Source organism: Streptomyces sp. NPDC018019 (assembly GCF_044327805.1).
Classification (GTDB): Bacteria; Actinomycetota; Actinomycetes; order Streptomycetales; family Streptomycetaceae; genus Streptomyces.
In genome coordinates this window covers 54,776-101,133 of the sequence record NZ_JBIRGD010000032.1, presented here as the reverse complement: position 1 = coordinate 101,133, position 46,358 = coordinate 54,776, and the positions used below count along the sequence as shown (strand labels likewise).

The following is a 46,358-nucleotide window of genomic DNA, read 5'->3' as shown; positions in this document are numbered from 1 at the left end:
CCATCGCATGGCTCCACGGCTTCCGCCGGCTACGGGTTCGCTGGGAACGACGCGACGACATCCACGAAGCCTTCCTCGGCCTCGCCACCTGCCTCATCACCCACCGACACGTCCGACGCCATTGTTAGGACCTCTAAGGGACGCCGAGATGAGTGCATGGCGCGTCGCCCTCGCCGGCCGACGAGAGTTCGAGACGTCAAAAGACCGAAAGTGCTTCCTTGAGGCATGGCGTCGCGCCTGACCAACTGGTGGGGTGAAGGCCGCGGCTTCGGCGATCTCGCCCGCTGTGCCCAGGTGCCGGCCCTTCCCGGCCGGGTGGCCGCGCCTGCCGGTGGGGGGGCGGTGCGGCCTTTCGGTATAGCCGTGGGCGGTCCCGCCCGCCGCTGAAACCAGCTCGGTCCCGGTGACCCTGTACGGCAACTTTCGCTCCGTCGGTGATCTCGCGGGTGTTCACACCACTGCGGACCTCTTTCGGAACATCTGAATCGCGTGTAGAACTCGCAAGGCTCACCCGGCGCCAGCGAACAGGTCGGGCGCCGGCCCCTATGACGGGAGACCGATCATCCATGTTGTATCTGGTACGGCGCAGAGTGCGGACGGCCGCGCTCGCGCTCTCGGCCATCGCGGCCCTGGCCTTCGGCGCGACCGCCCCGACCGGCGCGGCAGCGGCCCCCAACCCCGCTCCCAAGAAGCAGGGGCCGACCTCGGTGGCCTACGTCGAGGTGAACGACCACAGCATGCTCAACGTAGGCAAGTACACCCTCGCCAACGGCGGCGGCAACGCTTTCGACGTCGCCGTGATCTTCGCGGCGAACATCAACTACAACACGGACACGAAGACGGCGTATTTGCACTTCAACCAGAACGTGCAGCGCGTGCTTGACAACGTTGCCACCGAGGTGCGGCCGCTGCAACACAAGGGCATCAAGGTCGTCCTCTCGGTACTCGGCAACCACCAGGGCGCGGGCTTCGCCAACTTCCCGTCTCAGCAGGCGGCCTCTGCGTTCGCGAAACAGCTGTCGGACGCCGTGGCCAAGTACGGCCTGGACGGCATCGACTTCGACGACGAGTACGCCAAGTACGGCACCAACGGCACCGGCCGGCCCAACAGCAGCTCGTTCGTGCACTTGGTGACGGCACTGCGCGCGAACATGCCGGACAAAATCATCAGCCTCTACAACATCGGTCCGTCCGCCTCCCGCCTCTCCTACGGCGGCGTCAACATCTCCTCCAAGTTCGACTACGCCTGGAACCCGTACTACGGAACCTGGCAGGTCCCCGGCATCGCACTGCCCAAGTCGAAGCTCTCACCGGCGGCTGTCGAGATCGGCCGAACCGCGCAGAGCACGGCCGCCGACCTCGCCCGCCGCACCGTCCGCGAAGGGTACGGCGTCTATCTCACGTACAACCTCGACGGCACCGACCGCAGCGCCGACGTCTCCGCCTTCACCCGGGAGCTGTACGGCAGTAACGCCGTATACACGCCGTAAGGCGACCACACGCCCCGGCGCACGACACCCCTGAGGAGCCCACCGCATCCAGCAGGGGCACGTCCCGCGCAGGCCGCGCCTGGACAACGATGTTAAGGCGCGGTCACAGGGTGTGCGATATCGCCTCGGAGCTGGCCGTGGCATCCCAGGCGCTACGCCTTGCAGAAGATGGTGCCAGCGCGAACGCCCGTGCCCTGCAGGTGGCTGCCCAGCCATTGCCTTGTCATGAAGCCCGGTCCAGCTCCTGCACCGACGCCCGCTGCGACGAAGGTGCCGTGATGTCCACCGGCGCCGCCTGTGAGCGGTGCGCCGAGATGCGTGCCGACCGCCGACGGCGCCGTGCGCGCGTCGCCAGTCAGGTGCGGGCCGAGCTGCCTGACGCCACTTCAACCCCGCCGGCAGGTGGCGGAGCGCCGGCTGCGTGAGGTCGTGGCCGCGGATCTGGCACGGGACGAGGAGTGCCGTCGGCAGGCCGTCGAGGCCGAGGCCGATCGTGCGGCGACCGCCTGGCGGGCCCGCGCTGAGTCCGAGGTCGTCGAGCAGGATCACCGGGCCCGGTCGTGCCAGCGGTGTGGGGCCGGAGGTGGGCGGTCTGTGCGGGGTGTGCCGGGTCCGGGACGAGACTGAGGTGCTGCTGCTGCGGCAGACGGTCGCCGCGGTCGTGGTCGGTTGTGGCCGCCCGGTGGACGTGGACGCTCGGCCGCGGGCCGGAGCAGGCCCGGGCCGCGCAGGGGCGCCGCCGTCACCTGCACCCACGGCCCAAGTCGCCGAGCGGGCCGTTGACACCGCCGCCCAACAGGTGCGTCACCGTGCCGCCGAGCACCTGCTCGCCGCGCGCAGCACCGCCTGGCTCGCCACGCAGGCCCCGGCCTCGGCGGGGCAGCTCGCCTCGCAGAGCCGGGCAGTGGCACACACGGCAGGAGCGGCTGAAGTCCGGGCGGTCTTGGCTACCTGGCACAGCAGATACCCAGGTATCGGAAATCCGACAAGCCCGGACCGCCGCCGCCCCACGGGGGAGCACCGGAGCCGGGTCGGCTCCGGCCTTTCATGTGCGGAACCTCGCGTGAGCGGGGACCGCGGACCCCCTGCGCTTAGCCGGAATCAGAACCGGTTCAGCGATTCAACAACCGGCGCGCGATCGGAATACTGCGTGCGCAACGACATGCTAGGGGAACGGGGGGAGCGGATGACGGGTCAGATCCCGCCGCAGTACGGCGAGCAGGGTGTGGCGGCACAGGGCGCTGCGCTGTCAGCGACGCGGACGCGGCCACCGACCGCCCGGCCCGGTCCGCCGGCGGCCCGCCGCCGGTGACCGTCATCTGGCAGGCGCCCGGCGAGCCCGGGCAGCAGCTGTGAGCGCCCTCGCCCCGCCCCTGAGCCGGCCATCACGATGACCGCCGTCGGCCACCCCCTGTACGCCCTGACCCTCCCTGCGCGCCTGACCGCCCGCTACGGCCTGACCAGTGACGGCACCCGCACCCTGCCGCGCCCCGCACCGCTCGGGCGGCATTATGGCCGCGGCGACCCGGTCGGCCCGGCCGTTTCGAAGAAGCGTCCCTCCGGGCACGTCCCGTGAGCCTCCACCGTGCGCCTGCTCTACGGCCGCCGACCACCGCGCCCGGCGGCGTGCCGACGGCATGTTCGAGACGGCCTATCCCGGGGCGGCCGCTTCACCGCCGGGGCCAGGTACTTGATCCGGTCGCTGCCGTACCGGCCCTGTCGCACCTGCGCCCGGATGCTCGTCGGCACCGCCCTGGCCGGAGCTGCCGCGTGAGCCGGGGGGGCTGGCGGGCCGCCTGCCGGGCCGTGCGCCGCATCACCGGATACTCCCTGCGCCGCGGCTGGATCCAGGCGGCCCTGCTGCCCGCGAGGACGCCCGGCGCGGCCGGTTCCGGGCTGCCGGGCCGTCTGCCCGGCAGGTCCGTTGGAAGGGCAGCATTGAGCCGGTCTCTTCCTCCCACAAGTCGGGGCGCAGGTATGCCAAGGACCGCCTCTCTCCGTGCCAGCCCAGACGGGCGAGCACCTCCCAGGGGTGCGGGTCGCCGCCTGCTCTTGCCGCTGATCCAGGCTTCAGGCCAGGTCGTCATCCATTGGCAGATCCCGCAGCCCTCGGGCCTCCGGTTCCTTCCACAGGGCGGCATCCTGTTGCCGAGTCCAGTCCTTGACCGCCTGGGAGCCCTGGCACAGTGCTTCGAAATCGTTCGTGGCGATCTCATGGCGCGCAGGCGGCAGGGCAAGGGAGCGATCCAAGAACGGCGTCTGCCGAGAGTGTTCCGTCATAGCCGTCGTCTATCAGGCACCACTGACGAGGGCCGCCGGTGACGGCCGCTCGGCGCACTGCACATCCCCTGACACTGTTGAGGACGTGACCTTGACCCGGTGGCGGGCCGGGTACGCGGGGCCTGGAGCAACGAAACCTTCCGCTGCGTCCCGGCCAGGCGCCGGTGTACGCCCTGGACCTGCAGCTGTCCCGGGTCCCAGCCGACCACACTTCACCGCCTGCGGTCCGATCAGCCGCGCGGCGGCCGGGCCCCAGTGCGAGGTCCTGGCCGTACAGCAGGGCCGTACGCAGACGCTGTTGGAAGGCTGCAATCGCGGTGTGTAAGAGTGTGCGGATGCTCGAAATTCTGGTGGAGGCGGAGAACAGGGAGCGGCACGTTTGTGTGTCCGCCGAGGAGTTGGCAAGGCTGATCCAAGCGGAAGCCCGCCCTGGATGCCAAGGCCCCACAGGTTTCCGGCCCCGGTTCTGGGAGTGCCAAGGGCGATGACTGATCTCGAGTTCAGCTGGGAGCTCAGCGGGTCCGGCTGGGCAATATGCCGAATTGCCGACGGGACTTCGGAGCACAAGAACTTCGTCAGCTACTGCACGAATGCTCTTGCCGACGTGCTTCATGGCGTTGCGGGTCTCTACGGTCCTACTACCGTCCACCGGTTCTCCTTCGACCTCGAACCGGACGAACTCAGGTGGGTCCTTCGGAGTCAGGGCCCGAACGTTAACATCTCGATCTACCGGTTCCCGGATATGTCAGCGAGCTTCGATGCGAATGACGCTGACGGCACGCTCGTGTGGAGTTCACGGCAAGACCGAAGCGCTCTGAGCCATGCCGTCATGGAAGCTGCACACTCAATATTGCGGATCCACGGGGAAGAAGGCTATCGAGCAAAGTGGGTTCAGCACCCCTTCCCCGTTGCTGCACTTCAAGATCTCTGCCGACTGCACCTGCGAGATGACGAGTGCGTCATCCAGCATGACCTGTCGCTTCCGTAGAGGGCCCAGTCGGCACGTGCACACAGACGCCCCTGCCCAGGCCACTTCATCCCGTAGACGTGGCTTTCCATGCAGCAGTGACGCTTCCCCTCACAGTGCCACCATTCCTTCGCCTCACCGTGCTCCAGAGCTTGCGGATTGTGCCAGGGGCCCAGGCTCGGGGTGCCTTCGGCTTCCTACATACCTTGCGAAGCAGTGACGGCACCCCGGTCGCAGTCCCGCTACAGCTCGGGGCCTGCGGGCGATCACCATCGTCAGCTCGGCACCGTCGCAGTGCGCGGACGGGCGCTGATCACCCGGCTGCACAACTTCGCCGCAGGCGCCGCGCCGCGGTCGCCTCCGGCAGGACGGCCAGCGATCTGCAAGGTGCGGTCGAACCTGGTAACTGAACTCGGCTTCCCGCGCTTGGCCCTCTCGCCAGGCTCCTCGGCGACTGAGGAGATGTTCTCCATGTTCATGTGAGCAGCTTTTGCAGCCACCACCGGCAACCGGCAGGGTTCGCGCGGTGGCACCACCGGGTTGGTCGAAATGGGCGACACCGGATCGAGGCAATCGACACCGAGGCGAGCACGACTGCTGGCAGAGCAAACCGGACGGCGGGGTGGAGTGTCAGTGCAGCCTTTTAGGGTGGCGGCGAAGGTGCAGGCGATCTGCAACCATATCCGGGGAGAGGCGCCGTGGGCGTGGGCGACGGAATTCAGTGGTTGATCGACGGGGATACCGATAGTGGGGCGATGGCCGGTGTGGTCTTCGCCCGCGGCATCGATGCCCGTGAGCTGGCGGTGCGCCTGGGGGCGCCGGAGGACCCCGGGGCCGATCCCATGACGACGCGGAGATCGTTGATCTGGACGTGGAGGAGTACCGGGCCGGGCGAGTCCGGTAAAGGGGTGGTGCGCGTCGGTGAGCACGCCGGGTGGGCGTTCGCGATCGAGTACGGCGATTGCGAGGGCCTGTCGCGCCTTGAGGGAGTCTCCCGCGAGGGTGTTGAGGCCGTGTACTACTCGCACAACCCCGACCATCCGCCGGCCATCGTGTTCTACGCGCGCGATGGCCGCAGCCTCTGCGGTTTCGGACTGGGGGAGGAGCGGGTCCGCTGGGGGGGGGAGGAGGAGCCCGATCTGCTGATGCCCGATCTCGTCGCCGCCCGGATCCTCACCGTCGACGGCGCCGACCTTCGTGAAGACGACGGCGGCGACGCCACCGATCGTAAGCGGCATGTCCTGGCCGTCTTCGAGAGCCGCTTGGGCCTCTCCCTGCCCCGGGCCGTGTTCACCGTCGACCGGCTGCACGTCCACGCAGTCAACGGGGCGCCCGCCCCGGACTTCGACGCCCTCCGCGCCTGGGCCCAGGCCCAGGGCCACCCCGCCCCCAACGAGCGTCTGGGCCTGGTCCCCGCCGGTCTCCGCCGCGCCTACGACCACGCCGCCCACTGGCAGCAGCACCTTGACGGCATGGCCTCGGCGCCGATCTTCGGCATCTTCCATACAAGCGGAGTAGTGCGGCACGCCTCGGAGTAGGTTTTCCGCTGACGGCCGTGGCGCCGGGCCGGATATGGAGGCCCGTGCGTACCCGGGCATCCCGGGCGCCGGCGCGTCCCGATGAGGCTCTGTGCCCTGACCCGGCCCGCGACGGAAGCTGGCGTGGCTATGCACCCGTCAGTGGTGCTCAGCCATGCCCGGTACAGCAGCGGCGAGAGAATCAGAATGATCACGGTCTCAGTGCGAACGGTCACTTGACCGAGTTCGGCTGACCCTTCGAGCGCGGGTGCCCGCGCTGGCGCCGGATGGGGCCGCGAGACAATCAGCTCATGGGGATTGACCTGCAATTGCACAACGGCCGCCCGCACTGGCCCGGCCGACGCTCGAAGCGCAAGCCGACACTGATCCGCCAGTCCCACGAGCATGGCGAAGCGCTGGCTCAGCTCATCGCCACGCTCCCCGCCAACCCGTCGGGGAAGCTCTGGAGGGTCGATCCGTACAACGACACCATCTTCAACGAGCAAGAGGCCGAGGCCGCGCTCCGCGAAATACCCGATCTCCTCGGCCGCTGCACGGACGCCTCCCACATTGCTGCCCTCCGCGACCTCGCCGGATACCTGAAGGACTGCGCGGCCACTTCCGGCAGCTATCTGCTCCTGGTTGGCGACTAGCCGGGCCTGCAGAAGGCTGAAGCTCAGGAACACCGCAGGGACGCCCCGGTCCTGTTGGGGGAGCCCTCCATCATCGTCGCGCCCCGCCACCCCAGGCCGCGGGGCCACGGTTTCGCCGGCAGGCGTTCCCCGCGGTGACGCCGTGGCAGAGTTCTCGTCATGCACAGATCCCGTTCCCTTGCTGTGGACCTCCTCCTGGGCGCCGTCCTGGCCCTGTCCGCCTGCGGCCAGTAGCGCGCCGGCTCCGGCCCGAGTGCTTCGCCCACGCCGTCCGCCATCGGCCCCGCACGCGGCAACGTGAAGTCCGACTCCCACGACGGCGCCCCGCACTACCGGGAGAACAACGGCTTCAGGTCCCGCGCGAGATGTCCCCCGACAGCGAAGAAGCCGCCCGCAAGGAAGCCGCCCGCATCGAACCCGTCCTCAAACGCCTCTGGAAGGACCACGCATGGGACCCGGACCGCGTGCGCACGGCGCTGGTGCGCCTCGGCTACCGAACCGGCGACGGCCTGCAGCCCGGGACGCTCATCGTGAGCGGCATGGGTGAACAGCACATCCTCACCCAGACCGCCCCGGTCGCCCCCGAGGGCGCCCTCTTCGCCCTGCGGGTGCGCAAGGACGCCTGCGTGCACGGCGCCGTGAAGCCCCTCCGGCAGTCAACTGGAGGTCAGCGGCCCGTTCCTGGAGACCGGTTCGCCTGTTGTGCGCATGCCCGCCGACTTCCGGAAGGGGAGACTGAGGCGACAGGACGGGGCGGGCACAGCGTGAGTGACGCGACTTCAGGTCCGGCAAGGAGAGACCCATGGCCATGACGAGGGCGCACACGCCCGGCAGGCCGGACGGTACGCAGCGGGACACCGGGTGGTCTCGCGGGCAGTCCTTGGTACGGACGCGGCTCGGGGCGCGTCACTGATCTTCTTGGCGCTCCTTTCGGCGTTGGCCTGTTCCTACGTGTTCGCTGTGTGGCTGCACGCCGGCGTTGCACGGTACAGGGACTACGAAGCGTCCGAGCCGTGCCCCGCCCACTCGGCGGTGCGCAGGCTGGAGGACTGCTGGTGCGAGGTTCCCCTCACCGTCGAGCACACGGTGATCAAGGGCGGTGGCTGGAGCGCGACCTACACGGCGACCCTCACCGGCGCCCCGTACTGGAACGAGACCATGCCCTTCGCCGATAAGGAGCCGGTGCTTGAGCGGCTCCGGCCCAGGGACCAGGTCGCCGCCACCGGCTGGCGCGGCGGGATCATGACGGTCGGCACGCAGGGGCTGCGCCAGAGCACCTCCGACGAACCTCGCGATGAGTCGCAGATGGCGGCCGCCATCGCAACTGCTCTCGGTCTCTTCGCGGTCTGGGGCTCGTGTTCGGTGCGGTCCAACTGGCCCAGCCCCGTGACTATGAGCCGTTCAGCCTGGGCGGGTACGGCAAGCCGCTGCTCGTCACCCTGTCCGTCGCCTGCGTCGCCGTGGCGGCTGCCAGCTTCCTGCTCGGCATTGCGTGGTGGGTCGTGCCTGCCCTTGTCGTGCCGGTCTTGGCAGTCAGGGACTGGCTGCTCCACCACAACCGGCAGACGAGCCGGCCGAAACGGTTCGCCGGGCTAGGGCACTTTTGATGGCTCTCCGTGAAGGACATTCCGTAGGGGCCCACGGCATCTGGCCCGCCGTCTGGACAACCGCACGGTGCCCGGACGCTCTGATGGCCCTGGCCCTGGCCCTGGCCCCGGCCCAGACCGCCTAGGACGCCCCCAGGGGCGATGACAAGTGAGCCGACGAGGACGAGGGGAACGAGGGGGGAGGAACGCAGCCCCCCGCAGCCGGGCAGCCCCTCTTCTTCGGCCTTGGTCTGGGAAGACGAAGACAGGGGGCTGCCGGGCGGCGGGGCTCGGCAAGCTCAGTGAGGCGCGGATTCGGGAGTGCGTCGCACGCCGACGGCCGCGAGGACGGCGCCGATGGCGCAGAGCACGCCGGTCACCAGCGCGGCGGTGTGCACACCGTTCATGAAGGCGTGGCCGCTGCCCTCGACGACGGCGGCCTTGATCTGCGCGCCCATGTCGTTCGCCACCGGTGAGACGCCCATCGCCACCGCGTCCTTGGCTTCGTGCAGCCCCTGCGCCATCGGCGCGGGCACTCCGGCGCCGGTGAGTTCGCCGGTCAGTGTGGAGCCGACCCGGCTGCTGATCAGCGAAACCAGCACCGAGGTGCCCAAGGCGCCGCCGACCTGCAGCGCGGTGGCCTGCAGGCCGCCTGCCACGCCGCCGTCCGTGACCGGGGCGTTGCCGACGATGGCGTCGGAGGACGCGGCCATGACCATGCCCACGCCCAGGCCCAGCGCGATGAACGGCGGCCACATGGCCGCATACGCGGAATGTGCGCCCCAGGCGAGCATCGCGAAGGCGGCGCCGGCCTGCAGCACCATGCCCAGGGGCATGGTCAGTCGCGGCCCGAACTTCTCGGTCAGCTTGGCACCCAGAGGTGAGGCGACTACCGAGGCCAGGCTCAGTGGCAGCGTACGCACGCCTGCTTCAACCGGGGTGAATCCGCGCACGTTCTGCAGGTAGAGCATGACGAAGAAGATCACACCGAGCAGGACGAAGAAATTCAGTGCGGTGATGGCTGCACCGATGGTCAGAGCCGGGTTGCGGAACAGCCGCATCGGCAGCAGCGGATGTGCGACACGTGTTTCATGGACTCCGAAGATCAGCAGGATCACGAGTCCCGCGGCGATGGCGCCCAGCGTGCCACCCGAACCCCAGCCCCAGGTCTCGCCCTTGACGACTCCGAAGACGATGGCGAGCAGGCCGAGAGCCAGCAGGACGATGCCGATGACGTCGAACTTCTCGCCGGCCGCGGCCGAGTTCTTGCTCTGCGGCAGTACGAAGGCGCTGAAGGCCAGGGCGAGGACGCCGATGGGAGCGTTGATGTAGAAGACGGACTCCCAGTTGACGTGCTGGACGAGCAGTCCGCCGACGATGGGACCGAGCGCGGTGGACACCGACGACACCATGGCCCAGATGCCGACCGCCATGCCGAACCTCTTCGGCGGGAACACCGCCCGCAGCAGGGCGAGCGTGTTGGGCATCAGCAGGGCGCCGAAGACGCCCTGGAGCGCTCGGAAGGCGATGACACCCTCGATTGAGCCGACCAGGCCGATCGCTACGGAAGCGGCAGTGAACCCTACGACGCCCACCAGGTAGAACGTGCGTCGTCCGAAGCGGTCGCCGAGTTTGCCGCCGAGGATCAGCGTGGCGGCCAGGGCGAGGAGGTAGGAGTTGGTGACCCACTGCAGATCGGCGGTGGAGGCGTTCAGGTCCCGGCCGATCTCCGGGTTGGCGATGGAGACGACCGAGCCGTCCAGACCGACCATGAACAGACCGAAGGCCACGGCGATCAGTGTCAGCCAGGGGTTGGACCGCCGGCCGCGCGGGGCGGTGTCCGGTGGAGCGTGGGCGGGCAGGACCGTGTCGTCCACGGTGGTGGAGGGCATGGGCGTTCTACTTTCCTTGTGCTGAGAGTTGTCGCGAGGATGTCTGGCAGGAAGCACCCGGCGATCCGGCCAAATCCGGGCATGTGAAGGCCCGCGCTCGGGTTTTGGCATACGCAGAGGCGCAGCCGGGCAGCGCACGGGAGCCGCGGTACGGGCAGCGGGTGCCGCTTTTGGGGCGGGACGCTGTGGTCCCTCCAGGGGCCGGGGGTCAGCCCGCTGCGGCGTGGAGCTGACGAGTCAGCGCCGTCAGCGCTCCCAGGGCCGACCCCAGGGCGTCGAGCTGCCCGTCGGTGAGCGTGCGCAGCGCTTGCGCGATGTGCGCGTCCGCGATTCGTCCGGCTTCGGCAAGCCGCTGCCGCGCCAGCGCGGTCAGGTACAGATGGGCGACCCGCTTGTCGGAGGCGTCCTGTCGGCGCTCCAGCAGGCCCTGGCCGGTCAGCTGGGAAACCAGGGCACTGACATTGTTCGGCTTCATCAGCAATGCCCCGGCGGCCTCCCGCACGGTGACGCCCTCACGCTCAGCGACCAGCCGCAGAAGACTCAGCTGGCCCTCCGAGGGCTTGGAGTGCGGAAAATCCTGGCCGATACGGCGGTCAAGAGCCCGGTGCAACGCAGGCAGGCACTCCGCGAGCTCAGCGGCTACACGGTCGATGTCCTGGGGTGATGCATCGGGAGCGGGCACAGAACCAGGTTACGTATACGCCTATACCTATGTCAACATAGGTGATGCGTAGCGCGGTGTGGGACGCGGCCTTCCGCCGCCCGCTGGGGCCGACGCTACGGTGCGTGGATAGGGCTCCCTGCCCACCGACTGGATTCTGAGGGCCGGGGCTGGAGAGGACGAGGCGCGAAACGGCTCCAGGGTGAGAGGCGACTTTCTTTTGGTGCCCGCCCTGCTCGGCGTAAATGTCGACGTCCTCTACGCCTGCGGCCACTCCTCCTACCCGAGCGTGGCGGCGACCGCTCCCGTCCGCAACGCTTCGTGGACACCTGGCTGGCGGGCCTGGAGCCGCTGGTGGCGTCGGTGCTGGCCGCTGACATCTGCTGGGGCGCTTCCGCGACCTTCCGAGGGCTGCTGGCTGCCGCCCGCCCCGCCGACCTGCCGCCGCTGACCCTCCTGGCCAGCGACGCCATCGCCCCCGGCACTCACGCGCCGCTGTTCGCCCCGCTGCTCGAGACCCTGCATGCCGACGGACCGCCGGACCTGCGGTTGATCGTCATGCCATACATGGTGCTATCGCCTCGAACAATTGCCGGACTTGGGGCAGGGTTGCCGCGGTCTGCGGTGGTCGGGTGACTTTCGCGCGATCGTGTGCCGTGTGGTGCGTGGGTTCTTGTCCGTGCCTCGGCGGTAGGCATACGCGCTGGTGTCCCGTTTCCGGGGTGCTTTCTTCTCGTGCCTGACCAAGCGGCGCGATGAGCTGTTCGAACCGTGCTCCGCGGAGCGGCTGTTCTGCCAAGTTCACGGGCGGGCGAAGGACGACACGCAGGTGGTCCCGGGCTGGCCGTACTCGTTCGTCACCGCCCTCGAACCCGGCGCCACCTCTTGGACCGCGATCCGGCTGGGGCAGGCGGACGATGCAACCGCGATTACTGCGGCCCGCGATGCGCGCCCGCCTTCATCCCGTCTGCGACCACGCCCGTATGGGCAGCGGTAATGAGGTGACCGTTGCGGTCATGGGCCGGTTGGCCGCCGAATGTCTCCTGCGTGAACGCCGTCAGTCGGCTCTGTGGACGCTCGGTCGCGGGCCGCAGGCTCAGGTGGTAGCCGAGCGGGCCGTTGACACCGCCGCCCGACAGGTGCGTCACCGCGCCGCCGAGCACCTGCTCGCCGCGCGCAGCACCGCCTGGCTCGCCACGCAGGCCGGCCCCGGCCTCGGCGGGGGAGCTTGCGCCTTGCCCCACAGGGCCGGGCAGCGGCGTACGCGGCAGGAGCGGCTAAAGCCCGGGCGGCCTTGGCTACCTGACGCAGCAGATACCCAGGTATCGGAAATCCGACAAGCCCGGACCGCCGCCGCCCCACGAGGGAGCACCGGAGCCGGGTCGGCTCCGGCCTTTCGCGTGCGGGAATTCCCGCATGTGCGGGGACCACGCGCCCGGTCCAGCCCCCAGCGTCACCCTGCGCTACCTGCCCGTTCGTCACGGGCCACACGGGAACGGGGCCTACCTGGCGGCCTCCGGGGCGGCGGTCTGCGGGGCTCCGGTCTCCACGCGGAAGGGGTATGTCCTGACCGCGGTGAACGCGTCGTGGATCGGCAGGATGAGCGAGGTGAGGCGACGGACCTTCGCGTCGCCGATCGGCGTCCACAGCGCAGCGCAGTGCTCGTCGGTCTCGACCTCGATCTGCTCGCGCGCCGCGATGCCGGCTTGGGTAGCGGTGCCGTCGGTGTTGAGCCAGCCGCGGGCGACGAGACGTGTTGTTGCCGCGGCCACCTCCTCGTCGTCCCACAGCCGGGTGGCACGCGCGATCGCTTCCGGGAAGTGACCTGTCGCGGTTTGCAGAACGTTGCAGTCACACGGCCCGAGGCCGTTGGCGGCGAGCACGGTGAAATGCGCGTCGCCGCGCCACTCGCGCAGCACTGTGATCTGCTGCCATAGCGCGACGAGCGGTTCGGCTGGGAGGGGGACCGAGGCGTTGGCGGCAGCCATCGTCTTCCCGGCGTAGTCGGCGCTCGCGACGACCGGGTCGATGAGCGATCGTGCCTCGGCGATCTGATCGGCGGTGAGGTTCACGTCGACGCGCTGCAGCGCACGAGTGACGGCTGCGAAGCGAGCGTTCTGCCACTCTTCTGGCGTCGCTGTGTCCCACACGCCTGCCATGGCCTGCACCGACCGCGGGCTGAAGTTGTAGAAGGCCGCGAGTGTGACCTGCCACGGTACTGCTCCCATCGGGGCTGACCGGAACGCGAAGTACGCCGGTGCGTACTCGGTTGCGCCCAGCTTGGCGGCCTCTTCCGGTGCTTCGGGGATGAAGTAGACGAACAGGTGGGTCGCGTTGATGGTGGCGCTGATCTCGCGGACGGCGCTCAGGTTCATGCCGGCGCGAGCGAAGGTGCTGGCGAGATGCATGTCGTGGTCTCCTGGCAAGCGGAAGGATCAAGATCGTCTTTGGTGTCCGGGCAGTCAGAACGGCTCTGGAGCGGTGATCCGGGCGGTGATCGCGCCCAGTTCCCGCACTTCGATCCGGACCGTGTCTCCCGGCGTCAGGTAGGGGCGGTGGCCGGACAACTCCTGAATGCAGCCGGTGCCCACGGGACCGCTGGCGATGATGTCACCGGCGCGCAGCGTGGTACCGCGCGACGCGTGCGCCAGCATTTCGCCGAACGACCAGTGGATCTCGTCCCAGCTGCCGCCGCCGTAATGCTTGTCGTTGACGTATCCGTCCATCTGCAGCGCGTAGCCCCTGCCCGAGCGGTAGGGCTCCAGTTCGTCGGGGGTGACGAGGAACGGGCCGAGGCTGGTCGAGGCGTCCTTGCTCTTGGACGGGCCGTACACGAACCCCATCTCGCTCGCGGAGAAATCGCGTGCGCTCCAGTCGCAGTAGACCAGGTAGCCGGCGATGTGATGCTCCGCCGTGGCGGCGTCGAGGTTCGAGCAGTCCCCGGCGATCACCGCGGCCACCTCGACCTCGTAGTCCCACAACTGAGCGCCCGGGGCGATGGGAACCTCGTCGTGCGGTCCCTTGATCGCCGCCGGGTTGGAGAAGTGGAAGAGCGGATATTCGTACCAGGCCGGGCTGACCCTGCCGTCGCCAACGGCTGCCTTGCCCGCATTACTGATGTGACGTTCGAACGCGGCGAAGTTCCGGACCGCAGGGGGCACCGGTATCGGCGCCAGCAGGTCGGCCGTAGCCAGTTCGACGATCTCGGTCGGTTCCCTGGTTGCGGCGGCCACCAGTCCGCCTTCGGCGCGCAGCAGCTCCAGCAGGCCCATGCCCACGGCGTGGATCTTGTTGTCGTGCACCACGCCGCAGCGCGGGGAGCCGTCGGTGGAGCGGTAGCTGACCCACCTCATCGGGCAAGCACCTCCCGGGTGTAGTCGTAGGGCCGTCGTGTGTCGGCGAGGGAGGATGCCTGAGGGCCCAGGGGGACGGCGCCTCCCTCGCGCGCGGCGGCAGTGTGGCCCGGGGAGCTGGAATCCAGGAACGGCTGGATCTCCTTGACGGCGCTCTCCACGGGTCCACCGGGCGCGCGAAGACGAACGATCTGCGCGGCCTCGGCCTCGTCGTAGTCACCGGCGAAACTCGTGGCGACGGTGCCGGGGAGGTCGTTCACGTACCGGATGGCGGGGGGACGGTCGGCGAAGCCGACCGCGAGCGCAGTGTTGAGGATCCCGGCCTGGATCATCGCGTTGAGGCCGTGATACTGCGTCCGCTGCTGATGGACCTCCCAGCGTGGCGACCCGAAACGCCCGGTGCCGCCGAAGTTGAGCACGACCGGATCGGCGGCGCGGCCGAGTAGGCCGGCCCGGCCGTGGCTGAGCAGAAAGCGGCTGAGGTGGGTCAGCGCGAAGTCGGGCTCCAGGCCGTCGGTGGTCTCCGTATGCCTGGAGCGCTGGAACTGGGCACCCAGGACGAGGACGTCGACCGTGTCGAGCTCGGCGGAGAGCCGGTTGGTCAGCCGCCTGTCCGCGTCGGTGAGCTCCAGGTCGGCCCGGATAAACCAGGCGCCGGGCTCGGCCTTGGCCTTCTCCGTCCCGACGACCACGATCCGGTCCCTGCGCTTGAGGCAGATACGGGTGAGGCCGCGCCCGATACCGTCCGTGCCTCCGGTGATCACGACCGTCTTCATACGGCCACCGACCGCGCGAACTTGACGATCTCCTCGACGAACAGCTCAGGCTGCTCCAGTGCGGCGAAGTGGCCGCCTGCGGGGATGTCGTCGTTGAAGTAGCGCAGGTCGTGATAGGCGCGCTCGGCCCAGATACGCGGGGTACGCGTCAGTTCGTCCGGGAAGACGCTGACCCCGACGGGAAGGTCCGGCTTGGTCAGAGCGAGCGGCTGCCGGGCGTACTCCCAGTACAGGCGGGCAGAGGAAGCAGCGGTGCCGGTGAACCAGTACAGGGAGATGTGGTCCAGGATCTCATCGGGTGTGAGTGCGTCGGGCCGTGCCCAGTCGAGGAACTTCTCGTAGATCCAGGCGGCCTGCCCGGCCGGGGAGTCGGTCAGGGCGTAGCCGATGGTCTGCGGCCGGGTGCGCTGCACGACGTGGTATCCGGAATGGACGGCGAAGAAGCGGCTGCCCTGTTCGAGTGCGGCCTTCTCCTCGGGGGCCGGGTCGTCGCCGACCGGTGGTGCGGCGAGGAACTCGGGGAAGTTGACGTGGATCGCACGCAGGCCCACCGGGCGCTGTGCCCCCATGCGGGTCGCGACGACACCGCCCCAGTCGCCCCCCTGGGCCAGGTAGGAGTCATAGCCGAGGCGCCGCATGAGCACGCCGTACGCGCGGGCGATCCGGTCCGGGCCCCAGCCGGTCGAGGCGGGCTGGTCGGAGAAGCCGTAGCCGGGCATCGAGGGGACGACGAGGTGGAAGCCGTGCTCGGTGAGCGGGCCGACGGTCTTGAGGAACTCCAGGAACGAGCCCGGCCATCCGTGCAGCAGCAATAACGGCGTGGCGTCAGGGCGGGGCGAGCGAACGTGCATGAAGTGAATGCCGAGACCGTCGATGGTGGTACGGAACTGACCCAGCTCGTTGAGCCGCCGCTCCAGATTGCGCCAGTCGTACCCGGTGGCCCAGTACTCCAGCAGTTCCTCAAGACGCTCCCGCTGCACCCCCTGGCTGCTGTCCGGCGCGGTCTCCCGGCCGGCAAGGCGTACCCGGTGGAGCCGGTCCTTCAAATCCTCCAGGGCACTGTCCGGAACGTCGATACGAAACGGTGTCACGCTGTCCGATGTCATGGTCACCACGGTGAGGCCGCGACGAGCGCACAGTCCAATGATTGTTCCGATACATGCAATACGTTCTGTGTATAAGGCCAGCTAGAGTGGGGTGGTGCCCGAACCCTTCCCCGCACCCGTGGACCTCGACCTCCGGCTGGTGCAGTGCTTCACGGTGGTCGCCGAGCACCAGCACTTCGCCCGTGCAGCCGAGGCGCTGCACACCACCCAGCCCTCGCTGAGCCGGCAGATCCGCCGCCTCGAACAGCAAGTGGGTGTCCGCCTGCTCGACCGCACTACGCGCGGCACCCGGCTCAGCGACGCCGGCGAGGTCTTCCTGCCCCAGGCCAAGGAGCTGCTGCGCGCCGCAGTCGAGGCGATGGCCCGCACCCGGGCCGCGGCCCGGCCCAGCAGCATCACCATCGGCTACAGCAAGGGACTGATCATCACTCCGGCCGTGCGCGCCCTGCGGGACCGCAATCCCGATGCCGAGGTCCACACCCGCCTGCTCGCCTGGAACGACTCGCGCGGCGCGCTGCTGGAGCACCGCGTCGACGCGGTGGTGGCGCGCCTGCCGTTCCCCACCGACCGGCTGCGCGTCACCGTCCTCTACGACGAACCGCGCGTGCTGGTCGTGCCCCGCGACCACCGTCTGGCCGGCGAGGAGTCGGTCACCCTCGACGACATCGCCGACGAGCCGATCCCCCACGTACGCCAGTCCGACCCGCTGCTGAACGCCTACTGGCGGCTCGACCCCCGGCCCGACGGGCGGCCCGCGCCCGACGGGCCCCTGGCCGAAGCCCTTGAGGACAAACACGAACTCATCGCCGCCGGACAGGCCGTGGCCATCGGGCCGCCCCTCGACCACGCGACCGGCCTGCATCCCAGCCTCACCACCGTCCCGTTGCACGGGGTCGAACCGAGCCAGGTCGTACTCGCCACCCGCACCGGCGACCGCAGCCGTCTGGTCACTGCTTTCCGCAAGCACGCCGAAGCTCTGCTCACCGGAAGCCACCGGGCCGGCCCCATCCACACGCCGTGATCAGCGGCGGCTCCGCCCGCCCGCACAAGCGATCATGGCCCGTGCCTGATCTGCCGCCACAGCGCCCCGACGAGATCGGCGGTCCCTTCGGCGGTTGTCTTGCGCACCGCTGAATTGGACGAGCCGAGCGTGCCGCGCACCGCAGCGGCGGAGCCCGGCCCGACGCGCTCGGAGACCTCGTTGAGGGCGTGCAGGGCACACGCGAGTGCAAGCCCCGCGGCCGTAGAGCTGTCCTGCGCGCAGGCGGCGCTGATTCAGCGTCCGTACTGCCAGCGCGGTCAGGCCGCGCCGATCCTCCGCCGACAGCCTCGATGCCCACTTGGATTCGGCCATGATCTGTCGGAGCAACAGCGTGTTGACGTGCACGAGACTGTACTGGAGCAGGTGCAGCGCGAGCATCGATGTCCCGGCGTGTTCCTCGTCCGGGCCGGTCAAGGCGCCGTCCTTGCCGTAGTGCAGCACGGTGTTCGCGCTGTTCCAGTTCTCCGCTGTCTGGAAGCCGCCGTGGATCTCGCGGCGCAGGCCGGGGCTGGCGAGGTAGCCGCAGGCGAAGACTGTGCGCACGGTACGGCCGAGTTCGTCGAGGGCCTGGTAGGTGGGGTGCTTGGGACCGCCGCGGGTGAAGCGCCAGCGTCGTAGAAGCGGGCCTTGCCATCGACATCGGCGTACTTCACCAGCAGCGCGAGCGCGTCCATCACCAGCCGGCAGGCGGTGTCATGGCACTTGAAGCCCAGCGTGCTCAGCAGCAGCGGCGGCAGCATTCGCCGGTAGCACGAGCTGTATGAGGAGCGCAGCGGGGTGCGGGCCTTGGCCTTGAACGCCTTCTCGTTCGCCTTGGTCTCCGTGACCAGGTTGCCCACAGCACCTCACTCAGCCCCTACCTGGCTCCTCTCACCCCCGCCACCAGGCCATATACCCAGCCAAAGCGAAACGCAGCACCAGCCAGCAGTTTCACGCTAGGTGTACGGATCCGCCGTGTCGCTTCGACGTCCCGTCGTTTGCGGGCACGGCAGCAGGGGAGCCGACGCGTCGCCGTCAGCGGCCTTGGAAGTCGAGTTCGGGGCGCGGGGTGCCTGCTTTGAACGCGGCGATCGCCGAGGCGAGTCCCGCCTTGGCGTCCTCGGTCGCGAAGAGCGGCATGGCGATGTCGAGCATGGCCTCGTCGGCTGCGGCGGTCCCGCCCGCGGCCCAGGCACGGAGGAGGGCCTTGTGCGCCGTGTGGGCCCGGGTGGGTCCCTTCGCCAGCTTCTGCGCGAAGGCGGTCGCCTCCTGGAGCAGGGTGCTGTCGGGCAGGACGCGGTTGACGACGCCGGCGTTCGCCATCGTGTGGGCCGGGACCGGTTGGGAGGTGAGGGCCCACTCCGCGGCCCGGGCCCGCCCGGCGCGCTCGGCGGCCCGGTAGATGCCGCCGAGGAGGGTGACGATGCCCAGCGTCTGCTCGGGATGGCCGAAGTGCGCCGACTCACCGGCGAGGATGACGTCCGCCCGCAGGGCGAGCTCGAAGCCGCCGCCGGAACACTGTCCTTGGACGGCGGCGACCACCGGCACGGGGAGGCGTTCGAAGGCGTTGAAGACGCTCATGTAGTGCTCGAAGAGCGCGCGGAGTTCGGCGCCGTTCAGGTCGGGCCAGTCGACGATGTCGCCGCCGAAGCTGAAGTCCGGGCCGTCGGCGCGCAGGAGGACGACACGGGCTTCACGCCGGGTGACGTCCTCGACGGCTGCGGCGAGTTCGTCGGCCATCTGCCGGTCGATGCGGTTCTGCGGCGGATTGGTCAGGACGATGGTCGCGATGCCGTCGTCACCGATGGTGTGCGTGAGGCGGGGCATGGGGACTCCGATGGTGGTAGTACTGATGGCCCGTCTGGTGGGGAGCGTTCAAGCCAGATGCCGGCGGAACCATTCGAGGGCCGCCGCACTGGACTCCTCGAAGCTGGCGAGGTACGGGTCGAAGTGACCGCCCGGCAGCAGGACCAGCTTCTTCGGCTGCAGCGCGCGCTCGTAGGCGGCCAGCGCCAGGTCGGTGACCGTGACGGTGTCGTGGTCCGCGACCACGAGCAGCAGCGGGGTGGGGGAGACCCGGCTGATCCAGGCGCCGGGCTCGTACATGCGGGCGGCGCGGGTGGAGCGCAGGGTGACCTGGTTCTCCCAGGCCCCCGGGGGCAGTTGCTGGAGGTAGAAGTCGATGGCGTCCTTGGCCCGGTAGGCCGCCGGGACCGCGGGATCATCGCTGACGATCACCTGCGTCAGGGGCGCCTCGCCACGGAACCGGGCCCGCTCGTCCTGCGCGAACGCCTCTTCCAGGGCGGCAGTGGCTTCTGGCGGGACGCGGCGCAGGCCCTGCTCGTAGCCGCAGATCGTGGGCACCTGCGCCACCACGCAGCGCAGACGCCGGTCGGTGGCACCGAGGACGATGGCATGGCCGCCGGCATAGCTGGTGCCCCATACGCCGATCCGGCCCGGATCGACCTCCGGCCGGCTCTCCAGGAAGGAGATGGCGCGGCGCCAGTCGGCGATCTGCTGCCAGGGGTCCACATCCTGGCGAGGAAGGCCCTCGCTGGCCCCGAACGTGCGGTGGTCGTGGACGAGGACGACGAAGCCGTCCGCGGCGAAGGTTTCGGCGAAGCGCGCCAGCCCGTGCTCCTTCACGCCCGCGTAGCCGTGGGCCATCGTGATCGCCGGATGCGGGCCGGGGCCGTCCGGGAGGAACAGCCAGCCGCGCAGCGTGACGCCGCCTTCTGCCGGGAAGGCGATGTCCGTACGTTCGGTCATGAGTCGTCTCCTTGCAAAGCCGCGGCCGGTCGGACCGGCGGTCGGCCGCCGTCAGGGAAGTGCGCGGGATCTGTCCGCTACGGTCGCGCGTCCTGCGCGGGGTTGTCGGTGGGGTGTGCTGTGGCGAGAAGGACATCGAGCAGCGCGGCGACGGCAGCGGGCCGCTCGACGTGCACCCAGTGCCCGGCGCCGTCGACCGTGGCTGACTCGATGGAGCCGAATCGCCTCAGCACTCCCTCGGTGACCAGCCCCTCGGTGATGAAGCCGTCGTCCGCGCCCTGGATCACCAGCACGGGACCCTGGTAGCGGCTCGGCCGCCGTCCGTCCGGGTGGCCGGTGTTCCAGCAGTCCGCCAGTGCGCGCACCACCTCGGGCCGAACCCGGGCGCCGACCGCGGTGAGCCGGTCCAGATCGGCTTCGGCCAGTGCGCTGGACAGCTGCTGGCGTACGGCCCGCTGGGCCTGCGGGTCGCCGCCCAGCGCGCGGAAGGGTTCGACCGCCTCGTCCGGTAGCCGCGTGCCGGCGAGCGGAACGGGTGTCACCAGGGCAAGGCCGAGCGTTCGCGCGGAGTGCGTGGCGGCCACCAGTTCCACGATCGGCGCGGCCATGCTCTGCCCGACGAGTACGACCGGCGTGTCCAGAGCGTCCATGACGGCCGCGACATCCGCGGCGAACCGGTCCAGTACGAACGGGCCGTCGGCGTCCGTGCGCTCGCCCAATCCGGCCAGGTCCAGCTGTACGGTCCGGACGCCCTGGGTCTTCAGCTCCCGGATCACGTCGTCCCAGACGTGCTTGTCGTCGAGGAATCCGTGGACGAAGACCAGCGTCCGACCGTCCCTGCCGGTGTGCTGGAGGCGGGTGCGCCTGTCCGCGCCGCCTTCGGCTCTCATACGGTTCGTCCTCTCCGGGGAGTCGTGGTGCTCCGGACGGAGACCACTCGGGCGTGTCGATCCGCTGGGTGAAAGAACCATAGGTCATACGTTCACGTCCGACAAGGAGTGGGCTTATCACAGGAAGTCAGTCCCTCCTACGGTGCGTACATAGGTGATCGATCCATGCGCACCGATAGCGGACATAAGTAAAAGTGCTACGGTTATTTCATGCCTTTGAGGCAGGCCCCGTCACCTCCCCGGGTGCCGGAGCGACCGCACCACAGAGCAGGAGTGATCCCCATGAGTGGCACCGCCGAGACGAACACCACCGACGAGGTCGAGGCCCAGCCCTGGACCAAGGCGTTCGCGGCCAAGTCCGCCGAGGCCTTCGCCGCCGCGTTCGCCGAGGACGTGGTTCTCGAAGCCAGCGCGCTGCGCAGCCCGGTCGAGGGGCGTGACAACGTCAAGCAGGTCATGGGTGCCGCCAGCGGCATCTACGAGGCCCTCGTTTTCACGTACGAGATCACCGACGGGTCCCGCACCTGCATCGAGTGGGAGGCCAAGGCGTTCGGCGGCAAGGAGCTGCGGGGCTCCACCATCCTGACCGTCGACGAGGACGGCAAGATCGTCCGGGCCGTCATCCAGCACCGTCCTCTGGACAACCTGCTGGCCTTCTCCAACGAGCTCGGCAACCGCGTCGGCGGTGCCGTCGGGCGCGACCACTTCTACCGGGCCTGACCTGCAAACCCGCACCCGCCGCCGCTCCGGCGGCGTCCGGGCGGGCCGGCCAGGACGCGTCCAAGGCCGTCCCCGCCAAGGTCGCCGCCCTCTCCCTGGACGGCATCGAGGCGGGAGCCCACGAGGTCCTGGCCGACCAATGAGCCGCCAGGTCAAGGCCGCCCCGTCCGGCGAACTCGGCGAGCTCCACCCACAACTCGCGCACCCACGCCTGCCCCCACCCACTCCGACGCACCGAGAGGAGATGGCCGCCATGGCCACACCCACCCCCCTGTCCTACGAGGTCTTCGTCTCGCCCGGCGCACCCCGCGCAGGCGACCAGCGCATGCCCGACGGCGAGGTCATCGTCTCCTCCCCGATCACGTCCACCCTGATCCACGGCGAGCGAGACGCCGTACTGGTCGACCCGCCCTTCACCCACGACCAGATCCGGCAGGTCGGCGACTGGGTGGAACGGTCCGGCAAACGGCTCGCCGTCATCTATGCCACGCACGGGCACGGCGACCACTGGTTCGGCACGGCGCAGCTCGTCGAACGCTTCCCCGGCGCCGTCGCGTACGCGACCGAGGGCACGATCCGCATGATGCACCAGCAGGCCACGACCGGCCGTGAGCAGATGTGGGACAAGGTCTTCCCCGGCCAGATCCCGGCCACGCCCGTCCTGGCCCGTCCCGTCCCCGCCGACGGCTTCCTGCTGGAGGGCAACGTCGTCCGGGCGTACGAGGCCGGGCACACCGACACTGACGACACCACCTTCCTCCACGTGCCGTCGATCGGCCTCGTGGTGGCCGGAGACATCGCCTACAACGACGTGCACCCCTACATCCTCGAAGGCGGCGGTGGCGGTCTGACGGCCTGGCTGGGCGCCCTCGACCGGATCGCCGAGCTGGAACCGCGCGCCGTCGTGGCCGGGCACAAGAACAAGGACCGCCCCGACGACCCGGCCATCATCGACGAGACGCGGCAGTACCTGCGGGACGCCCAGCGGTTGCTGGACGACAAGCCCACCGCGCGCGAGTTCTTCGACCGGATGATGCGGCTCCACGGCGACCGTCTCAACCCCGGACCGCTGTGGTACGGCGCGGTCGGCCTGCTCGGGGCCTGAACCGCCGCGAGTCCCCGCGCACGCAGGGAAGGAGGCGCCCATCATGACCTGTACGGCCACGGCCCGGCGCCCCCGGTACGCTGCCGCCCACCGGGGCCTTCGGCGCCGCCGTCCTTGCGTACGCCGTCCTGTATTCCGCCGCCGGAGCACCACCTCCGCTGCTCATGGTCTTCCCACAGCAGTGGGGTTCGCCCCGTGGGCCCTCGCCGTCGCGTTTGCCGCCTACGCCGTCGGTCTGCTCGGCGCGCCCCTGGTCACGGGGCGCTCTCCGACCACCTCGGGCGCCGCCCCGTACTGCCGGGATCCATGGCTCTCGAACTGGGCTCGATGCTGATGTGCGCGTTCGACCCGGATATCGGCTGGGTGATCGCCGCCCGCACGCTCCAGGGCATCGCGACCGGCGCGGCGAGCGAAGCTATCACAGCGTCGATCATGGAGCCGGCACCGGCGCGACACCGGAGGCTCGGCACCGTCCTCAGCCGCGGGCCCCGTCGTGGCGGGCGTCGCCCCCGGGATGCTGCCCCTGCTGTGGATCGGCGGCGTCGGCGGCGGGGCCGGCTTCGGCACCTCATTCTCCGGGGCGATCCGCGCCATTGCGCCCCTGGCCGCGACCCGCGACCCGCGATCCGCGATCGCGCGAGCCTGTTCGCGGCCATCTTCCTCGTTGCCTACCTCACCTACGGCCTGCCCGTGATCATCGCAGGCGTCCTGATCGCACCACTCGGCCTGCTGACCACCGTCACTCCTACGCCGCGGCCAACACCGCAAGTGTCACGCTCGGCCTGCTCACCCAGCTGGGGATGAGCCGGGCGGCGGCGGTCGCACACACCGCGACGCTCTCTCCGGGGGTCTCCTCGCAGTCCGCGCATGCGGCCGAGGGCGCCCCGGGAGGCTCGCCCGCGCCGTGAAAGGATGAGGAAGCTCGCCAGTCCCAGTCGTCCAGGAGGTGTCATCCGCAATGCCGTGGCCCGCTACCGCACGGTACGGCCTGGAGGCTGCCCCGGGTAGCCTCGGCCTGGTCCAAGATCTGCTCAATACCATCTCGGCCGGCTCGCCTCGGGAGCCCGATCTCCTACAGGGCATCGAATCCGCCCAGAAGTGGGTGAACGAGGCCACGGCACAATGGTCCGAAGGCGTCGGGCAGGCCGTTCCCGACATCATCCTGGACGCCGAGAGCCTCACCGAGCTGCGGTCCTTCCGCGACGACCTGCAGGCACTCGTCGCACTGGGGCCCGAGGCCGCCCAGGAGGCCGTGCCGGTCCTGCACACCGCGACCGCAGCGCTTCAACTCGGCCAGGACGGCCTCGTCCGTCTCGAACCGCGTGGCACCGGGTGGCGGCGCCTGGCCGCGCTGGTCATCGCGGCGGCGTTCGAAGGTCAGCGGGCCGACACCCGCCGCCGTCTGAAGACCTGCCGCAACCCGCGGTGCAAGGTGGCCTTCTTCGACCGCTCCCGCAACAACAGCGGCGTCTGGCACGACGTAAAGACCTGTGGAAACACCGTTAACCTGCGCGCCTACCGCGCCCGCCGGCGCGCCACCGGACAGGCGTAGCCCTCACCCGGAGGCCGCTGGTGCCAGACGGCCGCCCCACCCCCGCGGACCCGCCCCGGGCGCGGGCCGTGCACCTCGGCGCCAGCGCTGCCGCCATCGCCCCCCCGTAGAACTCGATGCCTTGAATCTGATCGGCGCGTACGAGGCATGGCAACAACCGCACCCACACATCTCGCTTACGAGTCGGTGCGTGAAACCGGGTGGGCGGTGTCCCGGCAGACGCCCCCGACGGTCAAGACGCCCTGGGGGCTCTACATCGAGATGGCTGACAGCCTCGATGAAGTAGGGCGCCATAGGTCTTGTCGCGGGGATGCCGTGCCCGGCGAGAGCGTCAAGCTGGGAGTCGAGTTCCTGGCCGAGGGTCGAGCAGCGAGCCTAGCCGATGCGGGTCCGCGCTCGGCAGGTCCGGGTCGAGCGGGGCGGTTGGCGGGGTGCCGGGCCGCCATGGCCGGCCAGGGGCGCGGTCGGCGGGGGTCGGTACCCGCAGGGCCTTTTTCAGGCGGGGAACCCGGGTGAAGCGCCGGGTGCGGTAGGCGGAGGCGACCGCGCCGCCGCGCGAGCGGCATGGTGAGCCGGGCTGGGCTTCGCACTTCGGGCAGGCGTGCGCTTCGACATCGTCGGCGTCCGGCCTGCCGGTCGGGGAGGGCTGCTGGGGCCCGGCATGGGCCCGGATTTCCTCGCAAGGTACGTCTCAGAAGAAGGGGGTCCCTCCCGCTTTTGAGTGAGAACGGGTTCTGAGAGCACATCCGGGATAGGCGGGGGACCGGCGGCCCGCGATTGTTCTTGCTCGCGCAAAGGACCGATTACGAGGCTTATCGCTCCCGCTCGGAGGACCCTTCAGGGCCGCCAGAGACCGGCCGCGAAGTTCCCGGTAGGTGTTGATCGACTCGGCGTGTTCTTGAGCAAGCTGATCACGGTAGTGCCCGTCAAGGGAGCGAATCAGCTTTGCCCGTCGCCCTTGACGGCCACGGCCACGGCCACGGCCACGGCCACGGCCCTGGCCTCGGCAGGGTCGGGGAAAGTGTGGCCTGCGGCGTTCATGCACCGACTCCAGGCGGCGTCGGCCTTGGCGACCCTCCGGTCCGCGAGTACCCTGCGATTGACGTCGGGGTCGAGGTTCGCAACCACCAGGCGCGCCGACCGTGAGGCGGGTCACCGGCTGGCTCACCCGCCACCCCGCAACCCCTGAACGGAGACGAGCGCGCTGCGTTGAAGGACGTCCTGGATCGCTGCCCTGAACTGGATACAGTGGCCGAATATGTCCGCGTTTTCGGGGAAATGCTGGTCCACCGGCTGGGTCCTACGCTCCCGCATGGATCGAAGCCGTCGATGCCAGCCAACTGCCCGGCTGCACCAACTTTGCCCTCCATCTGCTCCGAGACCTCGACGCGGTGACCGCCGGCCTCACCCTGCACTGGAGCTCCGTTGGCACGGAAGGCGCCGTGAACCGCATCAAGAAGAGCAAGAGGCAGCTCTACGGCCGTGCCGGATTCGAATTGCTCCGCAAGATGATCCAGCTTCAATAGCGTCGCGCCCAGACTCTGCAGCCAGCCCTGGTCACGTTAGCGAGTGTGGTGGCCTGAGAAGATCACCGCGAGGCCACAGATTCCGTCGAGACCGCGAAGGACAGGGATGTCGGATAGGCTGCCCATAGACCGGGCCGAGGAGCGACTTCAATATGAGCTGAGCCGTGGTTATCAGCCGCTCGCCGAACTGGACGTGGACGAGGTGTGGCTCCGGTTCGTGCGCTTCGGCTCGCAACGCTTCGACACCGCGGACACGCCGGACGCTGATGGCCTTCTCTTCCAGTACGGGACTCACGCCTTCGAAGAACCGCCCGTCTTCGCTCTGGACCTGGTCCGGCAGTTCGAGATCAACGACGCTTCCGGCGAGCATGATCATTACATCCAGCTCCACTGCGAACTCCGGTACGAGCCCGTCCCCCGGCTTCGGGCGCTGGGGCACGTCGAGACCTGGTTCTTCCACGACACGGACGACGAACTCGACGCCTGGGCCAACAGCCTCGGGCGCCAGGAATTCTGGCCGGTCGCCCGCAACTTCCACCCCCAAGAAATCCGGGTCTACCAAGAGCAGGTGTGATCACAGCCGCGAAGCGTCCTGCCTTGTGACGCTCCGCGACCGCTCCCCAAGTCTGTGCCCGAGCGCAAAACTCACCGACATTCAGCGCCTCGCATCCCCGCCAACCGCATCCCGAAGTCGGTAACAAACGCCTCCCACAGCCCCCCACATGGCCAGGCATGGCCATTTCCAGCGCCTCGGTGGACGCTCGCAGATACTGCTCCGGCGTGACACCGTACGGAATGCCCGGGGCACCGTCGCGCACCCGGTCGAGGAAGTCGGCGACGACCGGATGATGGGCGGCGATGGTGAAGGCGGAGGGCTGGGGCGGCCGAGAAGGCGCCGGAGTTGGTGCCGACGGCTCTGGCCGGACACATCGTGCGTCCGCCGGCGGCTGGAGGTCTGTCGTGTCCTGCCGTCTGTCAGCCGCAGCCGCCGGCGGTGTCCCGGTCGTAGGAGACCATCGGGTTCGGCAGCCGGTGCGGCGGCGAGGCGAGCGGGGTGTCGTGGCCGTTGGGGGCCGGGGGACGGTTCGGCGGGTGTCCGGCCAGCTCTGCGACGAAGTGCTCGACGCGGTCCAGGCCCCAGAACCGGTGCCGGCCGACAGCGAAGTACGGGATACCGAAGATGTCGTCCTCGTAGGCGGTGGCCAGGGCGTCGACCGCTTCGGCGCGGGTGTGTGGGTCGTGCACGGCCTCCACCGATGCGGCCAGCTCCCGGCCGCCCACGGCGAGTACGGCGCGCAACACCTCGGGCTCGCAGATGTCCTCGCCGCGCTCCCAGCGGGCGGCGGCCATCAGCTCGTACGCCTCGTGGTGCTGTCCCGTCCGCCGGGCCTTGAGCCAGGCCAGGTGCGGCAAGTCCCACCAAGGTGCCTGCCCGTCCACGGGCCAGGCCATGCGGTATCCGAGGCGGGCGGCCAGTCGTCTGGTGTCCTGCAGGATGTAGCGGTGCTTGGCCCGGCTCATCCGCACGTAGTGGAAGCCGCAGCCGCGGGCCGTGAGCTGCTCGGTGAGCTGCTGGTCGGGTTCCCAGAAGGGCCGGTAGTCGAGATGCTCGCGCGCCTGGGGGAGCAGCTCTTCCAGACGCTTGAGGCCCATCCAGCTGAAAGGGGAACGCAGGCTGAAGTAGAGGCGGGGCGGGAGCTTCACCGGGCACCTCCGAGCAGTGCCTTGACGGTGGTTTCGTCCAGCTCGGCGAGCGTGCCGGCGCGTTCGCCGGCCGCGTGCGCGTATCCGTGGGTGATGGTCGCTGTCGCGGTGGGTACCAGTGCGTCGCCGCGCGGGACGTAGCAGTTCATGCGGGCGTCGAAGAGGGTGCCGCGGATGACGCCGGTGACCGCGAAGACGATGTGGAGGTCCTCCTCCATGAACGCGTCCGCGAGCATCCGGAGGCGGGTGCGGTGCACGACGGGCACCCAGCCGCGCGTCGCCAAGTAGTCGCCGATCGCGATTCCCTGGGCGTCCAGGTACCGGTCGACGGTGTCCTCAAGGACGCGCACGTAGCCTGCGTGCTGCAGGCGGCGGTCGTAGTGGCAGTGGTAGTACGGGATGCGTCGGCGCCACAGAAGGGCGTTCGTCTCCGGGCCGGTCGGTACGGGGCCGGGCCCGGCCGATGCGGGCGGGTGCAGCGGTGGCGGGGGGTTTCCGGAGCGGATGGGTTCCAGGGCGTCGACGGATTCGACGGCCAGGCTTCGGAGTTCGGGCGGCAGGGGCGGGCAGTCCGTGCGGGCCCGGTCGGCGACGAGGGCCGCCCGGGCCGTGCCGCGGAATGCCGGCCGTGTCCGTTCGGGTCCGTCGACCGTCACCAGGGCTTTCAGGGGCAGGCCCTGGTGCGGTACCGGCTCGGTGATGGTCAGCTGGGTCCGGGTGACCTGGTCGAGGCTGATGGGCGCGGAGTAGGTGCCGGAGGTCTCCACGATGTCGAGCCCGTGGCCGAACGTCTCGTGCATCCGCCGTGCGCTGTGGCCTGAGCGGCGGAAGTGGTCGAGTACGGCTTCTTCCAGCAGGTCGAGGTACTGCTTGAAGCCGGCCCAGGTGCGGATGTTGATCCCCGCGTAGCGCGGTCGGCCGACAGTGGCCGTGTCGATGGTACGGCTCGGTGCGTTCATGTGGTCTCCATAAGGCGCTGTCCTGGGCGGGTGGAAGGCGGCTGCGCTGGGCGGTGCCCTGCGGACGGCGGAATGCCCTGCGGGAGCGTCGGGTGTCCGGTCCGGGACCCACCGGGGAACGTCACGGAAGGGGCATCGAAGACGGAGAATCGGTGTCCGTCCTGTACGCGGGGGAAAGGGCCGTGATGTCGGCAGCGAACGACTTGGGTGCTTGATGGGTGAGGAAGTGGCCGACGCCCCGGTAGACGCGGAGTGTGGCGGTTGGCAGCCGTCCGGTCAGCGCGCGCCCTTGGCAGGCGTCGACTCCGGGGTCTTTCTCACCGACTGCCACCAGGACTGGAATGTGGACCGCGCTGAGATCGAGGACGCCGGTTGCGCGGTAGCTGTCGAAGAGCGCCTGGTGAGTTTGTGGGGGCAGCCGGGCGATGGCGGTCCGCTCCATGGCGGTGCGTACTGCTTCTCCCAGCTCCTCGCTGCGGTGCCCGAGTCGGCTGCGTACCGCTTCGGCCATGAGGGCGCGGACTTTTTCGCGGTGGCGTTCGAAGACGGCCCGGTCGGCGGGGCAGTCCTCGGTGCGGAAGAACGGCGCTGCCAGCGCCGCGGCCCGTGGTCGGCTTGCCCAGGGGGGCGGCTGCGTCAAGTATCCCAGCGCGGCGTTGGCGCCGAAGGAGTGGGCCACGAGAACGTCCGGGCGCTCCGGAACGGCTTGGAGAGCGCGCGCCAGATGCTGCGAGGCGTCGGCGGTGTGCCGCCATCCGTAGTCGTTTCCCGCGCGCCAGGGCAGGTCGAGGGCGTAGAGGCGGGTGCCGGACGGCAGATGCCGGGCCAACGGCCCCCACGTGCGCCAGGACGCCTGTAGCCCGTGAGCAGCGGCGATCACCGTGGGGTGTGTCGTGACGCGGGCGGCACCCCCTTCGAGCAGATGCCACTCGGGCCGGAGAGGCATCTCAGTCCGCCTTCCGTAGTCCGGACCGTCCGGGCCGCCGGAGCAGAACCGAGACATAACCGTCGCGGGGGTCTCCGCTAGTGACGCGCGCCCAGCCGGAGCCGGTCTGTCCTCGCAGCCGGGCCGTCGAGATGGCCGTGCGGACGACGCCGTCGGCGCCGTGGGCCGGTCTCGGCAGGGGCGGGCCGACGCTGTCGGGCCGGAAGATGATGGAGCTGTCCGGCACGGGCGAGTCGGGGGTGTGGGGGCCGTGATGGACGACCCGCCCCAGGAGCACCGTGTCGGCGCGGAGCTGGGTCGGCGAGGGTTCGATGATGACGCAGCCGGCCTGCGCACGGTGCCGAGTCTCCTCGCTCTCCGAGGCGCGGGCGGTTCGGAGAGCGCGCGTGGTGGCGTCGTCCGGCTCCACGCCGACGACGACCACTCGCTCGGCGCGGCTTGCGCGGACCAGCAGGGCGGCCAGGCGCAGTGCCTGCAGGTCGCTGATGGTTCCGGCGCAGAGCATGAGGTTCGGGCCGGTCAGGCCGTAGCGCAGGGCGATGGCTCCGGCGATGACGTTGGCGGACATGTTGGGTACGGACAGGGGGCTGATGTCCCGGTACGAGCCGCGGCGAACGGCATGGGCGGCCCGCCGGACGCTGTGTACGTTCCCGAGGTTGGAGCTGACCACCACCGCCGTACGGTCTGCCAGCGGTGGCGGGGCCGCCGGTCGACCTGGTGGCAGCCCCAGTGCCAGATGCGCGGCGCATAGGGCGAGCAGGGTCGCCGGCTCTTTGGCGAGCAGCCCTCTCCGTCCCAGGAGCCGGTGGGCTTCGTCGGGCACGTGCCGCGCGACGGGCAGGCCGTCGGGCAGGTCCGGCGCCTGCCCCGGGAGGGCGAGGGCGCAGGCGGTGACGGCGGTCTCGTCGTTCGTGGTGGTCATGGCATCGCCTCCAGTACGAGGACGGCGTTGACCCCGCCGAAGCCGAACCCGTTGACTTGCGCGCAGCGCACCGGGGCGATGCCGGCGTCCCCGATCACCGCCCGTACGCCCCGCAGTTCGCCGATGGGCCGGCGCAGCCCCGTGGCGGGCGGCACGTGTCCGGTGCGCAGGATGTCCAGTGCGACGGCGACGCTGTGCAGCGCCGAGCTGCCCGAGGTGTGCCCGATGGCGCCCTTGAACGCGGTCAGCAGCGGCCCGGCCCCGACACGCGAGGTGAAGACCTCGTGCAGGACGGTGGCTTCGACGGGGTCGTTGAGCGCCGTGCCGGTGCCGTGGGCGATGACCAGGTCCACGTCCTGCGGGGTGACGCCTGCGCGACGGTGGGCGTCTCGGACGGCGCGGGTGATGCCGTCGGGGTCGGGGGCGGTCGCGTGGCGGGCGTCGCAGGACAGGCCGACACCGCGGACCCGAGCCAGCGCGGTGCGGCCCTCGGCGGCCACGGCCGACTCCGGCTCCAGTACCAGGGCGGCCGCGCCCTCGCCGAGCAGGGCGCCCGTGCGGTGCCGGTCGAAGGGGCGGACACGGTCGGTGGGGCCGGCGGCCATGCGGCCCATCGAGGCGAGCATACTGGCGGCGAAGCCGTCGCTGCCGGCGACGAGAACCGCGTCCGCGTCCCCGACGGCCAGCAGGTCGCAGGCCAGGGCCAACGCGTGGCCGGACGCCGCGCAGGCGTTGGCGAGCGTGATCACGTCGGCGGTCTCGGGCAGGACCGACCGGACGGCCCCGGTGAAGTGCAGGCCCGCCGGGTGCGGTGGCTCGTCGTCGGGTTCCCACCGTTCCAGCTCGCGTATCTCCCGCAGCCCGGTGCCCACCAGCGCGCTGATCCGCCGACCGGTCGGGTCGAGCCCGGAGGCCCGCACCGCGCCCGCCACGCAGTGGGTCAGCCAGCGGCTGGGGCGCCGGGGGAGTTCCTCGTCCCCGTCCCTGATCTGGTAGCCGTGAGTGACGCCGAGCCGGGCGCCGTCCAGGTGCCGGATCGGAGCCGCGCCGCACCGCCCCGCCAGCAGGGCCGCGAAGGTCTGCTGCCGGTCGCCGAAACAGGTGAGCGCTTCACAGCCGGTGATCACTGCGGTCATCGGGGCACCTCCTGAGTACAGCGGCTCCGGCCGCTCCGTCCCAGCCGAGCGAGGTGACCAGGGCCACCGCGCGGTCCGTGCCGAGATGGGGAGACGCGAACCAGGCGAGGACGGTGGCGAGCTGGACTCCCGCGGACGCCCCCAGGCAGTCGCCGGCAGCGTCCGCGACGCGATGCCGGCGGCTGGTCGTCTGCGCGAGCAAGCGGTCCAGGGCTTCCCCTTCGGCCCGGGTACGGGGACAGTCCGCCGGCCCACCGCAGATGACGACCAGATCGACCGCTGCCGGGGCCACCTGCGCCAGGGCCAGTGCGCGCCTGGCGCAGTCCTCCACGGTGACGGACGCTGCCTCCGCAGCGGGTTCGCCGGTGGCCAGCTCGACGGCGAGCAGCTCTGCGTGGCTGCGGTGCGCTGCCCCACCCACCGCGGGCTCCACAGTGAACAAGGTCGCGGCCTCGCCCAGCAGCCGGGCCTCCCGGCCGCCGTGCCAGTGGCGGGCGAGCCAGGCGTTCTGCGGGGAGTACTCCTCGGCTGCCCCGGCGATCATCGCGGTGGCGTGTCCCCCGCGCAGAGCGTTGCGGGCGTACCGCAGCGCCGTCAGGGCGGCCGGCGGCCCTGCGGCGAGCGCGGCGTTGACCCCGCGCAGTCCGTACCGGATGGCTGCCTGCCCGGGCGCGCCGTTGGGGACCGTAGTGGGGAAGAGCGCCGGGCTCACCAAATAGGGGCGGTGGTGGCGGTAGGTTTCCCGGGCGAACTCCCAGGTGGAGCGGGCGCTCCCGAGGTTCGTACCGAGGGCGAGGCCGATCTCCTCCGTTGCGGGGGAGTGCGCGGTGATGCCCGCGTCCTGGAGGGCCAGGCCACAGGCGAGGACGGTCAGCGCGGTCACCCGGTCGTAGGCGGAGGTGCCCTTGCGGCCGAGATGGTGCCGGACGTCGAAGCCGGGCAGGACGCAGGCAAGGTTGTGAGGGAGGGGATCGTCGAACATGGCGGAGACGTCGACCGCGCAGCAGTCGCCCTTGAGCACGGCTTCGGTGAACGCGTCCGTACCGATGCCCAGCGGAGAGACGACGCCCCAGCCCGTGATGACCGGTGCCGCTGCGGTGGTCATCGTTCCGCCCTCCCCAGCACGGCGACGGCGTTGTTGCCCCCGAAGGCGAAACCGTTGTTCTGTACCCGGCGCAGCCGGGCGGGGCGACCCCGGCCCGGCACCGGATCGAGGTGGTGAAGGGCGGGATCGGGATGCCGATGGTGTGCGGTGGGCGGCAAAAACCCCTCGGCCAGCCCGACGGCGCAGGCGAGCACCCCGAAGGCGCTGGCGGCGCCCAGGGTGTGACCGAGCATCGACTTGACGGAGCTGGTGGGCGGGGGGCCGGCACCGAAGACATCGAGGACGGCGCGCCACTCGGCCGCGTCGTTGGCCGGTGTACCGGTGCCATGGGCGCAGATGTAGTCGATCTCGTCGGCTGCTACTCCGGCGTTGCGGTGGGCGCGGCGCATGGCCGTGGCCATACCGTCGGCGTCCGGCGCGATCATGTGGGTGGCATCGCAGCTGAGGCCGTACCCGAGCACCTCGGCGTAGATGCGTGCACGCCGGGAGCGAGCGGACTCCAGCGGTTCGAGGAGCACCGCGGCGCCCCCCTCGGCGAGGAGCATGCCGTCCCGGTCGCGGTCGAAGGGCGCACAGACCCGCGCGGCCATCGCGCCCAGCCGGTGGAACCCGGCGTACCCCCACCGGCTGAGGGAGTCCGCACCACCCGCGATCATGTAGTCGGCGTCTCCGTGGACGACGGCGTCGTAGGCGTGGCCCAGGGCGTAGTTTCCCGCGGCGCAGGCGCTGGTGAAGGTCATGGTTTCGCCGCCCCAGGCGAGTTCCCGGACCACGGCGTCGGCGATCCTGGAGGTGGGGAGTCGCCGGGCCAGGTCAGGGTCGAGGTGGTCCAGTCCCTCGGCGATCCACCGGGCCGTGCCCCGGTCGACGAGATGGCTCTCGCCGCCGGTCGTCCCCATGCACACCCCGGCGCGGTGGCGCGGCAGTCGGGCCGGGTCCAGGTCCGCATCACGCACCGCGAGCCGTGCCGCAGCCGCCCCGAACAGCGAGGCACGCCCCCACTGGCCCGGGGCGAGCCGCTCCACCACCGTGGACGGGTCGAAACCGGTGACGGCTCCGGCGTAGCGGGTGGGGAAGCCGGCGAAGCCGGTGTCGGCCAGCTCCGCTGTGCCGCTGCGGCCTTGGCGTAGTGCGTCGGTGAAGGCGTGGACGCCGACGCCGATGCTGGACACCGGTCCCACACCGGTGATGACGACGCGGCGGCCCATGTCACTCCTGCCACCCCGCGGATACTCTGACGATGTCGTACACCGCCTGGAGGTGGCTCATGCGCGCCAGTTCCGCCTGGGGGATCTCGATGTTGTAGCGCCGTTCGATGCGGGCGAGGAGTTCGATCGCATGGAGCGAGTCGGAGTCGTGGTCCTCGACGAATCGGCTGGTGGGGGTGAGCTCCGCCGGGTCGATCTCCAGTACGTCGGCGGCCATCTCCCGCAGTTCCTCGTAGTGCTGGGTGGCGGCGGTGGTCATGGCTTCTCCTCTGTACGCCGAAGGGGAACAGCGGGCTGGGGAAGGTGCGGTCGCGTGCCTGGACGAGGCTGGGGGGCTCCGCCGGACGTCCGTCATATGACGATGCCTCCGTCCACCTGGAGGACCTGTCCGGTGATGTAGGAGGAGTGGTCGGAAACCAGGAAGTCGACGGCGTCGGCGACGTTTTCCGGACGCCCGTATCCGCCGAGCGGAATTCTTTCCAGTGCCGCTTTGCGGACCCGGGCCGGAAGGTCGGCCGTCATCTCGGTGTCGATGAATCCGGGCGCCACGACATTGACCCGGACTCCGTACGGCGCCAATTCCTTGGCCATGGACTTGGAGAAGCCGATGATGCCGGCCTTCGCCGCCGCATAATTGCACTGCCCGGCGTTCCCGTGGATTCCACCGACCGACGAGATGTTCACGATGGCGCCCCGACGCCGCTTGAGCAGCCGAAACGCCAGGCTGCGACACAGGTGGTAGGTACCACCGAGATTGGTGTCGATGACGGTCTGCCACTGCTCGTCCCGTATCAGAGGCAGCGGACTGTCCCGCACCACTCCGGCGCAGTTGACGAGCGCCCGCACGGGGCCCAGTACGGATTCCACCTCGGTGACGAACAGGTCCACCGCCCGGCGGTCGGTGACGTCGACGCATCGGGCGTGGCAGCGGGCACCGGCGTCCTCGACATGTTCCGCGACGCGCTTGGCCTCCTCTTCCGCCGAGCGGTAGCAGAAGGCCACATCGAACCCCGAACGGGCCAGTCGTTCCACGACGCTCCGCCCGATCCCCCGGGACCCACCGGTCACCAGTGCACAGGGATTGCCCATGATTCACCCACCGCCCTGTCACTGATTCCACGTGCGGACACGCTGATGCCTCTCGTGTTCATGACGCCTCATCATGAACGCACGCACGGGCTTGGACGGTAAAGGGTGACCGGTGTTGAACCTGTTGCACGGCAACATTCACCACGTTCAACATCCGACGATTTTTCGCGCCGATGTGTCCGGGTAGCCATCGGTGAGGACTTGCGCGGCGGACAGCGGTGACGCACAGGTTATGCGTCGTTGTCGAATGCGTACCGGAACATCGTGGAAATCAACGCCGCCACCGGCTCCTTCCCGCCGTTGTCTTACCGGCCGGAGCCGGGCGGGCCGTGCCCCGGCCCGCAGCGGCACGTCCGGCCACCACCACCCATCGGAACAGAACGTCCGATTCGAGCGGCACCCCACGCCCCTCTGTGCGCGGGTCGCCGCAGTTCGGAGGCGCCCCATGAAGCATCTACGCTCGCTGCGCGAGTTCATCGAGGTCCTGGAGGGCCTGGGCGACCTGCAGCCCATCGGGACGGGGGTCGACTGGAACCTGGAGATGGGAGCGGTGATTCGGCGCTCATATGACCTCCGCGCCCCCGCCCCGCTGTTCACCTCGGTCAAAGGCGTCGCGCCGGGGTACCGCGTACTGGGCGCACCGGGCGGGCTCAGCAGCCGGCCCGGCTTCACGTTCTGCCGGATCGCCACCGCGCTGGGCCTGCCCCCGTCCACATCCGGCCGGGACATCGTCGAGGCGCTGGCCCGGTGCCGGTCCCTGGACGGCATCCCGCCGCTGGTCGTGCCGCGGGCGGCGGCGCCGTGCAAGGAGAACGTCCGCACCGGCGCGGACGCGGACCTGCTGCGGCTGCCCGTACCCTTTCTGCACCAGGGCGACGGCGGGCGGTACCTGCAGACCTGGGGCATGAACATGGTGCGCACCCCGGATGGGACGTGGACCAATGCCTCGATCAACCGCATGATGCTCGTGGACAGCCGGCGGCTGGCATGCCTGGTGCCCCCGGTGCAGCACATCGGGATGATCAAGGCGCAGTGGGAGCGGTTGGGCGAGCCGATGCCCGTCGCCGTCGCGCTCGGCGTCGAACCCGGCCTCCCCTACGTCGGCGGGATGCCCGCAGCCGCGGGGGTGAGCGAACTCGACCTGCTGGGCGGGTACTTCGGCGAGCCCTTGGAGACGGTACGGTGCGAAACCGTACCGCTGGAGGTCCCGGCCACCTCCGAGATCGTCGTCGAGGGACACCTCTCCCATACGGAAACGGCGCCCGAAGGCCCGATGTGCGAGTACCCCGGCTATCTGACCGGAGACGCCGTGCAGCGGCCGGTGCTGAACGTCACCGCCATCACCCACCGTGACGACCCGATCCTGCCCGTCGTCACCGCGGGCCCGCCGGTGGAGGAGAACCACACAGCCTGGGGCATCCCGCATGCGGCCGAGTGCCTGCACCTGCTCCAGGCCGCCGGCCTCCCTGTCACCCTGTGCTGGATGGTGCCCGAGTCGGCCGGGCACTGGTTGGCTGTCGGGGTGGCGCCCGACTGGCACCCCCGTCTCGGCAGGTCCGCGCGGGAGCTGTGCGACGCCGTCGCCGATCTGGTCTTCGGCAGCAAGACCGGGATGGCGGTCCCCAAAATCCTGGTCATCGAGGACGACGTCGACCTGACGGACGTGAACCAGCTCGTCCACGCCTTCGCCAGCCGCGCCCATCCCGCGAGCGGCGCCCTGCTCTACCCGGATCACCTGGCCTCCTACCTGCCCGTGTTCATGGACGGTGCGGAGCGCGTCGCGTGCCGCACCACCAAGGTGGTGCACAACTGCCTTCTCGGTGACCGGTATCCGCCGGGCGAGCGCCCTGTCGTCGCCGACTTCCGTCACGGCTGGCCCTCTGACATCCAGCACCGCGTCCTCGACAACTGGCACGCCTATGGCTATCGCTGACCGACCGCCTACCGGGAGATCGCTGTGACAATGGACGTACGCTCATACCTGGGCGGCCCGTGGGATGAAGAGGTAACCCGTTCCCTCCTGGTCGGCGTCGAGGCGGAGGCGGCCTGGGACCTGCTCCATCGAGTGACGGTGAAGGACGTGCCGATGGTGCGGGCCCTGCTCGCCGCGCGCGCCCTGCCGGCGCGGCTGAAGCGTCGGCACTCTGAGGCCGACGGCCGCACTCCACTGCTGGAGCAACTCGTCGCGACGGGCTTCACCCCGCTGGCCAGCGAGCGCCCCCACCACGTGGCACTCGGCCGGATCGGGTCGTTCTGGAGACTCGTACCGGAGTACCGGGACGCCCCCACCGGCGAAGCGTTCGCACGATTCGCTGCCCCGGGGTTCGCCAAGGCCGTCCTCACCTTCGAGCTCTCACCATGTCCCTCCGGCACACGGATCACGACCACGACCAGGGTCCGGGCCACCGACGAGGTGGCACGACGGAAGTTCCGGACGTACTGGCGGCTGATCTGCTGGGCCGGCGGGGCGATGCGCCACGCGGTGCTGCGCGCCGTCGCCCGCCAGGCGAAGTCCATGGCTGTGGGCGTCGCGGGACCCGAGAGTCACAGCCCACTGGCCGCACCCGGGGGCCGTGGGACGACGCCGGAGGCCGACCGGTGACCGTACGTGTCGTGGAGCCCATCGGACGGGGGCACCTCCTCGTCGACTCACATCCCCTCGGCTGCGCCGCTCACGTCGACCGGCTCGCTGCCGAAGCCGGTCACGCACACGACGTCACGGCACGCCTCCCACCGCACTCGTCATCGGCGCGAGCGCAGGCTTCGGCCTGGCGCTGACGCTCACCGGCATCGCCCGTTACGGCATGCGGGGCGTCGCGGTGTGCCGGGAGCGCCCGGCCGGTGCGCGCCGCTCCGCGACCGCCGGCTGGTACCGGGCGCACCGCAGCTCCGAGATCGCCGCCCGGCAAGGCAGCGACGCGCTGTTCGTCGACGCCGACTGCTTCCTCGACGCGACGAAGTCCGAGGTATTGGCCCTCCTCGCCGAACGCTTCGGCCAGATCGACCACCTGATCTACAGCGTGGCCGCGCCGCGCCGATCCGGTCAGTGGCGTCACCCATACCTCCGTGCTGGCACCCGGCGGCGCTCCGTACCGCAGCCGTATGCTCACCTTCACCGACACCGGCGAGCCCCGCATCGCGGACACGGTGATCGCTCGGCCACCGAACAGGAACGGGAAGCGACGGTCGCGGTCATGGGCGGCGCGGACTGGGCTTCCTGGGTCCGACACGCCCTCGCCCGCGGCCTGCCGGCTCCCGGCTTCAGCACCGTGGCCCTCTCGCACATCGGCCCCGAACTGACCTCCGCGATCTACCGGCGGGGCACCATCGGCGCCGCGAAGCGGCATCTGGAGGACACCGCCCGTGCCATGGACGCGCACCTGCGTCCCCACGGGAGCAGCGCGTCCACCGGGGTGCTGGGGTGCACCGTCACCCAGGCGGCGGCGTCCGTCCCCGGCATCTGCCTCTACTTGGCCCTACTGCGGCGGGCCCTGGGCTGTGAGCTGCCGTCGACCGTCGACCCGTCCAAACGCCTGTGGGACCACCTGGCAGACGCCGTCCCCCTCACGCCCGACGCCGACGCTCGCATCCGCCTGGACGCCTGGGAAACCGATCCGACCGTCCAAGACGCGGTCCGGGATGCCTGGCATCGGCTAGATCAGGCACAGCCGGAGGCGTATGCCGACACCCTCTGGCTGCGCGACCGTCTCCACGAGTTGTACGGCTTCGGTGTCCCAGGAGTCGACTACACGGCTCCGGTGGAGCTCGACGTCCCCTGGCCTGCCGCAGTTTGACTGCCTCCGAAGGCTTTTCCACAAGCCCCTCACGCGCCCCTCGTACGCCGGTGCGCTCCTGAACGCCTCACGACCCTCCCCTTGCGCCACCTGTATTCGGCTATTGAGGGCATTCTTACCGCGTCGGGGCCGCGTTGCGGCCCGCGATGCCCGTCCCTTCGCACTGAATACGCTGAGGAGGCACCGTGCCCGGCAGACGGCAAGCCAACCTCAGACTGCGCGCACTGCTCCAGCAGTCGGCGATGACACAAGAAGCACTCGCGCGCGCGGTCAACACCATCGGCCACGAAAGGGGACTCCGGCTCTTCTACGACCGCACCAGCGTCGCGCACTGGCTCCGCGGCGCCCGGCCGCGGCCACCGGTCCCCGAACTCATCACCGAAGCCTTCGCCCGCCGGCTGGGCCGGCCGATCACCGTTGCCACCACGGGCCTGACCGCTTCGGACGACGCCCGACGTACAGCACCCGACACGGTGGACCCGGCCGAACGGCTGACCCGACTGAGCACCTGGGACGCCGCCCCGGGATACGGCGAGAACCCGTCCCACACACCGTACTCCACGTCCACCGTCCCGGTAACACCGATCCGCGAGACAGGCCCCACGACTACGCGCCCCATGCGCCCTGGAGCTCACCGGCCCGAGACCGAGTCCGCCCGGACGGTCCTCACCTGCTTCAGCACCCTTGACTCCACCTACGGAGGTGGTCACGCACGCGGGGCCCTCGCTCAGTACCTGGCCTTCGACATCGCCGACCGGCTGAAGGCCACGGCGGACACACCGGCCTGGGGAGAGCTGTGCGGCGTCACCATCCGGCTCACCGCGCTGTGCGGGACCATGTCCTTCGACACGCAACTTCATTTCCTGGCCCAGGAGTACTACCGCACGGCCCTCGCTCTGGCAGAGCAGTCGACGGATGCCGACGGCACGGCCTTGGTGCTGCACCGCATAAGCGTCCACGCCCGCTTTCTGGGGCAGGGGCAGGAGGCCCTGAGACTGGCCGAGGCCGCCCTGAAAGCGACCCCGCCTGGCAACTCGAACACCGTCCGCGCCCAGCGGACGGGGCAGCTCGCGGCCTGCCTGGCAGACCTCGCCGAACACCGCCGTGCCATGTCGCGACTCCGCCGCGCCGAAGACCTGATCGACCAGGAAGGAGATGCCGTCGAGAAGGCGGAGAACCGAGCCGTGGGGCAGGCGCAGGTGCACTGGCGCAGGGCCGAGGTGCTGAGCGCCTTGGGAGTCTCACAGGACGCTGTAGCCGCCATGCGCTTGGTCATGCGTCTGCTGCCGCCCGCGCACCGTCGGGCCCGCCTGTTGGCCAGGGCGCGGCTCGGAGTCCTGCTCCTGGATGCCGGCGAAACAGCGCAAGCCGCCGAAGTGGTCAGCGCGTTCCTCGACGAGGCCGCCGACGTTCGCTCCGCTCTGGTCGCTGCCGCACACGAGGGTCTGCTCTCCCGGTACACATCATTTCACCACCACGCTGCGGGCGCGGCAGTGTGGCAGCGCCTGCTGGTGAACCGGCCGCTCTGGGGCGGGGCGAACCCGGACCGCCCCTGGTGCTGCCCGTGTTGACGCCGGCATTCGCGCTGCGAAGTGCTGATCGCGCGTTCGCTGTACCGCCTCTTGGCTTCCGGGCCGGCGCACCCTCCGTGAGGACGTGCAGAGGTTGACCGATAGGCCGCAGGCAATGGCCTTCTTGACCGTCAACTGCCAAGATCTGCTGTCGCCGATCGACCGCGGTATCAAAGTCCTCGGCAGTACGAGCAAGAACGGCGCAGTGGCGAGAAGATGCCTACTGCGCATGTGCATGGCGCTGCTGCGCTGCCTGCGAACTACCGTCACAGCAGCGATGCCATCACAATGTCGCGGAGACGACCTGCCGCCGGCAGGCGACAGCCGCTGCTCCTTCACTCGTTCGGATGGCAGGGGCATGAAGGACAGCTGTCCGGGCATGCCTTCCCTGCGAACTGCGTGCAGGTGTGCAGTCCGAATCACGTCATAGGCGACGCGCAGAAAATAACGCGCCAACGGCGTTCCTCCAGTTGACTCATCACACGGACGGTACCCGGTCGTAGGGTGCCTAGCGCTCTCCTCCTCAGATAGTTCGGCAGTCATCGCGCCCCCACTGACGTCCGAATGTGCTGCGTCCGTGTCGTGCCTGAACGAATGCATTTTCTTTCCTGACGGACCACTCAAGACCAGCGCGGTACGACGCCACGGGTCCGCGCCCTGAAACTCATCGAGAAAAAGAGGTATTCCTATGCGTCGTCGTCTTGTCCTCGCCGCAGTATCCGCTGCGGTAGTGGGGACACTGGCAGCCGCCTACGCAGCAGATGTATCCGTCGGCACCATTACCGAGGGTTCGGTGGAGTGCATCCTGACGGAACAGGCGGAACAAGCTCTCAAGGACAAGAGCGTCAGCTTCGAAGCAGTCGCGCCCGCTGCGACACTGCCTGGCAACAGGGTTCGCTGGTCCCCCGTCAAGGGCCGCGTCAGTACGCGTCTGGAAGGACACATCGCCGCCAGCGGCGGCTTCTCCCTGCGCAATCAGGACGGCAGCAGTATGGAATTCGTCGATCCCTCAGGCAATGTGCCCTCGGGTACCGTCTCGCTCACAGTCACCACCAAGACCCGGGAGGGAACACACAAGGACGATACGCCGAGCCCGATCCTGTCGTACGACGTTCCACCGTCCAGCATTCACGGCAGCGCAGACCTGACAGGCAAGTTCAAGGTCAGCGTCGACAGCGCCGATCTTCATCTCACATCCTCCGCCGCTCAGCGGATCAACGACACTTTCGGTACCGATCTCACGGCGAACAAACCCTTCTGGCAGTGCGACCTCAAGGTGAGTGGTCGTATCGGCTGAACCGTGGCTGTTCGAGCGGGTGTAACGGCTGAAAGGGGGCGAACCCACAGGCCTGTGCCCCGCGGACCGAGGGCGACCCGGCTCCAAGATGCACTTCCTGTCCGATGCGGCCGTACTGCCCCTCGTGGTCGGCGTCTCGGCCGGCCACAGCCGCCGACAGCGACGGCCTCAAGCCGATGATCACCGGTTGCCAAACGCAACATGACCCCGACCGCAGCCGGTACCGCCCAACGGGAAACGTGCACGCGGACAAGGGACACGATCACTACGAGGCCGACCGCTTTGTCCCACGGCCGCTCCCTGGTGGCCTCGGTTTCCCGGAGGCGGGACTCAGGAGCGATCGTGTGGCTGCCATGTCTCTGCTTCGGTTCAGCCCGCACCTCCGAAGCCGGACGGTCCCCGGTGCAGCTGTCACGCCGGGCCCCTGTCGTACGGAGGTTGGCGCTTCTCGTCCAGGCCAGGGCATGGCTGGGTCCGTGCGTCGGCCATCCGGCGGGTCAGGCCAGTGTGGCCGGCAGTTCTTCTCTTCCGGTGGCGCCCGTCTTGCGAAAGACCGACTTGGGGTGGTCGTTGACCGTGTGCACCGACAGGCCGAGGCGGCGGGCGATCTGTTTGGGAGCCGTTGCCTCGCACAGGCGCGCCAGGACCTGACGTTCGCGTGCGGTGATGCCGAACCAGTCGCAGAACGACGGCAACACCTGGTCGCGGTGAGCCGTTTCGATGACGATCGCCACGTCGGCGGAGGCCGGGTCACTCCTGTCGGATCCGGTGCCGCAGAGGGGCTGGCCGTGGACGGCGGTCCACCGGCCATGGCTCGCCGCCGGGCCCACGACCAGCGGGGCCGCCGTGGCCTGCGGGTTGCGGGCATGGGCGCGGGTGTGCACTGCCAGTCCGGCCATGAACGCGGCACCGGTCCATTGTGGTGCGCGGGCGCAGCGGCTGAGTCGCTGCTGCCAGGCGTATGCCTGTGGTGTGGCCGCCCGGATCGTGTGGTCAGCGCCGACCACGAGGACGCCTGGCGCCAGCACAGGTGTGCGGGCGGCGAGCGGTGCCGCGGTCACGTAGGTACGCAGGAATGCCACCAGGGCCGGCCCCAGATCGGCCGCTCGCCACAGGTCCGTGTCGCCGAAGGGCTTGGCGCCCTCGGCCCGCCACAGCCCGAGCATGCCCCAGACGCCCCGGGCATCGTGGAGCACAAGGCGCAGATGGCAGCCCATGCCGTAAGCGGCGAGCATCCGCCGTGCCGGCCGCTGTCGCCGACCGCCGCCCCGGGCGCACGTGTCGACTGCCGCCGCCGGCAGCGGGCCCCACAGGAGGTCGGCAGGCAGCCACGGATCGTCGCCCGTGTAGAAATGGTGCATGAACGCCTGGCCGAAGTCCGGTTCGACCTGGTGCCAGAAACTGAATGCCGAGGGGCCAGGCCTGCCGACGGACCCGTGCCCACCAGGCTGATGGCGTAGTCCGCGCTTTCGGCAAATGTCGCTTCCGGCGAAGAACCTGCGGGCCGTGCCCGCCGTCTCCTAGACGTGAGATCACTCAGGAGGGCACCGGCCGGGGGGATGCGCCGGCGGGCAGATCGTTGCCGCGACCGGAGGACCCGGGCCGGACTCCCTGCGGATGAGATCGTGAGATACCTCTAGTAATGACTCGGAGGACGATTCCGGTGCAGCTCGTGGCCCGACGTGCGGAGCGGCGTGAGTTCGATCGATTAGTGACCTCGGCTGCCGTCGGGCGTGGCGGGGCCGTTGTGGTGGCCGGGGAGGCGGGGATCGGCAAGTCGGCGCTCGTAGACGCCGTGGTGGGGGAACTGGACGGGTTCGAGGTGCTGCGGGCCGCCGGTACGGAGTTCGAGCGGGACCTGCTCTACGCGACGCTGCACCAGCTGTGCGCCCCGGTCCTCGAATTCCGGCGCAGACTCCCCGTGGTGCAGCGGAGAGCGCTGGAGGCGGTGTTCGGCCTCGGCGCGCCCGCCTCGCCCGATCCGCTGACGGTCGGTCTCGCCGTCCTGGGGCTGCTGCACGAGGTGGCGCGGAACGGGCCCGTCTGCTGTGTGGTCGACGATGCCCAGTGGATCGACGACGCTTCGCGGCGCGTGCTGGTGTTCGTGGCCCGGCGGGTGTCCGCCGAGCGGATCGCGATGGTCTTCGCCGCCCGTGACGTCGGCTCGCCGTCCGGATTCGCCGAGCTGCCGCGGGTGCCTCTCGCGGGGCTGGGGGACGAGGACGCCCGCGCCCTGCTGGGAGCGGCGACGCACCTCGGGCCGGACACCGAGGTCATCGACCGGATCCTCGCCGAGGCGCACGGGAACCCGCTGGCGCTCCTGGAGTTCGCCCACCATGCGGAGCCGTTCGGGGTGCCCGGCCCACGGCGTTCCCGGGCCACCGTGGTGGACACGTTGGAGGCGCAGTTCGTGCACCGCTTCGAGCGGCTGCCGGACGCGACCCGGTCGCTGGTGGTGCTCGCCGCGGCGGAGCCGGTCGGCGATCTCGTCCTGCTGCGCCGCGCGGCGCGGCTCCTCGGGCTGGACGCCGCCGGGCTCACCCTCGCGGAGAACGCCGGACTCCTGGTCCTGGGACCGCGGCTGCGCTTCCGGCACCCGCTGGTGCGTTCCGCCGTCTACGCATCGGCCACCCCGGAGAAGCGCCGGAGCATGCACGGCGCTCTCGCGGAGGCGACCGATCCGGAGACCGATCCCGACCGCCGGGCGTGGCACCGGGCCCACGCGGTCATCTACGCCGAGGAGAACATCGCCGCGGAACTGGAACGGTCCGCCGACCGGGCCCGTCTGCGCGGGGGATTCGTCGCGGCCGCCGCGTTCATGGAGCGGGCGGGGCAGCTGACTCCCGCCCCGGACCGCCAGGCCGGGCGGCTGCTCGTCGCGGCCACGCTGCGGCTCCAGGCCGGGGCGCCCGACACGGCCCGCGCGCTCGTCACCCGCGCGGAACGGCGCCCCATGGGTGACGAGGACCGCGCCAGGGCGCGCGTGCTGCGGGCACGGATCGACTACCAGCGGTCCCACAGCCCGCTGGCCACCGCCCGGCTCGTCGACGTGGTCACGGAACTGGCCCCCGACCAGGCGAGGGAGACCTGCCTGGAAGCCTTCGCGTCGGTCATGTACAACGACAATCACGCGGGTCTGCTCAGGGAGCTGGGCACCCGAATACGGAAGCGGGCGCCGCGGCGGGGTGCCGCCCGGCCGGTCGATCTGCTGCTCGACGCGCTGCTGGACCAGGCCATGCTGCCCGTCGAACGGGCCGTGCCCGCGATGCGCGACGCGGTGAAGGCGTGCCGTACGGATACCCGCTCGGTCGGCCGGTGGCGGATGAACCTGCTCTGCCAGGTCGTCATCGACCTGCGGGACGACGAGGCGATGGAGGAGATCTCGGACCGCCAGGTGGACGTGGCGCGCCGCCAGGGCTCCTTCGCCTCGTTGCCGCAGGCCCTGCGGTACCAGGCGGTCGCCAGGGTCGCGGTCGGCCGGTTCGACGAGGCGGCCGACGGCCTCGGCGAGGCCCGGGCCGTCGACGAGGCGGCGGGCACGGTGCCGCTCCTGGGGCCCGAGCTGGTCCTCACCGGCTTCCGCGGTGACGCGGACCGGTTCGCCGAGCTGCGGGAGTCGCTGGGACGTGACGGGCGGCCCTTCGAAGCCGCCGGTGAGCAGTACGCCAGGGCGGTCCTGTACAACGGGCTCGGCAACTACGAAGCAGCTCTGGACGCCGCGCTGGCGGCGCAGCGCCGCCACCAGGCGGGCTCCTACTCGATCTGGGCCGTCTACACCGAGCTGGTCGAGGCCGCCGCGCGTGCCGGGCGCGGCGAGGACGCGGCCGTGGCCATGAAGCACCTGGAGACGCTGGCCCGTACGAATCCCGTCCCGTGGGCCGTCGCCGAATGGTTGCAGGCACAGGCCCTTCTGCACCAGGGCGAGGACTGCGAAGCGCTGTACCGGCAGGCCATCGACCAGTTCGCCCGGACTCGGGTCCGGGTGCTCCACGCGCGCGCCCGGCTCACGTACGGGGAGTGGCTGCGCCGGGAGAACCGGCGGGCCGAGGCCCGTGACGAACTGCGGGCAGCACACGACATGCTGTCGTGCATCGGGGCCCGCGCGTTCGCCGAGCGCGCGGCCCGCGAACTGCGCGCCACCGGCGAACAGCCGCGCCGGCAGGGTGAGGACCCGCTGGGCCGGCTCACCGCGCAGGAACGGCTCATCGCCGGGAAGGTCGCGGCCGGAGCGACGTCCAAGGAAGTGGGCGTGATGCTGTTCCTCAGCCCGCGCACCATCGACACCCACCTGCGCAACGTGTACCGCAAACTGGGTATCTCCTCGCGCCGCCAGCTCCGCGAGATGTCGCTGTGACAGCCCGGCCCCGCGGCACGTCAGCACCACCCCGGCCCCCTCGGCGCCTGCCCCGCGGGCCGCTCTCCGGGGAGCGGCCCGCGGCCGGCCGGCAGGTGCCGCGGGCATCGCCCGCCCCCCGGCCGGTTCAGGACCGGTCCCCACCGGACCGGCCGAACAGCTCGGTCTCGGCGATGGCCACCTGCGACCGCCGCGCCTTCCGTGACCGGAGGCCCCGCGTCGTAATCGGGGTACGCCGGGAACGGCACGGCCACCGCGACGTCCAGGGAGGGCTTGAGCTCGCCGCCCAGTGCGGACCAGATGCCGGCGAGGGGGCGGGCCTCGGACGGGCTGCTGCCGCCCACCGCCACCGCCACCGGCAGTGCCAGGCCGAGGCGCCCGAGCGGTTCCGGGAGTTCCCCGGCGGCGA

At 70.2% G+C, this 46,358-nt stretch carries 42 protein-coding genes and 5 pseudogenes (1 of these 47 cut by a window edge); 24 read left to right on the top strand and 23 right to left on the bottom strand.

The window, feature by feature from the left end; genetic code table 11:
- The 3 genes and pseudogenes from ACH4FX_RS36515 to ACH4FX_RS36505 form a co-directional block, all read left to right on the top strand.
- A pseudogene (locus tag ACH4FX_RS36515) lies at positions 1 to 128 on the top strand (IS5/IS1182 family transposase); the annotation flags it as partial.
- A 438-nt stretch (positions 129 to 566) separates the two neighbouring features.
- Positions 567 to 1,490: an endo-beta-N-acetylglucosaminidase H gene (locus tag ACH4FX_RS36510; RefSeq protein ID WP_398485768.1), complete on the top strand. Its 924-nt coding sequence runs from the start codon at positions 567 to 569 to the stop codon at positions 1,488 to 1,490.
- Between the two features lie 1,390 nt (positions 1,491 to 2,880).
- Positions 2,881 to 3,066 (top strand): hypothetical protein, encoded by a 186-nt coding sequence (locus ACH4FX_RS36505; protein ID WP_398485767.1) that lies wholly within the window; start codon positions 2,881 to 2,883, stop codon positions 3,064 to 3,066.
- Between the two features lie 494 nt (positions 3,067 to 3,560).
- On the opposite strand, the gene ACH4FX_RS36500 is transcribed toward ACH4FX_RS36505, so the two are convergent.
- Entirely contained in the window at positions 3,561 to 3,770 is a 210-nt protein-coding gene (locus tag ACH4FX_RS36500) for a hypothetical protein (RefSeq protein WP_398485766.1), read from the bottom strand.
- A gap of 484 nt (positions 3,771 to 4,254) precedes the next feature.
- On the opposite strand from ACH4FX_RS36500, the gene ACH4FX_RS36495 reads away from it, so the two are divergent.
- The 5 genes from ACH4FX_RS36495 (at position 4,255) to ACH4FX_RS36475 (ending at position 8,514) form a co-directional block, all read left to right on the top strand.
- Positions 4,255 to 4,758 carry a hypothetical protein gene (locus ACH4FX_RS36495; protein ID WP_398485765.1) on the top strand — a complete coding sequence of 168 codons (504 nt, stop codon included), beginning with the start codon at positions 4,255 to 4,257 and terminating at the stop codon, positions 4,756 to 4,758.
- A gap of 677 nt (positions 4,759 to 5,435) precedes the next feature.
- Positions 5,436 to 6,275 (top strand): hypothetical protein, encoded by an 840-nt coding sequence (locus tag ACH4FX_RS36490; RefSeq protein WP_398485764.1) that lies wholly within the window; start codon positions 5,436 to 5,438, stop codon positions 6,273 to 6,275.
- Between the two features lie 290 nt (positions 6,276 to 6,565).
- Complete coding sequence (locus ACH4FX_RS36485; RefSeq protein ID WP_398485763.1) at positions 6,566 to 6,907, top strand: hypothetical protein; 342 nt, start codon at positions 6,566 to 6,568, stop codon at positions 6,905 to 6,907.
- Between the two features lie 365 nt (positions 6,908 to 7,272).
- Positions 7,273 to 7,719 carry a hypothetical protein gene (locus tag ACH4FX_RS36480; protein ID WP_398485762.1) on the top strand — a complete coding sequence of 149 codons (447 nt, stop codon included), beginning with the start codon at positions 7,273 to 7,275 and terminating at the stop codon, positions 7,717 to 7,719.
- Between the two features lie 543 nt (positions 7,720 to 8,262).
- Positions 8,263 to 8,514: a hypothetical protein gene (locus tag ACH4FX_RS36475; RefSeq protein ID WP_398485761.1), complete on the top strand. Its 252-nt coding sequence runs from the start codon at positions 8,263 to 8,265 to the stop codon at positions 8,512 to 8,514.
- Positions 8,515 to 8,792: 278 nt separating this feature from the next.
- Here ACH4FX_RS36475 and ACH4FX_RS36470 read toward each other — a convergent pair whose 3' ends face one another.
- Both ACH4FX_RS36470 and ACH4FX_RS36465 read right to left on the bottom strand, forming a co-directional pair.
- A complete protein-coding gene (locus ACH4FX_RS36470; protein WP_398485760.1) occupies positions 8,793 to 10,385 on the bottom strand; it encodes a DHA2 family efflux MFS transporter permease subunit in 1,593 nt (530 codons plus the stop codon).
- A gap of 208 nt (positions 10,386 to 10,593) precedes the next feature.
- Positions 10,594 to 11,067 (bottom strand): MarR family winged helix-turn-helix transcriptional regulator, encoded by a 474-nt coding sequence (locus ACH4FX_RS36465; protein ID WP_398485759.1) that lies wholly within the window; start codon positions 11,065 to 11,067, stop codon positions 10,594 to 10,596.
- 300 nt (positions 11,068 to 11,367) lie between these two features.
- Here ACH4FX_RS36465 and ACH4FX_RS36460 point away from each other — a divergent pair, with 300 nt between their 5' ends.
- On the top strand, positions 11,368 to 11,682 hold the full coding sequence (locus tag ACH4FX_RS36460; RefSeq protein ID WP_398485758.1) for a hypothetical protein: 315 nt from the start codon (positions 11,368 to 11,370) through the stop codon (positions 11,680 to 11,682).
- Positions 11,683 to 11,749: 67 nt separating this feature from the next.
- Positions 11,750 to 11,989, top strand: a pseudogene (locus ACH4FX_RS36455) (hypothetical protein); the annotation flags it as partial.
- Here ACH4FX_RS36455 and ACH4FX_RS36450 read toward each other — a convergent pair.
- The 5 genes from ACH4FX_RS36450 to ACH4FX_RS36430 all read right to left on the bottom strand — a co-directional run bounded on the left by ACH4FX_RS36450 (position 11,976) and on the right by ACH4FX_RS36430 (position 16,290).
- Positions 11,976 to 12,194, bottom strand: coding sequence for a hypothetical protein (locus tag ACH4FX_RS36450; RefSeq protein WP_398485757.1), 219 nt, complete (start codon positions 12,192 to 12,194; stop codon positions 11,976 to 11,978). The pseudogene ACH4FX_RS36455 and the gene ACH4FX_RS36450 sit on opposite strands and share 14 nt — an antisense overlap.
- 354 nt (positions 12,195 to 12,548) lie before the next feature.
- A complete protein-coding gene (locus tag ACH4FX_RS36445; protein ID WP_398485756.1) occupies positions 12,549 to 13,454 on the bottom strand; it encodes a hypothetical protein in 906 nt (301 codons plus the stop codon).
- Positions 13,455 to 13,508: 54 nt separating this feature from the next.
- Complete coding sequence (locus ACH4FX_RS36440) at positions 13,509 to 14,399, bottom strand: fumarylacetoacetate hydrolase family protein (protein WP_398485755.1); 891 nt, start codon at positions 14,397 to 14,399, stop codon at positions 13,509 to 13,511.
- A complete protein-coding gene (locus ACH4FX_RS36435) occupies positions 14,396 to 15,175 on the bottom strand; it encodes an SDR family NAD(P)-dependent oxidoreductase (RefSeq protein ID WP_398485754.1) in 780 nt (259 codons plus the stop codon). Before ACH4FX_RS36435 ends, ACH4FX_RS36440 begins: the two co-directional genes overlap by 4 nt.
- On the bottom strand, positions 15,172 to 16,290 hold the full coding sequence (locus tag ACH4FX_RS36430) for an epoxide hydrolase family protein (protein WP_398485753.1): 1,119 nt from the start codon (positions 16,288 to 16,290) through the stop codon (positions 15,172 to 15,174). Before ACH4FX_RS36430 ends, ACH4FX_RS36435 begins: the two co-directional genes overlap by 4 nt.
- Positions 16,291 to 16,375: 85 nt before the next feature.
- On the opposite strand from ACH4FX_RS36430, the gene ACH4FX_RS36425 reads away from it, so the two are divergent.
- A complete protein-coding gene (locus ACH4FX_RS36425; protein ID WP_398485752.1) occupies positions 16,376 to 17,302 on the top strand; it encodes a LysR family transcriptional regulator in 927 nt (308 codons plus the stop codon).
- On the opposite strand, the gene ACH4FX_RS36420 is transcribed toward ACH4FX_RS36425, so the two are convergent.
- From ACH4FX_RS36420 to ACH4FX_RS36405, 4 genes are all read right to left on the bottom strand, one after another.
- Positions 17,303 to 18,010, bottom strand: coding sequence for a Tn3 family transposase (locus tag ACH4FX_RS36420; RefSeq protein WP_398485774.1), 708 nt, complete (start codon positions 18,008 to 18,010; stop codon positions 17,303 to 17,305).
- Between the two features lie 327 nt (positions 18,011 to 18,337).
- Positions 18,338 to 19,129 carry an enoyl-CoA hydratase/isomerase family protein gene (locus ACH4FX_RS36415; protein ID WP_398485751.1) on the bottom strand — a complete coding sequence of 264 codons (792 nt, stop codon included), beginning with the start codon at positions 19,127 to 19,129 and terminating at the stop codon, positions 18,338 to 18,340.
- A gap of 48 nt (positions 19,130 to 19,177) precedes the next feature.
- Positions 19,178 to 20,071, bottom strand: a complete 894-nt coding sequence (locus ACH4FX_RS36410; protein WP_398485750.1) for an alpha/beta hydrolase — start codon at positions 20,069 to 20,071, stop codon at positions 19,178 to 19,180.
- A gap of 77 nt (positions 20,072 to 20,148) precedes the next feature.
- Positions 20,149 to 20,961 (bottom strand): alpha/beta fold hydrolase, encoded by an 813-nt coding sequence (locus ACH4FX_RS36405; RefSeq protein ID WP_398485749.1) that lies wholly within the window; start codon positions 20,959 to 20,961, stop codon positions 20,149 to 20,151.
- A gap of 282 nt (positions 20,962 to 21,243) precedes the next feature.
- Between ACH4FX_RS36405 and ACH4FX_RS36400 the strand changes: the two genes are divergently transcribed.
- From ACH4FX_RS36400 to ACH4FX_RS36380, 5 genes are all read left to right on the top strand, one after another.
- A complete protein-coding gene (locus ACH4FX_RS36400) occupies positions 21,244 to 21,681 on the top strand; it encodes a nuclear transport factor 2 family protein (RefSeq protein WP_398485748.1) in 438 nt (145 codons plus the stop codon).
- 253 nt (positions 21,682 to 21,934) lie between these two features.
- Complete coding sequence (locus ACH4FX_RS36395) at positions 21,935 to 22,786, top strand: MBL fold metallo-hydrolase (protein ID WP_398485747.1); 852 nt, start codon at positions 21,935 to 21,937, stop codon at positions 22,784 to 22,786.
- A 306-nt stretch (positions 22,787 to 23,092) separates the two neighbouring features.
- Entirely contained in the window at positions 23,093 to 23,590 is a 498-nt protein-coding gene (locus ACH4FX_RS36390; RefSeq protein WP_398485746.1) for a hypothetical protein, read from the top strand.
- Positions 23,591 to 23,744: 154 nt separating this feature from the next.
- Positions 23,745 to 24,338 (top strand): CGNR zinc finger domain-containing protein, encoded by a 594-nt coding sequence (locus ACH4FX_RS36385; protein WP_398485745.1) that lies wholly within the window; start codon positions 23,745 to 23,747, stop codon positions 24,336 to 24,338.
- Between the two features lie 1,632 nt (positions 24,339 to 25,970).
- Positions 25,971 to 26,438, top strand: a complete 468-nt coding sequence (locus ACH4FX_RS36380; RefSeq protein ID WP_398485744.1) for a hypothetical protein — start codon at positions 25,971 to 25,973, stop codon at positions 26,436 to 26,438.
- A gap of 401 nt (positions 26,439 to 26,839) precedes the next feature.
- Here the strand turns inward: ACH4FX_RS36380 and ACH4FX_RS36375 are convergent, their stop codons facing one another.
- From ACH4FX_RS36375 to fabG, 9 genes are all read right to left on the bottom strand, one after another.
- Positions 26,840 to 27,568, bottom strand: coding sequence for a 2-hydroxychromene-2-carboxylate isomerase (locus ACH4FX_RS36375; protein ID WP_398485743.1), 729 nt, complete (start codon positions 27,566 to 27,568; stop codon positions 26,840 to 26,842).
- Complete coding sequence (locus ACH4FX_RS36370; protein WP_398485742.1) at positions 27,565 to 28,527, bottom strand: thioesterase; 963 nt, start codon at positions 28,525 to 28,527, stop codon at positions 27,565 to 27,567. Before ACH4FX_RS36370 ends, ACH4FX_RS36375 begins: the two co-directional genes overlap by 4 nt.
- Positions 28,528 to 28,648: 121 nt before the next feature.
- A complete protein-coding gene (locus tag ACH4FX_RS36365) occupies positions 28,649 to 29,473 on the bottom strand; it encodes an alpha/beta fold hydrolase (protein WP_398485741.1) in 825 nt (274 codons plus the stop codon).
- 1 nt (position 29,474) lies between these two features.
- Positions 29,475 to 30,395: a beta-ketoacyl synthase N-terminal-like domain-containing protein gene (locus ACH4FX_RS36360; RefSeq protein WP_398485740.1), complete on the bottom strand. Its 921-nt coding sequence runs from the start codon at positions 30,393 to 30,395 to the stop codon at positions 29,475 to 29,477.
- Entirely contained in the window at positions 30,392 to 31,531 is a 1,140-nt protein-coding gene (locus ACH4FX_RS36355) for a beta-ketoacyl synthase N-terminal-like domain-containing protein (protein WP_398485739.1), read from the bottom strand. Before ACH4FX_RS36355 ends, ACH4FX_RS36360 begins: the two co-directional genes overlap by 4 nt.
- Positions 31,506 to 32,636, bottom strand: coding sequence for a beta-ketoacyl synthase N-terminal-like domain-containing protein (locus ACH4FX_RS36350; RefSeq protein WP_398485738.1), 1,131 nt, complete (start codon positions 32,634 to 32,636; stop codon positions 31,506 to 31,508). Before ACH4FX_RS36350 ends, ACH4FX_RS36355 begins: the two co-directional genes overlap by 26 nt.
- The gene (locus tag ACH4FX_RS36345; protein WP_398485737.1) at positions 32,633 to 33,844 is read right to left on the bottom strand and encodes a beta-ketoacyl-[acyl-carrier-protein] synthase family protein; all 1,212 of its coding nucleotides are present in this window, start codon (positions 33,842 to 33,844) and stop codon (positions 32,633 to 32,635) included. Before ACH4FX_RS36345 ends, ACH4FX_RS36350 begins: the two co-directional genes overlap by 4 nt.
- Position 33,845: 1 nt before the next feature.
- Complete coding sequence (locus tag ACH4FX_RS36340) at positions 33,846 to 34,103, bottom strand: acyl carrier protein (protein ID WP_398485736.1); 258 nt, start codon at positions 34,101 to 34,103, stop codon at positions 33,846 to 33,848.
- Positions 34,104 to 34,195: 92 nt separating this feature from the next.
- A complete protein-coding gene (fabG, locus tag ACH4FX_RS36335) occupies positions 34,196 to 34,933 on the bottom strand; it encodes a 3-oxoacyl-[acyl-carrier-protein] reductase (protein WP_398485735.1) in 738 nt (245 codons plus the stop codon).
- Between the two features lie 445 nt (positions 34,934 to 35,378).
- Between fabG and ACH4FX_RS36330 the strand changes: the two genes are divergently transcribed.
- The 7 genes and pseudogenes from ACH4FX_RS36330 to ACH4FX_RS36300 all read left to right on the top strand — a co-directional run.
- Positions 35,379 to 36,866, top strand: coding sequence for a UbiD family decarboxylase (locus tag ACH4FX_RS36330; protein WP_398485734.1), 1,488 nt, complete (start codon positions 35,379 to 35,381; stop codon positions 36,864 to 36,866).
- A gap of 30 nt (positions 36,867 to 36,896) precedes the next feature.
- Complete coding sequence (locus tag ACH4FX_RS36325) at positions 36,897 to 37,535, top strand: hypothetical protein (protein ID WP_398485733.1); 639 nt, start codon at positions 36,897 to 36,899, stop codon at positions 37,533 to 37,535.
- Positions 37,507 to 37,713, top strand: a pseudogene (locus tag ACH4FX_RS36320) (hypothetical protein); the annotation flags it as partial. The gene ACH4FX_RS36325 and the pseudogene ACH4FX_RS36320, both read left to right, overlap by 29 nt.
- 24 nt (positions 37,714 to 37,737) lie before the next feature.
- Entirely contained in the window at positions 37,738 to 38,727 is a 990-nt protein-coding gene (locus ACH4FX_RS36315) for an enoyl-[acyl-carrier-protein] reductase FabV (protein WP_398485773.1), read from the top strand.
- 185 nt (positions 38,728 to 38,912) lie between these two features.
- On the top strand, positions 38,913 to 40,298 hold the full coding sequence (locus ACH4FX_RS36310) for a hypothetical protein (RefSeq protein ID WP_398485732.1): 1,386 nt from the start codon (positions 38,913 to 38,915) through the stop codon (positions 40,296 to 40,298).
- Between the two features lie 730 nt (positions 40,299 to 41,028).
- Positions 41,029 to 41,595 carry a hypothetical protein gene (locus ACH4FX_RS36305; protein WP_398485731.1) on the top strand — a complete coding sequence of 189 codons (567 nt, stop codon included), beginning with the start codon at positions 41,029 to 41,031 and terminating at the stop codon, positions 41,593 to 41,595.
- A gap of 31 nt (positions 41,596 to 41,626) precedes the next feature.
- A pseudogene (locus ACH4FX_RS36300) lies at positions 41,627 to 41,820 on the top strand (IS5/IS1182 family transposase); the annotation flags it as partial.
- 272 nt (positions 41,821 to 42,092) lie between these two features.
- On the opposite strand, the gene ACH4FX_RS36295 reads toward ACH4FX_RS36300, so the two are convergent.
- A complete protein-coding gene (locus ACH4FX_RS36295) occupies positions 42,093 to 42,956 on the bottom strand; it encodes a response regulator transcription factor (RefSeq protein ID WP_398485730.1) in 864 nt (287 codons plus the stop codon).
- Between the two features lie 281 nt (positions 42,957 to 43,237).
- Here ACH4FX_RS36295 and ACH4FX_RS36290 point away from each other — a divergent pair, with 281 nt between their 5' ends.
- Complete coding sequence (locus tag ACH4FX_RS36290; RefSeq protein ID WP_398485729.1) at positions 43,238 to 45,949, top strand: AAA family ATPase; 2,712 nt, start codon at positions 43,238 to 43,240, stop codon at positions 45,947 to 45,949.
- A 20-nt stretch (positions 45,950 to 45,969) separates the two neighbouring features.
- On the opposite strand, the pseudogene ACH4FX_RS36285 reads toward ACH4FX_RS36290, so the two are convergent.
- A pseudogene (locus ACH4FX_RS36285) lies at positions 45,970 to 46,358 on the bottom strand (DUF4255 domain-containing protein) (it continues 341 nt past the right edge of the window).

Excerpts from the sequence above, each read along its gene's own strand:
- ACH4FX_RS36510 (WP_398485768.1), top strand. The coding sequence starts at position 567 with ATGTTGTATCTGGTACGGCGCAGAGTGCGGACGGCCGCGCTCGCGCTC.
- ACH4FX_RS36505 (WP_398485767.1), top strand. The coding sequence starts at position 2,881 with ATGACCGCCGTCGGCCACCCCCTGTACGCCCTGACCCTCCCTGCGCGC.
- ACH4FX_RS36500 (WP_398485766.1), bottom strand. The coding sequence starts at position 3,770 with ATGACGGAACACTCTCGGCAGACGCCGTTCTTGGATCGCTCCCTTGCC.
- ACH4FX_RS36495 (WP_398485765.1), top strand. The coding sequence starts at position 4,255 with ATGACTGATCTCGAGTTCAGCTGGGAGCTCAGCGGGTCCGGCTGGGCA.
- ACH4FX_RS36485 (WP_398485763.1), top strand. The coding sequence starts at position 6,566 with ATGGGGATTGACCTGCAATTGCACAACGGCCGCCCGCACTGGCCCGGC.
- ACH4FX_RS36480 (WP_398485762.1), top strand. The coding sequence starts at position 7,273 with ATGTCCCCCGACAGCGAAGAAGCCGCCCGCAAGGAAGCCGCCCGCATC.
- ACH4FX_RS36470 (WP_398485760.1), bottom strand. The coding sequence starts at position 10,385 with ATGCCCTCCACCACCGTGGACGACACGGTCCTGCCCGCCCACGCTCCA.
- ACH4FX_RS36445 (WP_398485756.1), bottom strand. The coding sequence starts at position 13,454 with ATGCATCTCGCCAGCACCTTCGCTCGCGCCGGCATGAACCTGAGCGCC.
- ACH4FX_RS36440 (WP_398485755.1), bottom strand. The coding sequence starts at position 14,399 with ATGAGGTGGGTCAGCTACCGCTCCACCGACGGCTCCCCGCGCTGCGGC.
- ACH4FX_RS36435 (WP_398485754.1), bottom strand. The coding sequence starts at position 15,175 with ATGAAGACGGTCGTGATCACCGGAGGCACGGACGGTATCGGGCGCGGC.
- ACH4FX_RS36415 (WP_398485751.1), bottom strand. The coding sequence starts at position 19,129 with ATGCCCCGCCTCACGCACACCATCGGTGACGACGGCATCGCGACCATC.
- ACH4FX_RS36410 (WP_398485750.1), bottom strand. The coding sequence starts at position 20,071 with ATGACCGAACGTACGGACATCGCCTTCCCGGCAGAAGGCGGCGTCACG.
- ACH4FX_RS36405 (WP_398485749.1), bottom strand. The coding sequence starts at position 20,961 with ATGAGAGCCGAAGGCGGCGCGGACAGGCGCACCCGCCTCCAGCACACC.
- ACH4FX_RS36400 (WP_398485748.1), top strand. The coding sequence starts at position 21,244 with ATGAGTGGCACCGCCGAGACGAACACCACCGACGAGGTCGAGGCCCAG.
- ACH4FX_RS36395 (WP_398485747.1), top strand. The coding sequence starts at position 21,935 with ATGGCCACACCCACCCCCCTGTCCTACGAGGTCTTCGTCTCGCCCGGC.
- ACH4FX_RS36390 (WP_398485746.1), top strand. The coding sequence starts at position 23,093 with ATGGCTCTCGAACTGGGCTCGATGCTGATGTGCGCGTTCGACCCGGAT.
- ACH4FX_RS36385 (WP_398485745.1), top strand. The coding sequence starts at position 23,745 with ATGCCGTGGCCCGCTACCGCACGGTACGGCCTGGAGGCTGCCCCGGGT.
- ACH4FX_RS36380 (WP_398485744.1), top strand. The coding sequence starts at position 25,971 with ATGTCGGATAGGCTGCCCATAGACCGGGCCGAGGAGCGACTTCAATAT.
- ACH4FX_RS36370 (WP_398485742.1), bottom strand. The coding sequence starts at position 28,527 with ATGAACGCACCGAGCCGTACCATCGACACGGCCACTGTCGGCCGACCG.
- ACH4FX_RS36365 (WP_398485741.1), bottom strand. The coding sequence starts at position 29,473 with ATGCCTCTCCGGCCCGAGTGGCATCTGCTCGAAGGGGGTGCCGCCCGC.
- ACH4FX_RS36360 (WP_398485740.1), bottom strand. The coding sequence starts at position 30,395 with ATGACCACCACGAACGACGAGACCGCCGTCACCGCCTGCGCCCTCGCC.
- ACH4FX_RS36355 (WP_398485739.1), bottom strand. The coding sequence starts at position 31,531 with ATGACCGCAGTGATCACCGGCTGTGAAGCGCTCACCTGTTTCGGCGAC.
- ACH4FX_RS36350 (WP_398485738.1), bottom strand. The coding sequence starts at position 32,636 with ATGACCACCGCAGCGGCACCGGTCATCACGGGCTGGGGCGTCGTCTCT.
- ACH4FX_RS36345 (WP_398485737.1), bottom strand. The coding sequence starts at position 33,844 with ATGGGCCGCCGCGTCGTCATCACCGGTGTGGGACCGGTGTCCAGCATC.
- ACH4FX_RS36340 (WP_398485736.1), bottom strand. The coding sequence starts at position 34,103 with ATGACCACCGCCGCCACCCAGCACTACGAGGAACTGCGGGAGATGGCC.
- fabG (WP_398485735.1), bottom strand. The coding sequence starts at position 34,933 with ATGGGCAATCCCTGTGCACTGGTGACCGGTGGGTCCCGGGGGATCGGG.
- ACH4FX_RS36330 (WP_398485734.1), top strand. The coding sequence starts at position 35,379 with ATGAAGCATCTACGCTCGCTGCGCGAGTTCATCGAGGTCCTGGAGGGC.
- ACH4FX_RS36325 (WP_398485733.1), top strand. The coding sequence starts at position 36,897 with ATGGACGTACGCTCATACCTGGGCGGCCCGTGGGATGAAGAGGTAACC.
- ACH4FX_RS36315 (WP_398485773.1), top strand. The coding sequence starts at position 37,738 with ATGCGGGGCGTCGCGGTGTGCCGGGAGCGCCCGGCCGGTGCGCGCCGC.
- ACH4FX_RS36295 (WP_398485730.1), bottom strand. The coding sequence starts at position 42,956 with ATGCACCATTTCTACACGGGCGACGATCCGTGGCTGCCTGCCGACCTC.
- ACH4FX_RS36290 (WP_398485729.1), top strand. The coding sequence starts at position 43,238 with ATGACTCGGAGGACGATTCCGGTGCAGCTCGTGGCCCGACGTGCGGAG.